This window comes from Streptomyces sp. NBC_00887 (assembly GCF_045207585.1).
Map to the genome: position 1 here is coordinate 9838456 of NZ_CP108788.1, position 57003 is coordinate 9895458.

Here is a 57003-nt window from a genome sequence, read left to right on the forward strand (position 1 = left end):
GTCATCCCGCACCGCCGCGAGCGCGGCCAGACCGAACTCCCGGACTGGAAAGAAGAACACAACAAGTCCCACAAGCAAGTCCGAGCCCGCGTGTCGAGCACGTCTTCGCCCGCATGAAGACCTGGAAGATCCTCCGCGACTGCCGCCTCAAAGGCGATGGCGTCCACCACGCCATGCTCGGCATCGCCCGCATGCATAACCTCGCCCTCGCTGGATAGGCCGACGGGCGGTACAGCAGTCCACCATGCCCCGAGGCGACTCAAAGATCATTTACGGGACAACCCTTAGTCCTGGACTCGACTGATGGGCACATCACGTCAAGCCTCCAAGCCGGGCTGGCGGGTGGGCGTGGGACAGATTCTGTGGCCTTGGTGATCGAAGACGTACAGACGCGCCATGTCCACGAGAAGTGGCACCTGCGCCCCTGTCCGCAGTCGCAGGTCGGCCCCTGCGCGTACGACGAAGTCGCCGGCAGAGACGGCTGTCCGCGCGCGTGGTAGCTCCGGCGAGGCACCTCCTGCGACTGGCGCGGTAATCCGTGAGATCACTTGCTGCTTGAGCCGGGCCAGCATCTTGGGGCCATCGCTTCCTTGGCCGAGGCCGGAGTGCGGCGGCCGCGGCGACTCCAGGTCGTGGATCACGGCCGGAGTCGAGCCGGTGCTGAGATGCACCAGCGTCTCGTGCCCCTGGAATTCCAGGTGCTGCACGATCCCGGTCAGCGCGATCTCGTCGGCTCGGGCCTGGCTGGGCGGCGCGATGCGCGCGGCCTCGGAGCGTAGCCCTACGATGATCTGCCGACCCTGCTGGATTCGGAGCAACTGGTGGTCCGCGTGGCGCGCTTCGGACAACGGCAGCGTCTGCGAGCCGAGGTTGATCGACATCCAGCTGCCCAGCGGCGCTTGCACGACGGCCTGCAGCAGATTGATGCGCGGGGTGCCGATGAAGGCCGCGACGAAGACGTTATCGGGCAGGGCATAGATCTCGCGCGGGGTGCCGACCTGCTGGAGCACACCGCCGCGCATTACGGCGACCCGATGGCCCAGCGACATGGCCTCGGCCTGATCATGGGTGACATAGATGGTGGTCACCCCCAGCTCGGCGGTCAGCTGGGCGATTTCGGCGCGCAGATGGCTGCGCAGCTTGGCGTCGAGATTGGACAGCGGCTCGTCCATCAGGAAGGTGGAGGGCCGTCGGGAGATCGCGCGGCCCATCGCGACGCGCTGGCGCTCACCGCCGGAGAGCTGGGGGGGAAAGCGGTCCAGGAGGTCCTCGATCCCGAGCATCCGCGCGGTCGCTTCGACACGCGGGTCATGGTTGCCCTGTGGGTCCTTCACGCACAGCGGGAAGCCGATGTTCTCGCGATTTGTCATGTTGGGGTAGAGCGCGAAGCTCTGGAATACCATAGCCACATCCCGCTCTCGGGGTGGGATGTCATTGGCGTATTCGCCGTCCAGCAGCAGTTCGCCCTCGGTGATGTCCTCCAGTCCGGCGATCATCCGCAGCACGGTGGACTTGCCGCAGCCCGAAGGACCGAGCATTACGAGAAACTCCCCCGGTCTGACGCTGAGGGAGAGATTGTCGACGGCACGCTCAGCAGCGCGAGCATGTCTCTTGCTGACGTGGTGAAGGGAAATGGCGCGTGTCATGGGTCCTGCCCAAGAGGAGACGGTTGCGTTGTGGTCGGTTCCTGCAGAGTGAGTTGCCGGGGGCTCGCTCGCCTACTCTGTCGGCGCGTAAGGCGTTCATGGCCAGCACCGTGATCCGTTCGGCGCCGTAGGAAATCGCGCCACCGGAGGAAGGCTCCAACTGCTCCTACGCTGTGTTTGAGCAGGTGCACGACAGGCGTCAAGAGCCCTCTGCCCCTAAAAAAAGGGGCAGAGGGCCGACCGGCTTTCAGGTGAGCTGCCGCTGTTGGTTGGAGCCGTCGCGGCAGACCTCGATGATCAGCTTGCCGATCGAGGTTGCCCTGCTTCGCGATGGTGGCGTAGCTGAGGTGCCGTCCTGGCCGGGACGCGTGGGCTGGCCTTCACCCCGTCTGGGAGAAGCCGTCGGTTGCGGCATCGGCACTGTCCAGGGCGATTGCGAGGAGGTGTACCCCGGGAGGGCCGGCATGGGGTACAGAGATCGTCGGGAGGACAAGCTCGGTCAGTGTCCGGGAGGTGTCGGCTGGGACGGCGATCGCGCCAATCCATGCGGGGGTGTCGCTCCGGCCCGTCTGGGTGTTGTGGTAGGGCAGCTCGATCACCGGCGCGCCGTCCTGTCGAGCCGTTCCCCAGGGCGAGACCGATGGCAAGCGGAACTCTTCCACGTTGCCGTCGTCGTACGTCAGCATGCCGTATCCGTCGGTGAAAGGTTCGGACGCCACGAGGAGCAGGCCAACTCGGGCGGCGCGCCCGCTGAGAGAGATCCGCTGGCCGTTGGGGCGGACGGCGTCGGGTGCTCCCGGGGACACTGCCGGCCACCGGAAGGTGAACCCGAGAGCGTTGACGGCCGCACCTGGTGTGATCCCGGCGTCGGTGAGGGTTTGCGCGGAGAGACTGAGCCTCTGGGGGCCGAGTTCGCCACGGCGGGGGTCGTTGTCGTTGGTCACCGTGACGGCGTCGAAGGCTGCTTCCAGCGTGGGGAACACAGTGGGCCCCGCCGCGTCCTGGTCGCGGTGCAGGGACACGGCAAGCTGGTACGGGCCCCGGGCAGATGTCACGCGGACCTCGACGCGCCGGGCTTCAACGGTGCTGGGCAATCGCAGGATTCGGCAGTGGCCGATGGTGGTACCCGAGGCGATCGTAGTCAGGGTGCTGTTGATGTCCGCATAGACGTCGAACTGCTCGACCTGCTGGCCGTTGGCTATGTCTTCCCGCAGCACCACGAGGTTGAAGCTCTGGTCGGCCGAGAACGTAAGTGTGGTCGAACCGTCCCGCTGGGGCCCGGAGCGAGCGCCGGACGCGAGGTCATCGCCGTACACCCGGGCGAGTCGTTCGCCGAAACCCCTGATGCTGTCGACATCGGGCGCGGCCAACAGCCCGTCGCGGTTGGGTGGGACGTTCAGCAGGAACACGGTGTTGCGGCCGACCGAGTGTTCATAGAGCTCGAGCAGCTGCTGCGAGCTCTTGACCGAGTTGTCCTGGGAAGCGTGGTAGAACCAGCCCGGGCGGATCGACACGTCCGACTCGGCCGGATACCAGTGGCACCTGACACCGTGACGAAGGCTCTCGACGCTGCCCAGGTCCACCGCTTGGTGGTCCAGAGCCAGCTCTCCGGTGCCCTCCGGATCGCCGGTGAACGGGACCACGCTCCATTCCGTGGTGCGCGCGATACCGACCTCGTTGCCGACCCACCGCGCGTCGGGTCCGCCGAAGATGACGGCGTCGGGCGCGAGGACGCGAATGAGCTGATACCACGCCTGGCGGTCGTAGGTCTGGGGGTGAGAGCTGTCCGGGTTGGCGCCGTCGAGCCATATCTCGTCGATCGGACCGTAGTCGGTGAGCACCTCGTAGAGCTGGTTGAGGTAGAACCGGTTGTAGTCGTCGGCGGTCACGCCGAAGGACGGTAGCTCGCCGCCTGCGACCCGGCCGGCGCGGTCGTCGTCCTCGACGAGCGTGGGGATGGTGCACCGGCCCCGGGCGCTGCCGTTGCCGTACCGGCGGTCGATGTGTATCTGATGGAGGTCGGCGGGGGAGAGGTAGAGCCCGACTGCTAGACGGTGTTTGCGGGCGGCTGCCACGAGTTCCCCTACGACGTCGCCCGACCCGGAGCGCCATGGGCTCGATGCGACCGAGTGCCGGGTGTAGCGGGTTGGCCACAGGCAGAATCCGTCGTGGTGCTTGGCGGTGAGGATGACCGCTTTGAAGCCAGCCGCGGCGAGGTGTTCGACCCATTGGTTCGCGTCCAGCGTGGCGGGGTTGAACAATGTCGGGTCTTCGGTGCCGGTTCCCCACTCCAGGTCCGTGAACGTATTGATTCCGAAGTGGATAAAGGCGCTCAGGTCCCGCTTCTGCCATGCGAGTTGGCGTGCGGAGGGCCGCACCATGGAGGCCGTGGCGCGCAGGTCCCGATCGCTGACTGGCTGGACAGGCGTGGTCGAGTTCATTCCTTCTGTCCTTCCACTGCCTTGACGGTGGCGTCCAAGGCGTAGGTGGTGCGTTCGTATGTGCGCTGCGCGATCAAGACGTAGATGAAGTCGAGAACGAGCAGCTGGGAGTGCCGGGCTGCCAGGGCCTCCGGACGGAAAGTGGTCTCGCGTACCGACGAGGTCAGGACCAGATCCGCTGATTGGGCCAACGGCGAACTGGCGAAGCTGGTCAGGGCCACGGTCGTCGCGCCCGAGGCGCGGGCGCGTGCCATGACGTCTAGGGTTTGCCTCGTGCGGCCCGAGTGGGAGATCCCGAAAGCGACGTCTCCAGCTCCGAGCAGCACAGCGCTCGTCAGGGCGCTGTGAACATCGTTACGGGACCACGCCGCGATGCCGATGCGTTCGAGGCGGTACTGCATTTCGAGCGCTGACAGCCAGCTCCCGCCGACTCCGAACAGGTCGACCCGGCGGGCGCGGGAGATCAGCTGCGCCACGCGCAGCGCGGTCCTCTGGTCGATCTGAGCCGCGGTCCCCTGTATCGCCAGCGCGTCGGCGCCGGCGACGACCTCCAGTACCCGGTCGGGGGGATCGTCGGGAAGGATTTCCTGGCCCAGATCACTCTCCCACTTGGCCTGCTCGGCTCGCGCGATCTCGGTGGCCAGGGCCGCTCGGAACATTCGGTAGTTGTCGTATCCGAGCCACCGGCAGAAGCGTGTCGCGGACGCCGGAGCCGTCCGGGCGCGCTCGGCCAGCTCGACCAAAGTCAGGGTCGCGGCGTCCCTGGGATTGCGTAGCACTTCCGAGGCGACGCGTGCCAGGGCCTGGGGGAGCGCGTCCAGCTCTGCCTCGATGTGGGCCAGCATCGGCGCGAGGCCGGACCGGTTTCTTGGGCTGTCATCGGACACGATTTCCACTTCCGTTAAGTGTACTTCCTGGGTCATTTCACTGCGCCCGCCGTGATGCCGGACTGGATACGGCGGTGGAAGATGACATACACCATGATCACAGGCAGCATGGCGATGCTCAGCCCGGCGAACAAGGCGCCCCAGTCGCTGCTGTAGCCCTGGTTGATTGCTAGCATGGCCAACCCCTGTGCCAGGACGTAGTTGTCCGGATCCTGGTTGAGGGCCAGTGGCAGCAGGTACTGGTTCCACAGGCCGAGGAAGTTGAAGATGCCGACGCCGATCAGGCCGGGCGTTGCCAAGGGGAGCATGATCTGGAAGAACACCCTGAAGTGACCGCAGCCGTCGATCACGGCCGCCTCGGCGAGTTCGCTCGGCAGGGTGCGGAAGAACGCGGTCATGAAGAAGACGGTGAACGGCAATGAGTAGGCGGCGTAGACGAGGATGAGTCCGAGGTCCGTGTTCAGCAGCCCCATGCCCTTGACCACGAAGAACAACGGGATCAGGGCCAGGAACACGGGGAAGGCCATCCCCGCCACGAACAGGTAGTAGATGACCTGACTGCCGCGAAACGGGTATCGGGCCAGCACGTACGCGGTCATGGACCCCAGGAGCATCACCAGGACGACTGCACTGGTGACGACGATGAGGCTGTTGAGGAAGTACTGCCCGATGGACGCCTCGTTCCAGGCTCTTGCGTAGTTGTCGAACTGGGGCTTGTCCGGCACCGACCACGGGCTGGTGAAGATCTCGTCCGCTGTCTTGAGCGAGCTGATGACGGCCCAAAGCAGGGGGAGGGTCACCACTAGAGACCACCCGATCAGGACGACGTGGGTGGAGCCTGCGAGGGGGCGGACACGGGGGCGGGTTGGCCGCCGCGCGTGGCGGGCTGGGGGGTCGGTGCGCGGTTCGCTGGGCGTGAGTGAGGTCGACATCGGCGGAACCTCTACCGTTCTATAGAGTCGCGGCGGGACAGTTTGAAGGTGAAGACGGCCATGACCATGGTGAGCAGGAAGAGGACCACTCCGAACGCGGTCGCGTAGCCGAACTGTCCGTACTTGAACGAATTGTTCCAAAGGGAGAGGCCGAGAACCTCGGTCGAGTTCCCCGGGCCACCTGGGCCGATGGTCATGATCTGGACGAAGGCGAAGCCGTCCAGGGCCATGATCCCGAGGGCGACGAAGGAGACCTGAACGCTCTCCCACACCATGGGAAGGACGATGCGAAAGAACGTGGTCGGCCTACTCGCCCCATCGAGGGCCGCGGCTTCCAGGACCTCGGACGGGATCGCCTGCACTGCCGCGCCGAACAGCACGATGTAGAAACCGAGCGTGCTCCAGATCATCACCACCATCACAGCGGGCAGCGCGAATCCCGGTTCGGCGAGCCACTCGTGCTTCAAGCTGCCCAAGCCGAGAGCGTCCAGCACGGCATTGAGTAGACCGCTGCGGGGGGTGTAGATGAACTGCCAGAGCACCCCGACAACGGAGACCGCCAGAACCTGCGGGAGGAAGAACAGGATCTTGTACACGCCGGCACCCCGCACTGGGGTGTGACCTGCTCCCTTCCGGCGTCCACCGAAGTACAGCAGACCTGTGATCAGGAGGGCTGCGGCTACGGTCACCGCCGGAATCACCGCGAGCATGACAGCGTTATTCCGCAGAGCGGCCCAGAAGTGCTGGTCGGAGAAGAGCTTGCGGAAGTTGTCCAGGCCGACGAATTCAGCCTTGTCGGAGTAGCCGCCCCAATCTGTCAGCGACAGATAGAACGCTTGAGCGTAGGGGTTGAGGACGAACACTCCGTACAGGAGAAGCGGAGGGCCGAGAAATGCGGCGATGAACTTGCGGCGACCGTGGCGCATCATGTTGAACCTCGGCTCCTCAGCGGGTGAACTTGGCGATCGAAGAGTCCGCCGCGATCTTGTCGGCCGCCTTCTGGCAGCGCGCGGCCCACTCCTTCGGTGTGATAGCGAGTGTCATCAGCTCGCCGTTGGCGCTGGCGACCTCCTCCTGGAGCTGCGGGTACCAATCAGAGAACGTGTGCAGCACCACATTGTCGCCCGCGGCCTCCAGGCTGTCCCGTGCGGACTCGACGCCAGGACTCAGCGTGACGCCAGCCGAGCCGCCCTTCAGCACAGTCATCGAGCCGGCGGTCCTGGCGAAGTTCTGCGACGCCTCCTTGGACAGCATCAGGCGCAGGAACTCCATGCCCCCTCGCGGGTTGCTTCCCTGCGCGGGAACGATGAACGACTCGGAGGCCTTGGCGTACACGGTCTTCTGCGGCATCACGTCCCGGCTGGTCAGCGATGGGGTGGGTGCGATGACGGTGTCAAAGCCGTCCGGGATGATGCCCTTCATCTCGTTCTCGATCCACGTACCACACGGGATGAACGCCGCCTGCCCCTTGGCCCAGGCGGTCTGCGCCTCGGTGTGCGTCAGCGCGGCAGTCCCAGGCAACAGGTAACCCTTCTTCGCGATCTCGTAGATGGCTTCAGCTGCCTCCAGCACCGCGGGGTTCTTCCACGCCTTGGGCTCGAGGTTGTCGATCGCCTTGACGACGTCCCGGCCGCCGGCCTTGGTCGCCATGGCCATGAGTGCTTCGGTCCAGTACCCGGGGTGCTTGCCCTGGTATGTCCAAGGGGCTACCCCTGCGTCCTTGATCTCGGCGCACAGTGCCAGCATCTCGTCCCACGTCTTGGGGTACACCCAGCCATGCTTGGCGAACAACGACTTCGAGTAGCAGAACCCGAAGACGGTGGTGATGTAGTTGAGCTGGTAGACCTTGCCGTCGAACAGTGCTCCTTCCACGACACCGGGAAGGAGTGTGTCGCGCACCTTGATCGACGGGTTGTCCACGCTCGGCGCGTCGAGAAGGGGTGCCAGGTCGAGCAGCTGCTTCTGCGTGACCAGCGAGGCGATGCCCAGACCGGGCGCGTCGGCCAGGTCCGGCGGGTTGCCGCCGACGAACCGGGGCTGCAGTGTCTCCGCGACCTGCTGGATCGCCTCGAGATCGACCTTGGCGTCCGGGTAGCGCTTGCTGTACAGGTCCTCGACAAACTTGGCCCACTGGTCGCCGTAGCCACCCTTGAAGATGACCACGTTCAGGCCCGCGTCATCTGGCACGCCGAGGGGGTTGTTCTTAGTAGCGCTCTTGGTGGGGGCGGGGGACTTCTCGCCGCCGGTGGCACAGCCCGTCAGGGCGGCGACTCCGCCGGCCGCTACCAGGGCGGCCGCACCGCGCAGCATCGCACGGCGATCGATGAAGGTGTTTCTGGACATGGTTTCCTCCTTGGACGAATCGGATGTGCTAGCAAAGCGTGAGGGGGATGAGGTTGCGGCGTCAGGCGCCGCGCCGGAGCCGTCCGGCATACCGAGCTTCGAGCTCGTTGTTGTGGGCGTCGCCCTCTGGGATGTTCGCCGAGAGGTAGACCGGCGGCGCCTCGTCCGCGGACAGCATCTGGGCCACGACCTCGGCGACCATCATCTGGGCCAGCAAGGCGGAGGTGATCGTGGAAACGGCGCCGAACGAACCGCCACCGGGTAGCTCCAGCACCGAGTCGCCCAGGGGTGCGCCGTTGTCCAGTACGACGTCCGCGAACTCATACAGCTTGCGCCCACTGGGATGCCGAGAGGGGACTGCTGTGCTGTGCGCCAGGGACGTCAGGGCGATGAGGGGGTGGCCGCGCCTCTTCACGATATCGGCGAGCTCCACGACAACTCCGTTCACACCCGAGCTGGAGATGATGACGAACGCGTCCTCCGGCTGCACCGGGGCCGCGTTGAGGATTCGCTCCGCGACACCCAGGTCTCGCTCCAGCAACGGGTCTGACAGGACGCTGAGCGGTTCGCCGCCGTGCAGCACGATGTCTCGCATCGCCAGCCTGTTGGTCGGCACCAACCCGCCGGCTCGCCCGGCAATCTCCATAGCCACGGCCTCGGAGTGTCCCGAGCCGAAAGCGTTGACGATGCCGCCACGCCGAAGGCTCGTCACGACCAGGTCAGCAGCCTGAGCGATTGCCTTCGTCTGCTCGGACGGAACCCTGGAGACGTAGGCGGCGACGGCCTCCGCGTAGCGCTTGCCACAGATTGACATTTTGGTCCTCACTTGGCTGAAAATAATTATGATCGCCTGTGGGTCCAGTTTGTATCACGGCCACATGGGCCATCGCTAGACTTCATTTCCCTGAGAGGTAGGATCTATGGAACTGACGTTGGGTGTCGACGCTGGGGGCACCGCGTCGCGGGCCGTGGTTGCAACACCTGCCGGGCGGGTCCTTGGCAGCGGCCGCGCCGGGGGAGGGAATCCCGTATCGCGCGGTCCGGCCAAGGCGGCCTCGGCAATCGCCGAGGCGGTCCGGCAGGCGCTGGGCGACCTGGACGCCAGCCGTTTGACGGCTGTCTGTGTCGGAATCGCGGGCGTGGGTGCGCTTCAGCAGCGCCACGTGGCGGCTGAGTTCGCGGCGATGTGGTCCGACCTCGGAGTTGTCTGCCCGGTTCGCTACCTGGACGATCCACTCCTGGGATTCGTTGCCGGGGCTGCCGAGACCTCGGGGCACGTGTTGCTGGCGGGCACCGGAGCTGTGGCCTTGCGCATCGAAAACCTGCAGGTCACTGCCTGTGCGGACGGCTTGGGCGGCGTCCTCGGCGACGAGGGATCGGGGTACTGGCTCGGGCGTGAGATCACGCGTGCCGCGGTGCGGCAGCTGGCCGAGGGGCGCCCGGGACTGCTGGCGCAATTGGTGGTCGATGCCCTGCTCGGACCGGGGGGCGATCGGTCACCGCGCGTCGCACACGCCATCGCCGAACTGGTGCAGAGTGATCCGGTGGGCACCCTGCCGCCGTTGTCTCCCTTGATCACGGCCGCTGCGCGTGCTGGTGACCCGGTGGCGGCCGAGATCGCTGATTCGGCGGCGCAGCGCCTGGTCGCAAGCCTGGCCAGCGTACGAGAGGCCGCATCCGAGGAGCCGATCATCCTCGCGGGTGGTGTCCTGACCTCGGCCGGACCGGTGCGCAGTCGGGTAGTCGCCCTGTGTTCCCGGCGCTGGCCGCACGCGCTCATCGCTAGCGCCGGCGACACCGCACTGGCCGCCGCTTGGCTGGCCTGGGACCCGCGCCCCGATTGGCATAGCTGGTTTGCCCGCTATGCCCCGGAATCGTAGGACCCCCCGCCTCGGAGCAGATCGATCAATAGATCCGATGTCTACTCTTGTATTGACCCTCCCCATCCGGGGCCCATACATTGCCGAGCACCCTAGAGGTGGTTGGAATTTTCACCATCTGACTATGCGCGGACAGAGGAGTCCTCAGGATGTTCAGATCCCTAGCCCGACTGCTACTCGGCACCATGCTGGTGGGGACCGCGGTCCTCGTCCCTGAAGTGGTGGTGCCGACGCCCGCGGCTGCGTCCGCAGGCGCGCACTACGTCGACTGCACCGCCGCCGGCGGCGGCAACGGATCCCAGCAATCGCCCTGGAACAGCATGGCCGCCGTCTCAGCGCACGCCTTCGGCCCGGGTGACCAGGTCCTGTTCAAGCGCGGTACCACCTGCAACGGCAACGTCGAGTTCAACGGGTCCGGGAGCGCATCCGCCCCCGTCCTGGTCTCCGCCTATGGCACCGGAGCCCTACCCCGGCTGGTCGGTGACGGACTGAACACCGACACGTACGCGACCGTGGTCCTGCGTAACGAGCAGTACTACGACTTCACCCATCTCGACATCAGCAGCGCAGGCTCCTCGTCCGAGCTCCTGCGCGGCATCTACATCGAACTCAAGGACTACGGGACGGGTAACCACTACCACTTCACCAATCTGAACATCCACGATGTGCTCGGCCCGCGTGCGTGGGACGACAAGTCCAACGGCGGCATCGTCATGCAGGTCACCGGAACGACGGTGCCCACGCACTACAACGACATCCTGGTCGCCAACAACACCTTCACCAAGACGGACTCCTTCGCCTTCGTCCACTGGACGACCTGGCGCGAGCGGCCTGAGATGCCGTGCGTGTCGGACCCGTGCGCAGCGGGTAAGCCCTGGCAGCCCGCCACCAACATCGTCGTCCGCAACAACAGCCTCACAGACATGGGCGCCGACGGGCTCCACGCGCACAACTCGGTCGGCGCGGTCATCGAGTACAACACCGTCAACGGCCACATGACCCGTGACCCGTCGCACTATCACGTGGCCATATGGAACTGGAACGCGGACGACTCGGTCATTCAGTTCAACGAGGTGTCCGGCGGGCAGAGCCGCCTCGACGGAACCGCCTTCGACTTCGACGGCGGCGCCAATCGCCAGATCGTGCAGTACAACTACTCGCACGACAACCAGGGTGGACTCCTCACCATCTGTTCGCACGGGATCTCCAAGGACAACGTCGCCCGCTACAACATCTCCCAGAACGACGGCCGCGGCTTGTGGATCGTCTGTGGCAAGGCGCTGAACACCAGGGTGTACAACAACACGTTCTACGCGAAGACCCCTGCACACCTGCCCATGGAACCGATCGACAACCGGAACGGGTCCACCGCCGAGAACGTCAGGCTCTACAACAACATCTTCAGCTTCGACCCGTCGCTGGCCGGCCAGGTCAACTACAACAACGCGGACGCCCTCGCGTGGAACTCAAATACCTTCCACGGTGTGCACCCCGCCACCGAGCCCGCCGACCCGCGCAAGCTGACCGCCGATCCCGGACTGTCCGCGCCCGGCACCAATCCGACCGGCTACAACCTCGTCGCCGGTTCCACCTCGCGGACGAGCGGTGTCGCTATCCCCAATAACGGCGGCCGGGACTACTTCGGCAATTCCGTCCCCGCGCTCTGTGACCCCGACCGGGGGGCCGTCCAGTCCTCCGCCCTCACCAGCCAGACCTGCTCCTCGAGCCTCGTTGTCGGCGGCAACGCCACCCAATCCAGCACCCTCAACGGTGCCAGCGCCGACCGGGCGCTGGACGGGGACACCGACGGCAACTTCGGCAACGGGTCGGTCACCCACACCAACAACGCGCCCATCGACGCGAACCCGTGGTGGCAGGTCGACCTCGGCAGCAGCAGACCGGTCGGCACCATCCGCATCGCGAACCGGACCGACTGCTGCTCCAGCCGCCTGTCCGACTTCAACGTCTTCGCGTCCGCCACTCCGTTCACGTCGAATGATCCAGCCGTGACGGCAGAACAGCCGGGTGTGTGGCAGCGGCACGTGGCCGAACAGGCGCCCGACCTCTTCACGATCCCCGTGGGCAAGGAAGTCCGGTACATCCGGGTCCAGCTCATCGGCAACGCCAACCCGCTCTCCCTGGCCGAAGTGGAGGTGTTCTCGAACCACGCGCTGCCCGGGACCGCCACCGCCAACGCTGCATGCAACGGCAACGAGGCGGCCGCGAAGGCCATCGACGGTGCTCCCGGAACCAAGTGGTGCTCCCCAGGCAACGGAGGCAACCACACCCTCACCGTGAACCTCACCGGCCCGCGAACCGTCGACGGGTTCAATATCCGGCACGCCGGCTCGGGTGGTGATCCGTCGAACCTGAACACGCGGGATTTCACCATCGCCACCACCACCGACCCGACCTGTGCCGGCGGTTGGACCACCCGGGTCACGGCGACCGGCAACACCGCCAACGTCACCAAACACTCGATCACACCGGTTTCAGCGACCTGCGTGCGCCTTAACACCACGGTTCCGTCGACCAATGACGGAGCCCAGGCCGCCCGGATCCATGAGTTCGAGGTCTACGGATCGTGACGAGGACTCTCCTGGTCAGGCTGGGTGCGGCCGCCGCCACCGCGGCGGCCGCCCTGGCCGTTTCCTGCACCGCGCAGCCCGACCGCGCCGAACCGACACCTCTGACCACGACGGGACATCCGACCTTGGTCGCGTTCCTGGCCACCGAAACGACCGGCGCGGATCCGTCGGCGCTGCAGATCACCACGCTGAAGAGCATGGCCCAGCAGTACGGGCCCGCAGGCCTGCGCACCGTCATCGTCGACACCGCCAAGTCCACGCCCGACCAGCTCGTGAACTTCGGCCACGACTGGCAACTCGGAGACATCAGTGTCCGGCCGGACCCCGATGGTTCCCTCGCCGAGGCCGAGGACGTGAACTCGGCCCCGGCGGTCCTGCTCTTCGACAAGTCGGCGCGGCTCAGCAAGCGCTGGGACGGCCGCGTCAACAACCCCGACCTCGCATTCGCGTTGCAGGCCCTGGGCCTCGACCGCGCTGGAACGTGATGGTCCCTGCGAAAGGCTCACCTGAGAGTGTCCATGAACCGGAACCCCGCTGACTGCGACAACATCCTGTGGTACGACAAGCCTGCAACCGATTGGGAGACGGAGGCATTGCCGATCGGCAACGGTGCGCTCGGCGCCATGGTTTTCGGAGGCATTGCCTCAGAGCGGCTTCAGTTCAACGAAAAGACGCTCTGGACCGGCGGCCCCGGCTCGGGCGATTACGACTCGGGCAACTGGAGGTCATCGCGCCGCGCCGCGCTTGACGAGGTGCTGAGCACGATCAGCAGCGAGGACGCGGCCGAGCCGGAGTGGGTGGCTGGCATGCTCGGCCAGCTCAGAAGAGGGTTCGGCAGCTACCAGACCTTCGGCGACCTCCGGTTGGATCTGCATGGTCCATCGCAGTCCGTCTCCGGGTATCGGCGCGAGCTGCGCATCGACGATGCCACTGCGCACGTCGCTTTCACCGCGGACGGGGTGCGCCACAGCCGCGAGTACTTCATCAGCTGCCCGGAACAGGTGTTCGTCGGACGATTGGCCACCGATCAACCGGGTCAGGTGTCCTTCACACTTCGCTACTCATCCCCTCGGGCCGATTTTGCTGCGACCTGCGCGGACGGCAGGTTGAGCATCCGTGGCGCCCTGGCTGACAACGGGATGGTGTTCGACTGCCAGGTTCAAGTGGTGACCGACGGAGGCAGCGTCTCCTGTGACGATGGCGCCATCTCCGTGTCGGGTGCCACCAGCGCGACCTTCATCCTCGCGGCCGCGACGGATTACGCCGATGCCTACCCCACCTACCGAGGACCCGACCCGGGCGATGCCGTGACCGACCGGGTGGACGCGGCGACAGCCAGGTCCTACGCCGACCTGCGCGCCGCGCACGTACATGACCACCAGGCACTCTTCAACCGGGTGCAGCTCGACATCGGGCAAGAGATGCCGAACCAGCCGACGGACACTCTGCGCGCCGCCTACACCGGTGGCGTGTCGGCCGCGGACCGGGCGCTGGAGGCGCTGTTCTTCCACTACGGCCGGTATCTGCTGATCGCATCCTCCCGAGCTGGGTCGCTGCCCGCCAACCTGCAGGGCGTCTGGAACAAGGACACCTCACCGCCATGGGGTGCCGACTACCACGTCAACATCAACCTGCAGATGAACTACTGGCCGGCGGGCCCGGCCAACCTCCTCGAGGCAGCCGAACCGTTCGTCCGTTTCGTGGAGGCATTGGTCGCCCCCGGCAGCGTCACCGCGCAGGCGATGTTCGCTACCGAGGGCTGGGTCGTCAACAACGAAACGAACCCGTTCGGGTTCACCGGGGTGCACGACTGGGCGGGTTCGTTCTGGTTCCCCGAAGCCAACGGCTGGCTCGCCTCGCAGCTGTTCGATCTGTACGAGTTCACCAAGGACCGCGGACTGCTGGAGCGGATCTACCCGATACTCAAAGGAGCGAGCGAGTTCTGGCTCGCCAACCTACGCGCCGACCCCCGTGACGGAACTCTCGTCGTCACCCCGAGTTTCTCCCCCGAACACGGCCAGTTCAGCGCCGGGGCGGCAATGGCCCAGCAGATCGTGCACCAGCTGTTCGCTGACACCATTGCCGCGGCCGGGCAACTCCGTACCGACCCCGGACTGAGTGACCGGATTCGGGCTGTGGTCACCCGGCTCGACCCAGGCTTGCGGATTGGGGCGTGGGGCCAACTACAGGAGTGGAAGGCCGACCTCGACCAAGGCACTGACACGCACCGACACGCCTCCCACCTGTACGCCCTGCACCCCGGTCACGGGATTGACGCCGGGTCGCACTTCGCGGATGCGGCTCGCGTCTCACTCAACGCGCGCGGGGATGGCGGGACCGGTTGGAGCAAGGCATGGAAGATCAACTTCTGGGCGCGGCTTCTGGACGGCGACCGCGCGCACAAGCTCCTCGTCGAACAGCTCAGAAGCTCCACGCTGCCCAACCTGTTGGACACCCACCCGCCGTTCCAGATCGACGGGAATTTCGGGGCGACCGCCGGGATCACCGAGATGCTGCTGCAGAGTCAGAATGGTGAGATCCATGCCCTTCCGGCCAAACCGAGTTCGTGGTCGTCAGGGTCGGTGACCGGGCTCAAGGCCCGGGGGAACGTTACCGTCGACATCTCCTGGACTGTTCACGGGGACGTGCGCATCACGATGAAACCCGCGAACTCGGGTGATTTCACACTGCGCAACCAGGTGATCGGCGGTTCCCATGCCATGACTGACCTCACCTCGGGCGGCCTGGTTGTCGGCATCATCAACGGCGACCGCTTGACGTTCACCGCGACCGCGGGCCATACGTATCAGCTCGCCGGGTGCTCGCGTAACCGCTCGGTTCCGGTCCGATGATCAAGACATGGTGTACGACGAGGTGGGTCGGCTGGATGATCCGGTCCTGGGGAGCGGCCCATGGTCGGGGGATGGCGCGCTGCTTTGCGTGACATACAGCGAGTGAGAGAGCAGGGGCAGCCACCAGGTTCACGTCGTTATCGACCATGACCGTGCAGCCAAGTTTCTGGCTGAGGGCCTCCCGGACGAGAAAGCAGTCCCAGCCGGGCATGATCGGTGGAGCGACCGGGATGCCCACGGGGAATTGCACCGGCCCGGGAACCCCCACTCCGGCTCCGTCGAAGTCCTCGGCGAGTCCGGCTGCCTGCAACTTCGCAGCCATGTCGAGCACTTGCTCGACCACGGCGACAGGACCGTCCCTCACATCGATCGGCAGACTCACTGGCCGAGGACTTCCAACTGAGCGTTGGTGAGTGCGACATCGGCTGACGTGTCTCCGGTGTCGACGCCCAGAAAGCGAAGCTCGGGTGTGAGCCGGATGTTGTGGGACCTGCGGCCGCCCCCGCGAGGCAGCGAGTCCGTCGTTCACCACGAGCCCCGTCTCGATGAGTCTGTCCACCTCGACAGCGAGTTCGGATCACGACAAGTTCACAGGCTCACCCAACTGGGCGCGCGAGTTGGCGCCTGCGTCGCGCAGCAGCGTGAGTATGCGCGCCTGATGGGCGTTAGCCCGTCGTGCCGTCATGCGCCTCACGTCGCCCCTTCCCCGTGATGCCTGGAGGGTCGTCCCGGCGCGCAGAGGGCCGGCTCGGGCCGGGTGGCCGTCCCGTGCGCTGTCGTCTCGAAGGAGGTGGGCGTTGGCCATCCGTCTCGTCGCGCTATCGACTTGTGACTCGATCGACCCTGTCGCGCTCGCCCTTGGTCGCTCCGCCTCACGTTCGTGCAGCTGGCCTCGGTATAACGGGTCGATAACGCGGCGGGACAGTTCGGCAGTTGAGCACTCCTTCAATGTGACCACTACTCGTCGCAGGTCGAGGGCAACCGGTGGTACCGCCGCCCGCCGATGTCGCCGGATTGGCGCAGCCTCCACCAGAAGCCCGTGATCCCTCGGCACGGGCACCCATTCACGACCGCACGAGAACGGCAGGGAGACGCTCGCGATGACGACATCTGCACAGGCAGAGCCACGTACGGGAATCTGGCTGATCGGCGCCCGCGGGTCCGTCGCCACCACAGGGGTCGCCCGGGTGCTGTGGTGCAACCCCGTTGCCTTCTATGGGCTCAGCGGTCGGCTGAACCTGGACGTCGCGGCCACCGACGCCACCCACGAGGGCAACTCCATCCTCCGCGGCGAGGCGTGAACTATGCGCTTCCGCCATCCCGACGGCTCCACCGTCCACCTGGCCTACTGCACCAACGTCCACCCCGCCGAGACCCTCGACGGCGTCCTCGCCCAGCTCCGGGACCACTGCGAACCAGTGCGTATCAGGCTGGGCTGGGAACGGCTCGGCATCGGTCTGTGGCTCGCCCGGGACGCAGTGTTCAGCCTTGTCCGTGACCCGGGTGCCCTTCGTCTGCTCCGCGCAGAGCTGAGACGGCGACGTCTTGAGGTTGTCACCCTCAACGGCGTCCCCTACGAGGGCTTCGGCGCCGAGAAGGTCAAGTTCCGCGTCTACAAGCCCGATTGGGCGGATCCTCAACGCCTCAAGTACACCGCCGACTTGGCTCGCTTGCTTACTGCGCTATTGCCGGACGACGTGAGTGAAGGCAGCATTTCCACCCTTCCTCTCGCCTGGCGGACGTCGTACAGCCATCGTTCGGGCGAGGCCGCCCGAAGGGCCCTCTCCTCCCTGGTCGACTACCTCGATGCCATGGAGAGGAGCACTGGACGGTCTATTCGCGTAGGGCTGGAGCCGGAGCCCGGCTGCATCCTGGAGACCACTGCCGACGCGACCGCACTACTCTCCGACTTCGACCCCTTCCGGATCGGGGTTTGCGTCGACACCGGTCACCTGGCTACGTCCTTCGAAGACCCGGCGACCGCGCTCGGCGAGCTTGATGCCGCCAACATTCCCGTCGTTAAAGCTCAGCTCTCCACCGCCCTGCACGTGCAGGAGCCGCATATGCCGGAGGCGCGCCAGGCGCTGGCAGCCTTCGACGAGCCGCGGTTCCTGCACCAGACGCGGGTGAGGACGGAGGCCGGGTTGCGCGGCACTGACGATGTGGGAGAGGCCCTTGGTCTCGGTGGCCTGCCGGTCACCGCACCCTGGCGTGCGCACTTCCGTCTCCCTCTGCACGCCGTGTCCGCGGGGCCGTTGACCTCCACGCTGCCCGTGCTCAAGGAGTGCCTGGCCCACCTGGTCGGTGGCCCTGCCGCGCGTACGCACCAACTGGAAGTGGAGACCTATATGTGGCAGGCCCTGCCACCGTCTCTGCGACCTCTCGACCGCGCCGGTCTGATCGAGGGCATCGCCGCGGAACTCGCCTTCGCCCACGACCTGTTGACGGACCTCGGCCTGAAGGAGCTGCCATGAGCACCCCCACCCCGCTTCTCGTCCTCGACGTCGTCGGCCTCACCCCGACTTCGCCCAGCTCGTCGAGATCCACCGCAAACCCGGCTACGACCCGGTCCAACTGTTCATGGACCCGCTCGACCCCTACGTCAAGGTCAAGGCCGCCACCGCGCTGGCGCGCAAGAAGCTCGGCATGTGCTACCGGATGGCGGGTCTGCCCCTGGATCCCTCGCCTGTTCGCGGCAGCCACGGCTGCCTTCCCGCGAGCGACGACGGTCCGGTGATTCTCTGTTGAGCCCTCATGCCGTCACTTCTCCGGCTAAGGCGACAGACGCAAAAACCTTGCCTGACACTGGCCGGCCTCAGCTGATTGGCGGAGCGACCGATGCTGCGCCCTGACACCGCACCGGGCGCCCACCACAGGGTGGCATCCGTACGGACCTCGGCTCGGCGTGCCGGGAGTGTCGTACGGCTCGGGTGAAGCAGCCCGGAGCGGCTGTCCGGTTGCGGCTGATGCCGACTTCAACTCGGGCGAAAGTCGCCTTCGTTGACCTATGGTCGTCATGATATATGACGAGTGTCAAGCAAAAGATTGATGAATCAAATCCTATGTAGGAGCCTTGACGAGCGAAAGGGGGACTGCCAATGTGGCGGCGTCCCAGAGCCTGGCGGGTGGCACGTCGGCAGGGGCGGTTGTTTCAGCCTCTAGACGCGGTCGGCGTACGAGTCGAATGTCGAAAGGTAAGCTTCGTGCTTCGAAGTACACGCCCCTGGACCGCGGCAACAGCGTTGATGCTGATAGCCGCCTCACTCACAGCGTTCGCCGGGTTCTCCACCCCGGCGGCCGCGCACGACATCCCCCTATCGGACTTCTCGGAGGTCACCCTTGCGAGGGGGGCGGGGAACTGGGCGAGCCCATCGCGATGGAGGTACTGCCGGACCGGTCGGTGCTGCACACCGCGCGCGACGGGAAATTGCGGCGCACCGACAAGGACGGCACAACGACCTTGATCGGAACACTCCCCGTCTACACGCACGACGAGGAGGGGCTTCAAGGAGTCGGCGTAGACCCCGATTTCGCCTCGAACCGGCGGATCTACCTTTTTTACGCGCCGGCCTCCGAGAGTGTGAACCGGTTGTCGAGGTTCACGCTGAAGTCCGACTACACACTCGAGCTGGCCAGCGAGAAGAAGATCCTCGACGTCGCGGCGACCCGAGGGATCTGCTGCCACGTGGGCGGTGACATCGACTTCGACGCGGCGGGCAACCTGTATCTGTCCACGGGCGACGACACGAACCCGTTCACCACTGGGTACGCGCCGATCGACGAACGACCGGGCCAGGAGGCGTACGACGCCCAGCGCACCTCAGCGAACACCAACGACCTGCGGGGCAAGGTTCTCCGGGTCAAGGTCAAGGATGACGGCAGTTACTCGATCCCGCCGGGCAACCTGTTCGCCCCGGGCACAGACAAGACCAGGCCGGAGATCTACGCGATGGGACTCCGGAACCCCTTCCGGATGAACGTCGACAGGGAGACCGGGGCGGTCTACGTGGGCGACTACGGTCCGGACGCACTCAGCTCCGAAGCCGACCGTGGACCGGCTGGGCAGGTCGAATTCAACCGGATCACTGAGCCCGGAAACTATGGCTGGCCGTACTGCACGGGGACCAACTCCGCGGCCGAAATCTACAACGACTGGAACTTCGCGACCAACTCGACTGGTCCGAAGTTCGACTGCGCGGGCGGTCCCACCAACAGCTCGCCCAACAACACCGGCCTGACCGTGCTGCCCCCGGCCAAGCCGTCGTGGATCCGCTACGGCGGCGATGCCGGCAGCCCACCGGAGTTCGGCTTCGGGGGTGAGGCTCCGATGGCCGGCCCGGTCTACCGCTACGACGCGTCGAACCCTTCCGCCACAAAGTTCCCGGAGTCGCTCAGCGGGCATTTCTTCGCCGGTGAGTTCGGCCGTGGCTGGATCAAGGCGATCCATGTGACGGCCACGGGTGGTGTCGGTGAGATCAGCACGTTCAAGGACAGCCCCACGGACAACGTCAATCAGGTGATGGACGTGGAGTTCGGTCCGGACGGTGCCCTGTACGTCCTGGACTACGGCAACGGCAAGTACTTCGAGCTCAACGACAACTCCAGGATACTGCGTTACGACTACGTCGGGGCGGGCGGCAATCACGCACCGGAGGCAGTCGCCGCGGGTGACCCGCTCCACGGACACGCGCCGCTGACGGTGAAGTTCTCCTCGGCGGGCTCGAAGGACCCGGACGGCGACCCGATCACCTATTCCTGGACCTTCGGCGACGGAGCGTCCTCGACCGAGGCCAACCCCTCACACACGTACAGCAGTAACGGCACCTACAAGGCCACACTCACCGTCCGAGACCCGGACGGTGCGACCGCAACCGACGACCTGAACATCGGCGTCGGCAACACCCCGCCGACGGTGACGGTCCCTCGGCCCTCGGAAGGACAGCTGGTCTCCTGGAACGACATCATCCCGTTCGACTTCACCGCCTCCGACGCCGAGGACGGAGCCGAGCCCGACTGCTCCCGGGCGGAGATGAACATGGGCGTCAGGCACGACACTCCGCCGAACAGTCATGTGCACCAGTTGGGCACGGAGGCCGGGTGCTCAGGCTGGATGGAGGTGAAGGACTCCAACGAGGGAGAAGCGGCCCGACTTTTCCCCGTCTTCGACGCCCGCTACACCGACAGCCAGGGCCTGGCGGGTGGCAAGCGTGTCACCACACAGCTGCGTGAGCGGCAGGCGGAACACTTCGACGACCAGTCGGGCATCAGCACCATCATCAAGCCGACCGCCAAGGGCGGTGCCACCGTCGGCGAGATCGACAACGGTGACTGGATCTCCTTCGAGCCGTACCGCCTGGAGAAGGTGAAGTCGTTCACCGCCCGGGTCTCCTCCGGTGGCGCCGGCGGCACGCTGCAGATCCGCGCGGGGGCGCCGACCGGGCCCGTTCTCGGGTCCGCTGCCGTCCCGGCCACCGGAGGCTGGGAGACCTTTACCACGGTGACGGGCACTGTCTCCAACGCCAAGGCCGAGACCACCACGCTCTATCTGACCTTCAGCGGAGGCTCGGGGAAGCTTTTCGATGTGGACTCGTTCAACTTCACTACCGCGGGCCCGGTTCAGGGCCTTGGCGGCAAGTGCTTGGACGTCGCGGGTGCATCGACTGCGGACGACACACAGATCCAGATGTACGACTGCAACAACTCTGCTGCGCAGACCTGGCAGCGCGACGGCCGGACGCTGAAGGCGTTGGGCAAGTGCCTCGACGTCGCAGGCGCGGGTACCGCGGACGGCACGAAGATCCAGCTCTACCGGTGCAACGGAACCGTCGCGCAGGAGTGGGTCCCGCAAACGGACGGCACACTCCGTAACCCAAATTCCGGAAAGTGCCTCGATGTCCAGGGCGCCAACACGGCTTCCGGAACGAAGGTGCAGTTGTGGACCTGTAACGGAACCGGCGCCCAGAAGTGGGCGGTGCTCGTATGACCAGGAAAGCACTGCTCGGCATCTCGGTCGTGGCGCTGACCGTGGGCGGTCTGGTGCAGGCTCCGGCCGCCTCGGCGGCCGACCGGGACTATCAGGTGCTGGTCTTCTCCAAGACCGTGGGATACCGGCACGACCCGGCCATCACCGCGGGCACCCAAACGATCAAGGACCTGGGTGCGGCAAACGATTTCTCCGTCACCGCCACCGAGGACGCGGAAGCGTTCACCCCCGGCAATCTGGCCCAGTACGAGGCAGTGGTCTTCCTCAATACCACGACCATCACGAACGACCCCGCCAGTCGTCTCTTCACCGACGACCAGCGGTCGGCCTTCGAGGGGTATATCAAGGAGGGCGGCGGGTACGTCGGTGTGCATGCCGCCGCCGACACGGAGTACGGCTGGAACTTCTACGGCGGCGTCGTCGGCGCCTACTTCAACTCCCACCCGGTCCAGCAGCAGGCGACGGTGAAGGTGGAGGACCGTGCGCATGCCGGCACGTCCCACCTGCCGCAGAGCTGGAGCCGGTGGGACGAGTGGTACAACTACCAGTCCAACCCGCGCTCCACCGCCCATGTGCTGGCCTCGCTGGAGGAGTCGAGCTATAGCGCGGGGAGCGGTGCGATGGGCGATCACCCGATCACCTGGTGCAAGCCGTACCAGGGCGGACGCTCCTGGTACACCGGCCTCGGCCACACCGAGGCGTCCTACGGCGACGAGGGCTTCCGAAAGATGCTGCTGGGCGGCATCCGCTACGCGGCCGGCGTCTCCAAGGCGGACTGTCGCCCCGAGATGGGCTACGCCCCGCTCTACAACGGGTCCACCGCCGGCTGGAAGCAGGCCGGCCCGGGAGGCTTCATCAACTACGACGCCACCCTGGCCTCGCACGGCGGCATGGGCCTGCTCTGGTACGACACCAAGGCGTACACCTCGTACTCGCTCAAACTGGACTGGAAGCTGACCGGGGACGCCAACTCCGGCGTCTTCCTCGGCTTTCCGCCCTCCGATGACCCGTGGTCGGCCGTCAACAAGGGATACGAGGTCCAGATCGACGCCACGGACGCCGCGGACAGGACCACTGGTTCGGTCTACGGCTTCAAGGGCGCGGACGTGGCCCCCCGGGACGCCGCGCTCAACCCACCGGGGGAGTGGAACACCTACGAACTGCTCGTCCAGGGCGACCGGCTGGAGGTCTTCCTCAACGGCGTCAAGATCAACGAGTTCACCGACACCGACCCGGCCCGTTCCCTGGCCGGCCACATCGGCATCCAAAACCACGGGACCGGAGATGAGGCGTCCTTCCGCAACATCCGGATCAAGGACCTGAGCGCGACGACTGCTGTCCAGGCCGAGTCCTACTCAGAGGCCAGTGGCGTGAGTTCATTCTCCAAGGCGGGGGCGAACAGTGGTCAGACCCTGGGCTACATCGACCCGGGCGACTGGGCCCGCTACGACGGGATCGCGCTGACTGGCGCCACTGGCTTCAAGGCCAGGGTCGTCTCCGGCGGTCCGGGCGGCACCCTCCAGGTGCGGACGGGATCACCGACCGGTCCGATCCTGGGTTCGGTCGCTGTGCCGAACACTGGTGGCTGGTCGACCTACCAGGACGTCTCGACCACACTGTCCAACGTCCCGGCGGGCACCGGGAACGTCTACTTGACCTTCTCGGGAAGTGGGAGCGGTCTGTTCGACGTTGACGACTTCACCTTCACCCGAGGCAGCGGATCCGGCCCGATCAAGAGCCTGGGCGGGCTGTGCCTGGATGTCAAGGGAGCCTCAACGGCGGATGGCACCCAGGCCCAGGTGTATACGTGCAACGGCACCGCGGCACAGTCCTGGACCAGATCGGGGCAGACGCTGCGGGCCCTCGGCAAGTGTCTTGACGTCAATGGTGCGGCGACGTTGGACGGGACGAAAGTACAGCTGTGGACGTGCAACGGGACCGCCGCCCAGAACTGGGAGCCGCGAGCAGACGGTTCGCTGGTGAACCCGAAGTCCGGCAAGTGCCTTGATGTCGAGGGCGGTCATGCCGTTTCGGACACGAAGGTGCAGCTGCGGACGTGCAACGGTACCGCCGCGCAGACGTGGGACCAGAGCACCTGACGGGCCGATGACGCCGGACGGTTCCGGTCCCGCCACCCGGTGGGACCGGAACCGTCCGGCCTTTCGCGAGGCGGGTGAGCGGACCGATCGGGGCTTTCGGTGTCATCCGCTCGCGACCGAGCGGTCCACCGCGCTGGGGTTGAGTACATGCTCGATGGCCATGACTGACGCGCCTATGACACCGGCTCGGTCACCGAGCCGACGGACTCGGATGCTCAAGTGCTGGGTGGCCAGCGGGAGGGAGCGACTGTAGATGAGTTCGCGGACGCCGGCCAGCAGGTGCTCACCAGCGTCGGACAGATCACCGCCGATGACAATCGAGCTGGGGTTGAAGAAGTTGACCAGCGACGCCAGGACGTCGCCGATGTCCCGGCCAGCCTGACGGATCATCCGGATCGCTGCAGGGCTTCCGGTACGGACAAGAGCGACCACGCCCCGGCTGTCGACTGCATCCTCGCCGAGATCGCGCAACTGCTCGGCGATTGCAGCGCCGCCGGCGACGGCTTCCAGGCAGCCGGTGTTGCCGCAGCGACAGACACGGGCGGCGGCAGCGGCGACCTGAATATGGCCGATGTCCCCGGCTGCACCCTGGGCGCCGCGGTGGAGACGGTGCTCGGTGATGATGCCGCAGCCGATGCCGGTGCCGATCTTCACGAAGAGCAGGTGTTCGACCTCGGGGCTGACCGCCCAGTGCTCACCGAGCGACATGATGTTGACGTCGTTGTCGACGAGGACGGGGGCGCCGAGTTTGGGTTCGAGCCAGCCCGGCACATCGAAGCCGTCCCAGCCGGGCATGATCGGCGGGTTCACCGGCAGCCCCGTGGTGTGCTCGACAGGGCCGGGAAGGCCGACACCGACTCCACACACGTCGGCAAGCGTGTGTCCGGCCTCGGCCAGCAGACTCCCGAACTCCTCGACCAGCCAATCCAGGACGTGTTCCGGCCCCTGCGTAATCGCGATGTCCTGGCTGCGCTCGGCCAGCACCTGCGTGGTCAGGTCGGTCACGGCGATGCGTGAGTGCGTGGCACCGAGGTCGGCGGCGAGGACGACCCTCGCCCCAGCGTTGAAGGTGAACGCAACAGCAGGCCTTCCCCCGGAGGAGATCGCGTCGCCCGCCGGGATGATCCACCGTTGGTCCAGGAGGGCATCGAGCCGCTGGGACACCGTGGACCTGGCGAGACCGGTGAGCTGCATCAACTCGGTGCGGGTTCGGGGCTCGCCGCTGCGCAGGATCGCCAGAAGGTCGCCCGCGCCTGCCACTTCGATGGTCAACTCCCCGTCCCCTTGTCCTCGTACACGCTGGCCGATGGAGCGAAGCATAGCCAGCGCGGACTTTACTTGACCTGCGACGTAAGTCCCCCGTGGCATTCCTATCATGCTGAACATGCGACGAGAATCATCGGAACTGCCTTCATCGCCCAAAGCCATGCACGGGCATCCTGACATGCCGGGGCACGGCTCGCGGCCGTAGCGGATGCGCATGAGGAGAGAGCGATCCATGCAGGCCGGCTCTTCGGCGCAGAGAGGGCGCTGGGATCGGCCCGAGGAGCATCGAAGCCGGTCGCTTCGATGGGGGTGCGCATCTGCAGGCCCAGCCACCTGCGCGCTCCTTTCGCACTCACGGCACTGGATCTAGACTGGCCGTGATCTGCGAGAAGCTACTGGCGACAGACGCGCCGACGGCCGCCGCGATGGCAGAATGCGCTCGTGGCGCCCAACTGATCGCTGCCGTGCCGTTGGTGTACCGCTTCTACGCGATGTTCGCGAGGCCAGGGCCCGGCTGGCCGACCTGGGCCGGATCAGCCTGATCCAGGACAGCTGCCTGCTGGACTGGCTACTCAAGTCGACCGACGACAACTGGCGGGTGGATTCCGCGAAGGGCGGGCCCTGCCGGACGATCGGCGACATCGGACCACATGGTTCGATCTGGTCGAGTTCGTGACGGGCGAGCGGATCGCGAAGGTCTGCGCGCAGACCTCCGTAGTCGTGGCCGGCCGGGTGAGCAGCGGACCAGTACTCGCGGAGGATCTCGGCACGATCGAGTTCGCCATCGCCTCCGGCGCCCTCGGCTCGGTCGCCGTCAGCCAGATCGCCGCTGTCCGCAAGAACCGGCTCTTCCTCGAGGTCTCCGCCGCCGCTGGCAGCTTCGCCTTCGATCAAGAGAGCCCGGAACGACTCTGAATCGGAGAGCGCGAGCGCTCCCAGGCCCTGGTCCGTGACCCAATACGCTGTCCGAGGCGGCAAAGCGGTACTCGCCTCTTCCGGCTGGACACGCCCAGGGCTTCCAGGACTGCTTCAACGCCCTTATCGCCGACACGCACGCCGCGATCAGAGGCGAGCACCGGGAAAGGCTGCCCGTGTCCGAGGACGGAGCACGCGCCGCCCATCTGACCGACGCCGTTCTCCGGTCGGCGCGGGAGGGTGGCTGGGTTGCCTGCTGAGGTTTGCGACATGCACCCAGAGGCACCGCCGGGGCGGGCAGCGTCCGGGGTGCTCGTGGCTCGACGGTCAGGTCACGCGGCTATGTGTAGTCGCGATCCCGGGCCGCACGAAAGCCCTTATTGGTCCAGACCTGTTGATACTGCCAGGTAACTGGTCTAAACCACTTGACCGCGCTTCACGGGCCGAGGATGGTGAGACCGACTCGCTTGGAGTTCTGACGTCATGCTTCTTCGCCACCCCACATTCCGGCGACGCGGGGCACACCGAAACGGGTGTAACCGAGCCCCGCCTGCCTCCCTGGAGTCGAGATGAAACCAACGCGTACCGCCATGCGTTCTGCCACAGGACTGGTGGTCCTGGCCCTCCTCGTCACCCCTCTCCTTGTGCTGCGGAGCGCGCCCAGCGCCTCAGCCGCGACGAACAGCGCACCACCCGGCGTCGTACCGGCCATCCAGGAGTGGAACGGCGGAACCGGCCGTCTCGTCCTCACCTCGTCAAGCCGCATCGTCGTCCCTGCTGATGCCCCGGCAGGCGTCAGTAGACTCGCGACTCAAGTAGCCGCGGAATTATCGGAGTTGACCTCGCTAAGACTGAGTACCTCCACGGGCCGCCCAGCAGTCGGCGACATCGCACTGCGCGTCAACCCGAGTGCTGACTTCGGCGGTGCGAAACCCGCGCTCCGCCCCGAGTCGTACCGCCTGAGCGTTACTGAGGGCTTGGTCCACATCGACGGCGGCGGCGAGAAGGGGCTCTACTACGGCACCCGCACCCTGCTGCAGGCTGTCCTCGGCTCACCCGACCGCGCCAGCCTGCCCATCGGCACCGCGGTGGACTACCCGAACTACGCCGTGCGGGGCTTCATGCTGGACGTGGGACGACGCTACTTCACTCCCGAGTTCATCAAGTCCTATCTGCACTGGATGGGTTGGCTGAAGCTCAACACCCTGCAGCTGCACCTCAACGACAACGAACTCAGCGCGCCGAACGGCGACTGGTCCCAAGCCATCTCCGCATTCCGACTCAAGAGCACCGATCCGAAGTTCGCCGGCCTGGGAGCAGAGGACGGCTACACCCGTGAGGACTGGAACTCCTTCGAAGACACCGCAGCGGCCCACGGCGTCACCATCATCCCGGAGATCGACTCACCGGCACACTCGCGGGCCTTCATCAAGCTCAAGCCCGAGCTGGGGCTCAACAACGGCAACTCCGATCATCTGGATCTGAGCAAGCCGGAGACAACCTCCTTCATGAAGAGTGTGTTCGCCGAGTTCGTTCCATGGTTCCGCGGGCCCGCCGTCCATATCGGCATCGACGAGTACCCGACGGAGCTGGCCGACCAGTTCAAGGCCTACGTCAACACCATGGCGCCGTACGTGCGGTCGCTCGGCAAACAAGTCCACGCCTGGGGAAGCTTCTCCGCCATGTCGGGGAGCGGAGCGGGATACGACAAGGGCATGGTCATCAACAGTTGGAACAACCACTGGTACTCGCCGAGAGCGGCGACAGCCGACGGCTACAAGGTCATCAACTCCAACGACAACCTGCTGTATGTCGTCCCCTTTGCAAGCTATTACCACGGCCAGGGGCTGAATGGTGAGGACATCTTCAAGAGCTGGGAGCCGCACATCTTCGGCGGCGGTCAGGAACTCGCTGTACAGGATCCCCAGCTCCTCGGAGCGATGCCCGCGGTGTGGAACGACTTGGTCCGCGCCAACTACACCGAACTCCAGGTCCACGGACTGGTCAACAAGAGCTTCGACGCCCTCGCCCAGAAAATGTGGTCCGGCGGCGCGGCAGGTACCGACTACGCCGCCTTCCAGAACCGGGTCGCCTCAGTCGGCAAAGGCCCCGGCACCAGCTACCTCGGTCCTCGCCAGACCCCCGGCGACCTGGCCTACCGCCGCCCTGTGGTCGCGTCATCGACCGAGACCCAGGCGTTCCCCGCATCCCACGCCGTCGACGGTGACGCCTCCACGCGGTGGTCCAGTCGGTACACCGACAACCAGTGGCTCAGCGTGGATCTCGGTAGCGCACAGCGCGTCAGTTCCGCCCGTCTGACCTGGGAGGTCGCCTACGGGAAGGACTACGACATCCAGGTCTCCGAAGACGGCGCCAACTGGCAGGCCGTGGCTGAGCGACGAGGCCGCACCACTGCCGGGACCGACACGGTGACCTTCTCCGCGACCACCGCTCGCTACGTCCGGATGCAAGGCATCACTCGCGGAACGATTTACGGCTACTCGCTCTACTCCTTCGAGGTTTTCGCCTGACAGGCGGAGTCTAGGCGTCATCACCAAACCATCAGGGCGGCTGTGGTGCGGCCGCCCTGATGTCGAGGGTCTGTGTAGCGGTAGTTCGTTAAATCCGGCAGTAGAGGTCAATGCCGTGTCCGGTGGTGACCGCGTCGATTAGGGCCTGGAGCTCGGCGGGTGGGTCCTTGTCCGTCCAGGCTCGCCACCAGTGGTTGAGGGTGATGGCGGGGGTGAGCCAGGAGCGGATGGCTCGTAAGGCCCTGGGCCAGCAAGGCTGTTGGGGCTGGTGGGACGGAGCCGGTCCCCCTCTCTGGCCCCTCGTCATGGCAGGGGTCCGGCGCGGTGGCATCCAGGGGTCCGGGTGGGGTGAACCACTGGTCCCAGCAGAAGGAGAAGGCGCAGTTGACCAGGGTCTGGTGGCGGCGGATGGCGCGGTCGGAGCGGACTTGGAAGTCGGACCAGCCGAGTTCATCCTTGATCTGCTTGTAGCTCTGCTCGATCCACGGCCGGAGGCCGTAGAGGTGCACGATCTCGGCGAGGTCGGCGGGCGGGTGCGGGCTGGTGGCGGCGTGGGATGCGTCCGGGTGGGGCAGGTTGGTGGCCAGGTACCAGGTGGCCACGACCAGCCGGCAGGGTGAGTCGGGGCCGTAGCCGCCCAGGCGGGCATCGGCGGCCCACCAGGTCTGACCGTGCCCGTCCGGAAGTGCCGCTCCACGGGCGTCCATTCGCTGGGACGCTGGGCATCGTGCCAGGTCAGGGCGCGGGTCGCTTCGATGAGGGTGTGCGGCTGGTCGGCCCGAGCCCAGGTGCCGCGGTGCGGCTTGAGCGCGACCACGTAGGCCAGGCCGGCCTCGCCGCAGTGCGAGGTTTCAGTCGTCGCTGACGGAGTAAGCGCAGTCGGCGACCACCGCCCGGCAGCCGAAGCCCGCCTCCTTGCCTCGGGCCGCGAGGGCAGCGGCCAGCTGCGGTTTCGTGCGGAAGGCCGGGTCGGAGCGGCCGCGGGCGAAGTGGTGGACGGTGGTGTAAGGAGTGGCGTGCAGCGGGTAGTACACGCGGCCGTCGGTCCACACCGTGGTCACGGTGACGATGCCGTTGTCCGTCTTGCCCAACCGGCCCAGCCACTGCCGGCCCACATGCGCGGTCGCGGTGCCGTCCTTGCGGTCTCCGGAATCGTCGATCACGATGACCCCGCCGTCGTGCGGAGCCGTCGCCAGCTCCTCGCGCAGCAGCTCAAGCCGCCGGTCGTTGACCAGTTCTTCCTCCCAGGGAGACTCAGACAGGAAGAACTGCAGCCGCTGCACGCCCGGCATCCCCGCACCGGCCACCGGCTCCGCCCCCGCCATGCAGGTGATCGTCTTGTTCCGCTCCCGCGGCGCCAGCAGCCCGGTCAGGTACTCGCGAAACCCTCGCCGCTGGGCCAGACTGAAGAAGAGGTCGTCGAACCGGGCCGCGTAGTCCTCCACCGGCCCCGGCGCAGGCGGACACGGACGGCGAGCAGTCATCTTCAGCCCCCAGCCAGGCAGTTGACTCCTACCACCGGCCTACGGCCAACCCGACCTGCCGTCAACCCATACCACCACCGGATTTAACGAACTACCGGTAATTGGGATACGCGACTCGATCGCTGTGTACGACAACGTCGGCGAGGTCGTCTGCGGGATCGATGTGTGACGACGAGCTGGCGGAGGTGACCGCGCCCCAGATCTGGGCCGGAGTGGACATCGGCAAGGAATTCCACCACTGCGTGGTGGTCGACGAGCGCGGCGAACGCCTCCTTTCACGCCGAGTCTTCAACGACGAACCGGCCTTGCTGGAGCTGATCGCAGACGTACTCGCGCTCTCCAGCCACGACCAGCCGATGGTCTACATCACCGGCTTGGCCGTGCACCAGGCGTCGGCCGCCTACCGCGGCCAGGGCTAAGCGGTTTTGGTGAAGTTCGCTGCTGATCCTTGGATGTGGGTCGGTTGGCGGGTCAACGCCTAGTAGGACTCCGTTAGGTTGCTCTGGCTCTTGGGTTTGGGCTGGTGGTGGATGTTCTGGGCAGGGGGCGGTGGCAGGTGGTGCAGGTGCCGGTCCAGCAGTTCAGCAGGTCCTGGATGGTGTCGAGGATCTGGTAGAGGGTGAGTCCGGTGTATCGGCTTTTGGGGCCAGGCGCTGTTTGGTGAGGAAGGCGTGGGCGGCGGTGACCAGGGTGACGTGGTGATGCCAGCCGGTCCAGGAACGTCCTTCGAAGTGGTCCAGGCCGAGGCCGTGCTTGAGTTCGCGGTAGTCGTGCTCGATGCGCCAGCGGATCTTCGCCAGTCGGACCAGTTCGGCGAGGGAGAGCGTGTCGGGCAGGTTGGACAGCCAGTAGCCGGTGGGCGCCTCGGCGCCGGCGGGCCATTCGACCAGCAGCGTCACGTCGGGCAGGACGCCGTCCCAGCAGTTTTCGTCTGTGGCGGCCTGGGCGAGGCGGCGGGACTTGACCCCGGCCGGCCGCACCCGCAGGGACAGGAAATGCGAACGCATCGGCCCGCGGGAGCCTTCCCGCCAGCTCACCTCGGTGAAGGCCTGCCGCCCCTGGTCCGCCGCGAGCGCGGCCACCGGGGACGGCTTGTCGCGATAGCGGGGCTGAGGCTTGCGGCCGTTGCCGGACCAGGGCGGGGCAGTGGGCACCGCATCGTGCGAGTGGGCGGTCACGTCCGAGCGGATCGCCACCACGTAGCCGATGCTCCGGCGTTGCAGCCCGTCGCGGAAGTCGGCGTTCTGCCCGTAGCCGGCGTCGGCCACCACCACCGGCGGGATGAGACCCCAACCGGCCAGCTCGTCCAGGACGTCCAGGGCCAGGCGCCACTTCTCCCGGTGCCCGACCTCATCAGGCACCTGGCAGCGACGTCGGCGTTCGGCGTCGCTGTCCCACTCCCTGGGCAGGAACAGCCGCCACTGAAGCGGGACGGAGGCGGCATCAGTAACCGCGTGCACGCTGACCGCCACCTGACAGTTCGCCTGCTTGCCCATGGCACCGCAGTACTGGGGAGCAACCGCCACCGACATCTTCCCGTCCTTGGGGAACGACACATCGTCGACCGCCCAGGCATCCGAGCCGATCTGCGGCACCATCCGCTTGGCGATCCGCCGCCGCACCGGCACCGGATCCCACGTCGACTGGTTCACGAACTGCTGCAGGTTCTGCTCGTTGCCGTCCGGCAGCCGCTCCGCCATGGCCTGGACGGACTTGCGGCGGCCGTCCAGCATCAGCCCCCGCAGATAGCAGTCGCCCTTGGCCCGCTGGTCCTTGCGCGGCACCGATGCGAACACATCAGCGACGAATAACCCCAACTTCGCCCGAGCACGGTTCACTTCATGTGCGTCCACACCCCCAACATGCCCCCAAACAGCACCGCGAGACAGACGTAACGGAGTCCTACTAGTCCATGGCGCTCCCGATCGCTTCGAGACTGGGTTGCGGGTGGCGGGTAGAACAGCTCCACCACGATCCCTCGTGCCTTCGCTCAAGCCCCGCCGGTGTTTGAGGAGCGGGGGCTTGGGCGGACTGGGTTACGGGGAGGGGAGACGTCAGCGTGCCGTTCGGCGCGCCGTGTTCTCTCGCCACTCCCGGCCGATCGATCGCATCAGGGCCGGGTACACCCCCAGGTACCGGAAAGGTTTGATGCCGAGCATGTACAGGGAGCCGAGGCGGCCGTTGGGCTTGACCAGCACGGCCATCTGGCCGCGGTAGCCGCCGTTCCCGTCGGAGACCCAGCCGATGTGCATCAGCCCGTGCATGGTCTTGTTGGCGTACTCGGCGGCCCACTCGTCGTGTGTCTGGAAGACTGATGTGAAGGGTGCCGCGCTGAGGTCGGGCCCCCGCGGCCCCTCGCGCAGGTCGTCCGGCAGCCGGTCGCGCAGCGTCGCCACCCGGCCGCCGACGCCCGAGTCCGGCTTGTCCCAGCCGAGCAGCGCGCCGAGCTTCCAGCGCACCGCAAAAAGGAAGCGGCCCACGGGGTTGCCGCCGTCCGGACCGTCCTTGCCGTCCGCCATCTGCTGGATCAGGTGGTGCAGGTCGTCCGGGCCGCCCGGCGTCGGCAGCGCCCACAGATCCTCGAGCCGGAAGTCGCCGGCGATCTCGTGGATCCGCCAGGGGCGGGACATGTGGTCGGTTGAGGGAAGGCGCAGATCGCTCATGGCAAACCCCTGTCTATACGGTGACGTATAGATCGAGCATAGACCCATCCATACGGCTCCGTATACTTGGCCGGGGTATGTGAGGGGAGACACGGCATGGGCGCGATCCGTACGCCGCGGGAGAAGTGGATCGAGGAGGGGCTGCGGGCGCTCGCCGCCGGCGGCCCCGAGGCTGTCCGGGTTGAGGTCCTCGCCCAGGCGCTCGGCGTCAGCAAGGGCGGTTTCTACGGCTACTTCCGCAACCGCGCCGCCCTGCTGGAAGAGATGCTCGGCACCTGGGAGCGCGGGGTCACCGAGGATGTCATCGAGCGGATCGAGAACGACGGGGGCGACGCCCGCGACCGGCTCGGGCGTCTCTTCGACTTCGTGGGGTCGGGCGAGACGCCCGTGACCAGCGCCGGGGTCGAGCTCGCGATCCGCGACTGGGCCCGGCGCGACGAAGGCGTCGCGCGTTGCCTCCGCCGGGCCGACAACCGGCGCATGGACTATCTGCGCGAGCTCTACGGGGCCTTCTGTCCCGACGAGGGCGATGTCGAGGCCCGCTGCCTGATCACCTTCTCACTGCGCATCGGCGACCACCTCATTGCAGCCGACAACGGCCCGCGCAGCCGCACGGAAGTCCTCGCCGCGGTCAGGAACCGGTTGTTGGGCTAAGCGGCTCGGTGAAGTCCGCTGCTGTCCTCGGATACGGGTTCGTTGGCGGGTCAGTGCCCGGTCTACTGCGGTACCGATCGCTTCGATGCTGGTGTGGGCGCGGTCGGGATAGTCCTCGTACTTGGCCGAGCGCCAGACGTACTCGATGTCGTTGAGCTCGGGGCTGCGGGGAGGCAGGTAGAACAGCTCCACCCCGATCTTCGCCAGTTGCTCGCGGCGGCCCTTGAACACTTTGTCGATGTGCGCGGAGGCGTTGTCCAGTACCACTGTGCACGGCCGGGGCCGCCGCCAAACGGGCAGTCGGGCGCCGACACCGTCCGCGGCCAGGGACAAGGCGCCGGCTCCGCCGGGCAGGCCGGCCAGGCGTGAGCAGACGAACTCCAGCAGCACGGCCGCGTTGATCTTGCCGGGGGGTGTGCTCCCACAGCAGTTCAGGATCGGCGCCCACGACCAGCGCACCGAGCGCACGTTGACCCGCCGGTCGCGGGTGTCCTCGCGCGCCACCACTGCGCGCTGCCCTATACGTGACCAGGTGTAGCCGGTGGGCATGGTGGGCGCGAAGCCGGACTCGTCGAGGAAGATCACATCGCGCGTGCCCACGTCGGCCTCCATTCGTAAATCCGCAAGTCCTCCAGCTGGTCCCGGGCGGCCTGCTGAAGGACGGGGTCGGCCTTGTGCCGGAGGCTGTCGCGGGTGCGTTTCCGCCGAAATCCCTCGCGGTGCAGCAGCTCGGTCAGCCACGCCGCCGATACACGCACGCACGTCTCGCTCCGTGGCCAGCCAGTCGCACAGCTCGGGGGCTGTCCAGGTCACCCCTGCCTCGGCCGAGGCATCCAGTAACACGCCCAGCGCCTGCAGATCGTCGTCGGTGATCTGGGCGGGCCGTCCTGGACGCGGGGCATCGGCCAGGGCGTCGAACCCGCCGCAAGTGAAACGGTGCACCGCATCGCGGACCGTGACCGGGTTGCATTCCAGCAGGTCGGCGACCTGTGACACGGTCAAGCCCCGGCCCAGCAGCCGGATGCACTCCAACCGTCGCCGCTCGTTACGTGACAGGTCACGCCCGGCCAGCCGTCGGCGCACCTCGGCCTGCTGCTCGGACGTCAACTCCACTGTCAGGATCTTCGGCATCATCACCACTTCCCGCCAAGGCTCCTACCCCAACAGGGAGTTGACTTCACCGAGACCGCTTAGGACTTGTCCGGCCGATCATGTGACTACTCCGTTGTCGTGTCGTTGATGTGGGCATGGGGCGGGGTGATCTGACGGATTCTGAGTGGGAACGGCTGCGGCCGTTCCTGCCGGTGAGTAACAGGCGTTGTGGCAGGTGGCGGGATCACCGGCAGGTGATCGACGGGATTTTGCACCGGGTGCGGACCGGCGTTCAATGGCGTGACCTGCCCGAACGATTCGGCCCGTGGAAGACGGTCTATGAACGCCACCGCCTGTGGTCGGCCGACGGAACCTGGGAACGACTGCTCCAGCAGGTCCAGGCCGCAGCCGACGCGGCAGGCGACATCGACTGGGACGTCTCGGTCGACTCCACCATCGTGCGGGCCCATCAGCACGCGGCCGGCGCCCGAACCCAACCACCGCCGACGCCCGCCTCAAAGGGGGACGCAGCGGCAGAACACCAGGACGAGACGCCGTGGCAGAGCCTCGTCGCCCGCCTGGTGGAGGTGGTGCAGGAGGTGAGGGCCTGGGCCGCTCGCGCGGCGGGTTCACCACCAAGCTCCACCTGAGCGCGGACGGCCGCTGCCGCCCGCTGTCCCTGATCGTCACCCCCGGACAGCGGGCGGACTGCACCCAGTTCAAGCCCGTGCTGGAGAAAATCCGCGTCCCGCGGACCGGGCCGGGCAGGCCGCGCAAGAAGCCTGACAGCCTCGCGGCCGACAAGGCCTACAGCAACGGCCCCTGCCGGGACTACCTGCGACAACGGGGCATCCGGCACACCATCCCCGAGAAAACCGACAGCCAGGCCACCCGTCTACGCAAAGGCTCACGCGGCGGGCGGCCACCAAGCTTCGACGAAGAGCGGTACAAGAAGCGCAACACCGTCGAACGGGCCATCAACAGGCTCAAGCACGCCAGAGCCGTGGCCACCCGCTATGACAAGCGCGGCTACGTCTTCCTCGGAACCGCGACCGCCGCAGCCCTCGTCATCTGGCTCCGCGCATGATCGGCCGGACAAGTCCTAGACGGCTGCCCCGGGCCCATCCATCCCGTACGAGACGAGACGGAGAACCCAAGTATGTCCTCCCTCCTGCGCGTTCAAGGCCGGATCGGCCAGCGCACCCTCTTACTGACGACCGCCGCGGTGCCGCTGACCGGCTGGGCGGTCCACGCGGTCGCGCTGCACAAGCAGCTCGCCGCGACCCGCCGCGACCCGCTGACCGGCCTGTTGCGCCGCGACGCCTACACCGCCCGCGCCCGCCGGCTCCTGGCCCGCCACGGCGACGACACGGCTCTGGTCATGATCGACGCCGACCACTTCAAGGCCGTGAACGACACGATGGGACACCCGGCCGGCGACGCTGTCCTCGCGGCGTTCGGGGCCCGGCTCACCGCCTGGGCGGGCCCGCGCGCATCCGTCGGCCGCCTCGGGGGCGATGAGTTCGCGGTCGTCCTGGAACTGCCCGCACCTCGCCTGGAGCAGCGCCTCGCACAGCTGGTCCGCATGCTGCGCACGCCGGTCGTCCTGGACGACGGCCGCACCGTCGACGTCGCCGCCTCGGTCGGTGCCGCGACGCCGGACATCGTCGGCTCCAGCGACCTGGCCGTGTTGCAGCGGGCCGCCGACGCGGCCCTGTACGACGGCAAGCACACCGGCCACGCCGTCATCGCCGCCACGGCGCACACCACGGTTGCGTCGGTCAACGGCCGCCGGGCCGGGCGTCCGGGCACCAGCCTGCGAGGGCGAGCCGCATGAGCACCGCTGCTCTGCCCGAGGGCGACTGGATCCGCGGCATCAGCGTCAGGCAGCCGTACGCGGCCTGCATCCTCGCCGGTGCCAAGACGGTGGAGAACCGGACCGCCCGGTGGCGGACCGGCTGGGTGCTGCTGCACACGAGCAAGACCATCGACCAGCCCGCCCTGCGCATCCCGCTGATCGGCCGCACGATCCGCGGCCGCCAGCTGGTCACGGGCGCGGTGGTCGGCATCGCCCGGATCACCGGCTGCCACCAGGACCACGACGGAGCACCGCTCTGCTCGCAGTGGGCGCACCCGGGAGCCTGGCAGCTGGCGCTTGCCGACGTTCAGGAGCTGCCCCTGCCCGGCCCGGCGCGCGGGCAGGTCGTGCCGTGGAAGCCGTCGCCGGACCTGCTGGACCGCGTGTTCCAGCAGCTGCCCGCCTTCCGGCCGTGACACGCCGCTCCAGCAAGACGCCGCTGTTCGAGCCGGGTCTGATCCCGGCTCCCCCCGTCATCTCCAGTATCCGCAATACCGGCTGCGGCACACACGCCAGCGCCAGCGCAACATCGCTCAGCCCGGCCCGCCGGGAAGCCCTGACCAGCACGTTCAGCCCGGCCGAATCGCCGAGCTGGGCAAGCGGGGTGCTTCTTCGGCATGGGCTGGCTGGAGTTGCGGGAACAAGTGTCCGGCATGGGCCAAGGTGTGAATTCTTCCGAACCAGACATCGAGTCGGCGGCCACGGGGCGTCTGCTCGATCTCGTGCGCTCCCTCGTCACCACACACGTGTCGTGGAAGCCGCTCTTCATCGGCGCGGTCATCACGGGCGACGACCGCATGCGCCTCTACTTCCGTTCACCGGAACGGGACCGCACCTACGGCGTGGATGTGCTGATCAGTCATACGGGTCCTGGCCTGATCGGCTCCCTGGTTTCCCCAGCGTTCTTGGCGAACGAGTATCTGCACCAGCCTTCCGACGACCCACACTGCGACGTGATCGTGGATCTCACCGATTACTGATCTGGTTTGTCGAGCCGCTGCCATGGCACGTGGTGCCGGTTCCTTTCTTGACGGTCCGCCGACTCCGTCGGCGGACCGTCAAGAAAGATCGAGGCTAGGCCCGCGTTCCGCATCTCGAAGGCCAGACAACAACCGGATCAGCACCGGGCGGCGGCCCGGCGCTGAGCGGCGCGTCTTCAACTCGAACACGTGCGTCACCCGCAACAGGATCGCGAGCGGGTCGACTCGATTTCGGTAGCCGCGGGTGCGGCGACGGTCGTCAGAGTTTCGTGCGGTGCGCGGTTGTCCAGTGCTGGCGGCTACGCATCGCTGCCTGGAGACGCCGGTTCAGCGCCGGATCACCGTCGAACGGGTCCACCCCCGCACCCACCACCACGGTCCTGGCAGCCATGTGCTGTGCCACTGACGGCGTGGTCAGTCGCTGCTCCAGCTCGGTCAGTTCATCGCGGCTGAGGTAGACCCCCGGCGAGATTTCCAACCTCATCCGGTCGTCGGGGGACTGGTGCGCCGCCATCCACCAGCGCAGGCCGTCCTCCCGGCCCAACCGGGCGTAGTTCGCTGGGCCCGCCACCATCTCCCAGTAAGTGGGCTGGAACTCGGGTGGCACCAGCGACGACATCGCGTCGTTCAGCTCCGGCTTGTGTTTCCAGACGAACAGCAACTCCGTGTACGGCCGGTAGCCCACGCCTATTCCAGCCAACGCCGGATCCTCTCATCGCTGTCCACTGATAGAGACGCCAACGTATCGCGACGCGTCAAAAGGTCAATCCCAGCGCCCTGGGGCGTGTCCCAGCTAACTTCGCTGCCCTATCGAACGCGTCGGCGGTGTCGCAGATCGGGAACTGCAGGCGTGACTTCTGCACCTGCTCGTCGGTCATCCCGTGGGCGCTGCGAGCCACCTGAGCTTTCATAGGCGTGCTCGTCCACGTCTTGATCAAATAAGCGGAGATTGCTCCTGAACTGCAACGATGGGACTGTCTAGGGTCCTGTTGGCTGCACGGAAAGAAGCACTCTCCAGGTGAGCAAGCGTATCGGGTTGTACCCGCGCGTCCGCGTCGAGGGCACCGGGCTCCGAACCACCCCAACGCACCTGACGAGAAAAGCCGATGACCACACCCACCACCGACCAGCCCGTCATCCCGGACTGGCTCGCCGCCGCCGAAGCCGCCCACCAGGAGCAGAAGATCGGCATCGTCGCCCAGGTCCTGCAGCGTGTCCAGCGCCACGCCGAACTGATCAACGCCCGCCTCGCCGACTTCGGCATCGAGCCGATCGAGGCCGCCGGCCTCGACGACCGCGGCAACCTGCGGCTCGCCCGGCTGACCCAGCCAGAGTTCGAGCCGTACACCTACTACGAGGTGCGCGCGGCCTGGAGCCAGGACGAACCTCTCGCCAGACCACTGCGGCCTGCTCAGCTTCGCCGGAGCCGTCGTTCCGCCCAGGGCCACCAAGCCTGGCGGGAAAGACCGAATGCCGGCGGTGAACGGCGTCGGTGAGCCGTGTGCGGGAAAACCGCATGCACGGTTCGAAGTGGCGGGAGCAGGAGAAGGAATGACCTGGCCAAGGTCACCAGCGGTGGCACAGCCGACCGGGAAACCGGAGGAAGAAAAGGCCCTGGGCCCTAACGTCAGACACCATCACCTCGCCTGCTCCCGCCCCGACTCGTAGAAGGCTCACACCTGATTCATGACACTCCCCCGCCGCGGTCGAGTCGCTCGTGTATCGCGCGGCGGGCGCGGTCGTAGGCGTCCGGCTGGCCGAGGAGTCTGCGGGCGTAGTTGGCCTGCAGTGCCGCGCCGTGGAATTCGAAGATGAGTTGCTCGACGTCGGTGTCGGAGGCGAGTTCACCGAGGCGGCAGGCGAGGCGGATCTGCTTGCGCAGGGTCTCGTATCCGCTGGCCGCCGCATTGGTGATCGCGTCACGGACGGGCCCCACGCGGCCGTCGAACTCGTTCGCGGTGGCGAAGAAGAAGCAGCCGCCTTCGAAGGTCTCGAGGTAATCGATCCAGGCTTCGAGCAGGGCGCGCAGGCGGGGCAGCCCGTCGTCCGCGTGCTCGGTCTTGCGCAGCACGCGTTGGGCGAAGTCCTGCGTCGCGGCGGCGACGACCTCCAGCTGCAGTTCCTGCTTGGTACCGAACAGGCCCTGCACTCCGCTTTTACTCATGCCCAGCGCGCTCGCCAGCCCGCCCAGCGAGATTCCTTCCAGACCCTCGACCGACGCCAGGTGCATCGCGCGCTCCAGGACGGCGCGGCGGCGCTCGTCTCCAGGGCGGTAGGTAGACATGCTTCCATCCTAAAGCAGAATACGAACGTCCGCATTGTCATATACGGTCGTACGTATTAGGGTCACTGCAACCAGTCCTCGCCCGCCAGGAGATTCGTGTGAAGATCGCTGTCTACGGAGCAAACGGATACACCGGAAAGCTCATGATCGAAGAGCTGCGCCGCAGAGGCTTCGACATGGTGCTCTCCGGCCGCAACGCCACGCGGCTGCGTGCCGCCGCCGACGGGGCGGGCGCCGGCGACGCCGAGCTGCGTATCGCCGACGCCGACGACGAGCCGGCGCTGGCCGAGGCGTTTCACGGCTGCGACGCGGTCATCAACTGCGCCGGACCCTTCATCTCGGCGGGCGAGCCGGTGGTACGCGCGGCCATCGCCGCCGGCTGCCACTACGTCGACACATCAGCCGAACAGCTCTTCCTGCAGCGCGTCTTCGACACCTACGCCGAGGACGCCGAGCGCGCCGGAGTGAGCGTCATCCCGGCAATGGGCTACGACATCCTCCTCGGCGACATGATCGCGCACCTCACCGGTCAGCGCACCGGACCGGTAGAGGAGCTCACCGTCGCCTACCGCGTGGGCGAGTTCGACATGACACGCGGCACCATCCGCTCGGCGGTCGAGATGATCAGAAGCGGCGACGTCGTCTACGAGGACGGCCAGTGGAGGGCGGGCGGCATCCCGGCCAAGCGCACATCGTTCGCCTACCCCGGCGACCTGGAGGAGTCGCCGACACTCAGGTGGCCCGGCGCCGAGGTCATCACCGTTCCCCGCCACGTGCCCGCACGCCGTGTCGAGGTCATCATGGACGCGGCGGCGTTCACCCCGGAAATGTCCGCCCTCCTGCAGTCCCCGGCAGACGAACTGGACACGTTCGTCAGCGGTCTGCCGGAGGGCCCATCGGGCGACCGGCGTCCAGCCGCCACCTTCACCATCGTCGCGGAGGCCCTCGGCGAGGACGGACGAAAGGCCAGGGGAGAGCTGCGGGGCACCGACATCTACGGGATCACCGCCGTGATCGCCGTCGAGGGGGTGCGCCGGCTCGTCGCCGACGGAGCCCCCGGCGGAGTGCTCACGCCCGCGCAGGGTTACGACTGCGTCGGCTTCCTCGACTTCCTCGCCCCCCACGGGATCACGTGGAACGTGGCGATCACGAGCTGAGCACGCAGCGTCCCTTGCCCATCGCACACCGGACCGGAGCGGTGTCGCCGATGGCGAGAACTCCGTCAGCAGCGTCTGCTGGAGCCCGAGGAGGATGGAGGGGCTGCCGTTGTCGCACATGGTGACCCGGTAGCTATGTACGCCAGTTGCGGCTCTGGCACAGGTCTTGGGGAGGAGTCGCGGAGGGTAGCCGCACTGTTCGATTGCGGGACCGCGGGATGTCGGTGTGGGACGGCTGGGGAAGTCGGCTTCGGCTCATGGGTGGTGCGTTCAGGGTTGTCCGGTCGCCTGTCGACAGGCTCGTGCGTAGTCCAGTACCAGGGGACGGTGGTCGTCGGCACGCCAGGCGAGCGCGAGCCGGCTGGGGGAGATACCACGCACCGGGCGGGTGACGACGCCGCCCAGGGCAATCAGTGGTGCGTTCCCGCTGGCCAGCAGGCAGACGCCGCGTCCGTCCACGAGCGCTTCGTACGTCTCGTCGGTACTGGCGATTTCAGCCCCGATGCGCAGCGGCCTGCCACCGCGGGCGTCCAGCGCGAGCCAGTAATCCCGCAGCGCCCCGGCGCTCTCCGGTAGCGCGAGGAAGGGCTCGTCCAGCAGGTCGGCGAAGTCGATGGCTGCGCGAGCGGCCAGCAGATGCTCCTGGGGCAGGGCGACCAGGCGCGGTTCCTCGGCCACCACCACCCAGGTGTAGCGGTCGGGGTCAGGCAGGGGCAGCCAGATGAAAGCGAGGTCGCTGGAGGCGTCCGAGAGTCCCGCGGTCGAGTCCTCCCAGCTGACCTGGCGCAGTTTCACGGTGACGTCGGGGTGTGCGCCGGTGAAGCGGGATCTGATCGCCGGCAGCAGACCGCTGCGGCCCGGGCTGGTGCTCATCCCTACGAGGAGGGTCGTCCGCTGCCCGGCCTTGGCGACCTCGACCGCCTCCCGCGCGGCGTCCCAGGCGGCGAGCACCTGAGAGGCGTGGGGCAGCAGCGCGGCACCCACCGGCGTGAGTCGGACACCCTGCCGGTCGCGCTCGAACAGCGGCGCGCCGAGCTGCCGTTCCAGCATCCGGATCTGCTTGCTCAGCGCGGGCTGGGAGACGAACAGCCGCTCGGCCGCACGGGTGAAGTGCAGTTCCTCCGCTACGGCGGCGAAATACCGAAGATCCCTCCCATGCACATCCATAACCATTGGTTATCACAGCGGGTCTTGGACGGGCGACCGATGCCCCGGCAGGGTTGAACCCGAAAGATCCGCAGCACTTTCCGGGAAGGGATGTCCGATGAGCAAGGTATGGCTGGTGACCGGGGCGAGCAGCGGCTTCGGCCGCGCGATCACCGAAGCGGCGGTCGCCGCCGGGGACGTGGTGGTGGCCACCGCGCGCCGCGTCGACGCGCTGGCCGGCCTGGTCGCCGCGCACCCCGACCAGGTGGAGGCGGTGCCGCTCGACGTCACCGACACCGCAGGAATCGAGGCCACCGTGCTGAATGTGGTGGACCGTCACGGCAGGATCGATGTGCTGGTCAACAACGCCGGACGCAGTCACATCGGCGCCGCCGAGGAGACCACCGACGCCGAACTGCGGTCTCTGTTCGACCTGCACCTCTTCGGCCCCGCCGCACTGGTCCGGGCCGTGCTCCCGCACATGCGCGCCCGACGCAGCGGCGCGATCGTCCAGATGAGCAGCATGGGCGGTCAGATGTCCTTCGCCGGGTTCTCCGCCTACAGCGCCACCAAGTTCGCTCTGGAAGGATTCTCGGAGGCGCTGGTCGACGAGGTACGCCTGCTCGGTATCAAGGTGCTGATCGTCGAGCCCGGCGCCTTCCGCACCAGCCTGATGGGCAACATCAGCGCCAGTGAGGAGATCGCCGACTACGCCGAGGCAGTCGGTCCCACCCGGCGGATGGCCCAGACCGCCGGCGGCGCGGAACCAGGCGACCCAGCCAAGGCCGCGGCGGCGATCCTGGCCGCCTTGGACGCCGAGCAGACCCCGCTGCACCTGCCCCTGGGCAGCGACGCGGTCGACGCGGTCCTCGCCCATCTCGACGCCGTCCGCTCCGACCTCACCACTTGGGAGAAGACCGCTCGCGATACCGCCCATCCGCGATAAGGCAGCGGGACTGGTCAGTCGTGGCAGTACATCAGGCGACGGGTGTCACTGAGGAGCCTTGAAATCGGCCAAAGCTACCGATTGCCTCCGTACATGATCGGCCGGACAAGTCCTAGACGGATGAGAAGGACGCGTTCGTCATCGCCGACCAGGCACGCATGCGCCAGGACCTCGGTCTCCTGCGGCCCGGCGACGAGATAGCCGTCGACCTGCGCACCCTCACCGCCCGCCGCCTCGACCTGGTCAACGACCGCACCCGTCAGCCCAACCGGCTGCGGACCCAACTGCTGGAGTTCTTCCCTGCGTTGGAGCGGGCACTGAGGAGCAAGAAGGGTCCGGTCATGGGTGGGTGGCGGGCCTGAGCGTGAGTAGTCACCCGGCCGCCACTGGCCAGCGGCGACCAGCCGCTCGACGACCTCGCGGACCTGCACCGTGGTCACCGCGGCGACATCGGTTCCTGGCTCCAGGCGGACCGCGTCCAGCACCGCCGTCCAAGACGTGCGGCCGGTCTCCAACGCAGCCACCACCGAGTACGGCCAGCCCGGCACCATCTGATGCTTGCCCTCACCCCGGCCGAACGTGTGACAAAAGGCCCGGTCAGCACACGCGTTGGCGTCCGGACGCAGCCACGGCGAGACATCCACCGCCAGCACGAGCCGACCGTCCGCTGCCCTCGGCAACGGCACCTCGACGAGGGTCCGACGCAGCCGGCCACGTCGATCCGACCGTGGTTGAGTCCGCCGTACAAAGCCCCGTGCCCACGACGGTGTTCAGGCGCGAGCGCGAGATCAACCAGCGTCCGCACCGGCCCGTCCGTGCACAGCAGCGCGCGTACAGCTCCGACCGGAAGTGTGGCACTTCCGCGAACGCATCCCGCAGGACGCCCTGACGCACCAAACTCACGACCACGGCCTTCGCGTTGATCCACTCTGTGACGGAGCACGGGATCAGACGGAGGCCGCCTTCTCGTCCGCTGAAGTGCGAAACTCTGACAAAGTTCGAGCCGCGTTCGACACCGGACCATAAATGACAAGGCCGGAGTCTGTTCCTGACCCCAGGACGTCCGGTTGTGGCCTTTGGCGCTTCAGTTGGCGGATGAGCGAGTGAGTTGGCGAGACTGAGTTCCTTGGACGGCGCATTGCGAGGGCATGGGCCAGGAGCTGGTCGCGGTCGTAGACCAGATCGTGGCCGCGGTGATCGGGGGTTCAGTACGGGGAAGGCGTAGGAGACGATTCCCCAGCTAGTGATCTGGGTGGCGCAAGGGCGGGCAGCGCGGCGCGAGGTGGGCGCGCTGGCGAGGTGTGGTCTGCGCAGCAGGGAGTGGGGTTGGGCACCTCGAACGGTGCGAGAGTGCCGCCGACGGCCGGTACCAGGGAGAGGGTCAGGCGTCCGCCTCGCCATTCGGGCCGTACGTGGTCGCGGGTGAGCACCAGTATGGCGGGATCAAGTTCGTGATCGCCGGTCGGTGGCGTGCCCACCACGGAGACCTGGTCGATGGCGGTCAGGGTGAGCAGGTCAGCCACGGTGACCGTGCCGGTGAGGCGCTCGGCTGCGGGGTAGACCACGGCTCGGCCGCCACGCTGTTGGGCGTGTTCCTCGGCGGCCAGCGTCGCCCCGCGGGTGGCCTGCACCGGGCCCTGCTCGCGTCCGCCCAGGACCGCGCCCTGCTCGCGTCCGCCCAGGACCGCGCCGGCATCCGGCCCCAGCACGTCCGCCAGGCGCTCCCACACAGCCTCGGCCACCTCGGCGTCGGGCAGCGCGAAGGTGATGGCCACGCACCGGCGCTCATCGGTGCGGATCAGATGGGTGCAGGCGATCGTGACCGGTGGAAGGCCGAGTCGGTCCATCAAGTGGTGGATGAGGTGGTCGGCCTGGCGCAGGCTCGCCGTCCCGGCGTCCACCCCGATGACGGGCTGGACGCCGGGCGCGTGATGCGGTGCGGTCATGCGGGCAGGACCCACATCGGGTTGGAGTAGAACCACAGGTCCTTCCACGGGTCGGCGTCGCCGACCACGTCCATGGCCGGGCCCACCGGGTCGATCGCGGCGCCGTTGATGCCGACGGCGGTGCGGTTGCCGTCGGTGCCGCGCAGCCGGACGTAGACCGGTTTGTCCACCCGGCCCAACGAGTAGGTCAGGCGCACCGTGCCGGTGGACTTGTTCACCTCGAACGACTTGACGACCTTGGTGTTCGGCGTGGTGAAGGTGTCCTTGTCGGAGACGGTGCCGGTGACGTCGCCTTGGATGACATCCACACGGGCGAGCGCGGGCACGAACTGGGCCCAGTTGGGGCAACCCGCCAGCGCGATGTCGATGACCAGGTCGACCTGGCTGCCGCTGCGGACGTGGAGTACGCCGCCGAGCGTGACTGCGTTGAGGCCGGACCTCACCCGGGCGTTGAGGCCGCTGATGAGGCCGCCGTGGTCGACCCAGACCCGGCCGGCCCGGATACCGTCCATGACCGACTTGTACGAGAAGGAGGCCGCGCCGACGTGCGTGCGGCTGTACTGGCCGGGCCAGAAGTCGCCGTCGGTGAGGTTGAGGCCGCCGCCGTAGACCGGGTCGTTGAAGTAACCGTTGGTGGTGAAGTCGCTGTTCGGGCCGGGCACAGCGGTGTCGGCGTAGACGCTGTGCGAGTCGGAGTTGGCGGTGATCCACCACGGCTTGCCCTCGGCGAGCAGGCTGTCCCACAGGCCGCCGACGGTGGCGGTCATCCAGTCGAAGCCGCCCCAGGTGCGGTAACTCTCCAGCGGGTACCCGGCGTACGAGGCGGAGCCGGGGCTGTTGTCGTAGTAGCCCCGCCCTGAACCGGCACCGGCCGGGGCGGCGATACCGGCGGCCTGATGGCCGGGGGCGCCCTCCATGCCGACCGCGATGGTGGGCTGGGCGTCGCGCCAGGCACGGATCTCGTGCGGAGAGTCGATGCCCTTGCGCGCCGGGTGGTTGGCGAGCATCAGCGCATCCTTGACCTTGCGCCGCTGGACCTGCTCAGCGAGGAAGTTCAGGCCGGAGATGGCGAGGGCCTCGTTCGCCGGAGTGCTGCCGGTGGCCTTCTTGACGGCGCCGTCGAAGGAGTTCTCGAACTCCTTCAACACGGCCACCTCGTTCTTGCCGGGGTGCACGAAGACGGTGCCGTGCTCGGCGGCCGGGATGTTCCACTCGAGACCCTGGAAAACCAGCGTGTCGTCGATCTGCGCGCGGGCGGCGACGATGTCCGGGTTGACCTTCTCCACACCGATCTTCGCATGCTGCTCGCTGCCGTGGTCGGTGATCACCATCCAGTCAAGGCCGTGCGCGTTCGCCTGCCGCACGTGGTCGATCACCCGGTACTTGCCGTCCGAGCTGTACTGCGTGTGGATGTGATGATCACCGGCCAGCCATAGGTACCCGCCGGAACTCCCACCTGTGGAAGTCGCCGACGCGGGCACCGCCGCGGCGGCCTGGCCCGCCCCGGCGAGGACGCTGCCCGCTGCGAGACCCGCCCCGAGCAGGCCGGTGCGTCGCAGCATGGAGCGCCGCGAGAGCTGGTTGGGGGTCAGTTCCTCGTCCGGCACCGTCATGTCGAGGGCGGGCGGCAGGGACAAGGCGTCGCCGCTCTCGTGGTGGTGATGGTGGTGACCGTGGTCGTGTCTGTGGCCGTGGTTCATGCTCAACTCCGCTGACAGCAGGGACTACACGCGTGGGACATGCAGAGTCTGCGAAGACCGCATGAACAGCGGGCATCCGGGTGATGGTGGGGCGAGGAACTGCGCATGTGGACCGAAAGCGCGTATCTTCCCCGGTGGCACGCCCTTGATGGTCGGCGTTTTCGGAATGGGGTTCCGTGATGTGGGCCGGGCTGCTAGTGGGCGGCCTGAGTGCCGTCCGCGACCGCAGCTTCTACTCCACCGTGTGCAGCTGGTGACCTTCGAAGGCTGCTTGGCCGGGGACGGCGGGGAGGAAGGGCCGCCACCAGGTACCGGTCGCGCTGATCACCGCTTGGGCGTGCCAGGTGCCGGAGTCGGTCTCCACGCGGAGGAGCCCACCGTCCCGGTGGACGCCCAGGATGCGTACCGGACGCTCGACGGGCAGTTCATAGCGTTTTTCGTAGTCGGTGAGAGGGCGTTTCATCCCGTTGTTTCATCCCGGATTGGCATGTTGCGGGTGGTTCATGCGCCGCGCCATGTGGGGGTGGATTCGGCGGTGAGTCTGCGGGTCATGAGGTTGATCATTGCGAGCTGGATCATGGCTTCGGAGCGATAGGGCTTGGCCTCGTAGTCGCGGGCGAGACGGCGGTGGTTCATGAGCCAGCCGAGGGTTCGCTCGACGGTCCAGCGGCGGGGCAGGACAGAGAATCCCCTGGTCGTGGGGTCGCGGCGAACGATGTGCATGTCGATGCCGAGGGTGGCGGCGTGCTCGACGAGGTGCTGGCGGTAGCCGCCGTCGACCCAGGTCTTGCGAACGGTGGGATGTTCGACCGCGACCCTTTCGATGAGGGTCCGGCCGGCGATCGAGTCCTGCACGCTCGCGGCGGTGACCAGCACCGTCAGAAGCAGGCCGACGGTGTCGATGACGATGCTCCGCTTGCGGCCGACGATCTTCTTCCCGGCGTCGATACCCTGCCCGGCCGCGGGGACGTTGGTGGAGGTCTTGATGCTCTGGGAGTCGATGACACATGCGGTCGGTTCCTCCTCGCGGCCTTCCTGTCTGCGGACTTGACGCCTCAGCAAGCTGTTGAGCTGGTCGAAGACGCCTTCCGCCTGCCAGCGGGCGAAGTAGGCGTAGACCGTGTTCCAGTGCGGATAGTCGTGCGGCAGATAGCGCCAGGGGATCCCGGTTCGGTTCACGTAGAGGACCGCGTCCAGCAGACTGCGCAGGTCGTGATCCGGTGGCCGGCCGATGTCCAGGCCGCGGCCGCGGCGCTCGGACCGCCAGGCGGTCAGGACCGGCTCGACCAACTCCCACCGGGCATCGGACAGATCACTGGGATAACGACGACGTTCAGACACGATTTCGGGCTACCCACTCATGACCCGCAAGGCCCGGGCGCAGACGCCGGCGCCCGAAGCACACGGCGCACAACCCGGCGTCCTGGGATGAAACAGGAGCAGCCAGGCCAAGGCGGCGCGAGAACCACGACTCGTGCACCACCATTCACGCCAGCCTCAACAGCCCCAGGCAAGTCCAGGCCCATACCCGGGTACAGCGGCCCAAATATGAGCTAAACGCCCTCTGAGTAGGTGTTTTTGATCCCTGGCCGTGAGGTGTGAACGGCTGGATGATCTGTGGTGTGGGGGTTGGTGGGACGGCGCGGCGGTACTGCCGGGAGCGTGGTGATCCGCTGCCGCGGACGATGGCGGCGGAGGCGGTGTTCTGCTCGGGTCGGTGCAGGTCACGGCGATGGCGGACCCGGCAGCGGGTGGCTGCGATGCAGCGGGGAGAGCAGGCGGAGTGCCCGGTCTGCGCGCGGTCGTGGACGGTGGGGGTGGAGCGGTCGAAGGCGGCGGTGTGCTGCTCGGACCGTTGCCGGGTGCGGGCCTGCCGTCAGCGGCGGGCGTCACGGAACGGCGTTACGGAAACGCCATAGCCGAACGCCTCACGCACACCTCGAACACCCCAGGCTTTGCAAGGTAGTTGGGAGCGATTGTCGAGCGCTTCGAGCGCCCCTGACTCACGCCCTGTCCCGGCGTGTTGCGCGCGCGTCACGGTGGACAGTGACCGGGGCCGGCGCCCCCTTGACCGGTCACGTCGTGGTGGCCGGACCGGACCCGGGCGAGGCGGTGGTCTTCATGACCGACGTGGCCGACCGGATCGGGAACGTCACTACGTACGCGTCGCCGTATTCATCATCGCGACGTTCACCGTGATCTACGCCGGATCTATGCCGCAGCGGTGGTGACTATCCCGGGCCTGAACATCACCGCCATGGCAGTGTCCACAACTCCAGGCGCGCTTCCGGCGCGTACAGCCGAGCCCGTTCCCTCGACAGGCCGCCGACGGCCGCGGCGATGCGGTCCAGCTCCCGGCGCTCGCCGGTGTCGGCGCAGCGCCGCAGCGCGTCCCGGGCGCCGTTGTACGCCTCGATCGTCGGGCACTGGGCGGCGTACTCCTCTAAGAACTTGCGGTAGCGCTGCTCCAGTTGCGTCCAGGCATCGGCGAGCACCGCGGAGTCGGCGGACAGATTTGGGTCGGTGCGCGCGATGGTGAGCCAGCGCTGGTACTGCTCGTCGTCACCCGGTGCCCGCCGGGCGGCGTGCCGTGCGTAGCACCCGCACCCCGCACCATGGCCACCCTGCGCAACCTCACCATCGGACTCATGCGCCAAGCAGGCTGGACCAACATCGCCGCCGCAGCCGATCACTACCGGTCACGCCTCCAGCACGCGATCGCCATGCTCCGACTCACAGCCACCAACCACCTCTAACGAACCGGGCGGTTCAAGGTGCGGCCGAGGCGGTAGATCCCCAGTCGGCCCTCGCACCAGTCCTCGGCCCTGTACCCGCCTCCGGCCGGCGTGCCCCCGTCTCGCGCGAGTTCGGGTGCTTGGCGCGGTCATGCGCGCTCTCCGGGGGCGGGCGGTTGGCAGAGCTCGGGGCGGCCCGGGGCCGTGACCTCGTCCGGCGCGTTCAGCTTGTCCGGTCCTACGTGGGTGAGCTTGGCGGGGTTGGTAACGATGTAGACGCCGGAGACCTGGTCGCCATCCGGGGTGAGATCCATGACCATGACGGCATACGGGGAGTCATCTGTGAACAGCACCGCGGCGTCGTCGCCGTTGACGCGACGGTAGCGGATGTCCAGATCCTCGGTGCGCCGCGTGGCGTATCCGGCCAGCATGCGGGCGGCCTTCTCCCGGCCGTGGACCGGGCGCAGCCCGGCAGCCTGCCGCGCGCCTCCGCCGTCGATCCAGACCGTCACGTCAGGGGCAAGGATCTCCATGAGCGCGTGGATGTCGCCGCCGAGGGCGGCCGCGACGAACCGCTCGGTGGCCTCCCGCCGGACGCGGGGGTGGGCGTGGTAGCGGGGGCGGCGGGCGTGGACATGGGAGCGGGCCCGGCGTGCGAGTTGACGTACGGCGGCAGGCTGCCGGTCGAGCATGCCGGCGATCTCGGTGTGGGGGTAGCCAAACACCTCGTGGAGGACGAACACCGCCCGTTCCAGCGGTGTGAGGGTCTCCAGGACCACGAGCATCGCTATGGAGACCGAGTCGGTACGGACCGCATGGTCGGCGGTGTCCGGGGCGAGGCCGGCGGTGGCGTCGGTGACCAGGGGTTCGGGCAGCCAGGGACCGACGTACGTCTCCCGGCGGAAGGCGATGGCGGTCTGCCGGCCGAGCGCGTGGTTCACCGCAATGCGTACGAGGTAGGCGCGCGGGTTGTCGATCTCCGCCAGCGACGTCCGGCGAATCTTGCCGGACCAGGACAGCCAGGTCTCCTGGAGTACGTCCTCGGTGTCGGCGACGCTGCCGAGCATGTTGTAGACGACAGAGAAGAGCAGCTCGCGGTGGTCGACGAAGAGCTGCGTTGCGCCGTGCGCAGGCTCGTCCTGCCGCTGTCCCGTGCCTTGTCCGCGCGGGGCGTCCCGTGCGGGTCCTGCCTCGTGCGTGACCGGGCTGTCATCGGGTTTGGCCGCCATGGATCGCCTTCCTGTGTGGCATTCACTACTGAGAGGGACAGAGCGGCCGGAGTGTGACATCCATCCCGCCGCTTGGCGGTCCGCAGCGCTGCGTGGAATCGCTCACCCCTGTTCTTCGTAGCCGATGTGGTGTCCGGCCGCGATGGGATTGATCTTGGCGGGGTCCAGTCGTCCGTCGGTGAGGACGGCGGGCCCGGCCTCGACCATGCCCTCGACGTATCGCTCCCAGCCGCCGGGCGAGGAGATCTGAAGGACTCGGGGCGGTGGGTCGGAGGCGCTGCGCAGGGCGTGCGGGACGCCGCGCGGGAGCGGTGCGAACATACCGTGGGCGCACGGTGCCGGCGGTCGTCGAACTCGATCTCCAGGACGCCGGCCAGCACATAGACGCACTCGTCCGCGCGATGGTGGACATGCTGCGGAAGGTCCTGAGCCACGGTCATCTCCAGCATGAGAAGCGCCCGTCGGTGTCGTCGGTCGTCGCCTTGACGGCGAAGGCGGGCGGCAGCGGGATCCGTCCCGGCCTTACGCCGCCCGGCTCCAGCAGGATGAAATGGTCTTCCGTCATGAACATCGCCTCCCTGATGCATGCCGCCCTCCTCGAACGGCACGCCCGGATCCGGACTCACTTCCCGCTGCCAAACGCCTCCTTCCGTATGACATCGAGGAAGCTCGGAATCCCTTCTGTGGTGCGGACATCGACGAAGGCGCGCACATGACGGTTGCCGGTCGCGGTGCGCACCAGTGCGTTTCCCAGGTCCGCGCGCGAGGTGAACCGGCCGGGCAGGCGCGAGGTGGCGACCTGATAGTCGCTGACGGCGGCGGTGTCGAAGAGGCCAGCGGGGCGGATGACGGTCCACGCACGGTCAGTTTCGCGCGCGATCTCCTCCATGCGCCGCATGTCGTCGTACACCGTGCGCCCCATGGTGCGGGCGATGAAGGGTTCGAGGACTTTCCGGAAGAAGAAGGTCTCGCCGGGCGCCGCCACTCCGAAGAGCACGGTCGAGGACACACACACCAGACGCCGGACGCCGTGCTTGGTCATGGCCTGCGTGATGTGGGTGATCCCTTCGGAGTACACGGTGACCGGATTCCTGCTGTAGGGCACCCCGAGCGCCGAAATCACCGCTTCCTGCCCGGCCACAGCCCGTTCCACGGCACCGGCGTCGAACACATCCGCGCCGAGCACCTGCAGTCGCGGGTGGCTCAACGGGAACTGCTCCGGGTGGCGTGTGACGGCGGTGACCGCGTGCCCTTCGGCGACAGCCTGCTCGGTGGCCTGTCGCCCGGTCGGTCCGTTCGCTCCGAATATGGTGAGTTTCACTAGTTTTTCCTGTCTCCTTCTGACGGCCCCGGTGGGCTTGGCAGCGCACACGGTGCCGTCGTCCAGGTGGGTCTTGTTATGAGGGGGAGCGGCCCGGAGCGGACGACCTGGACATCCTGGTCGTCTTCGCCGCCGGATACGACGCTCGGCGCTCGGTCTACCTACTCGACGGCCCCCGGTCGCGGCGCTTGGACGGACGGGCCCGGACCCGGGTCATGAACAAGCCAGTCCCTGTCCCGTGGACCTCACACTGCAAGCCAGCCGTCCACCCACGTCAAGAAATTCCGCTTCTCCAAGCCCGACACCTGCGGCGACGCCTGACACCGCAGCAACGCAGGTCATCGGGGCGAACTCCCGGTCCCCGAAGGCACGCTGATCCGCCTTCGGCACGGCCACATGCGTCCCCGAAGGTCTCCCGGGGACGCATGGCCGCAGATGCTTCCAGAGCCTCCTGGACCGGGCTCAGACCGTCAGCGGAATGTCTCCCATGTCCCGACGCTGGTCGAACGCGCGCGCAGCATTGCGTGGTCGTGTCCGTCGTAGTTCAGCTCGACGCTCACGTACCGATTGTTCGCCTGGGACTTGATGGTGCAGTAGGACGGGCAGCTGATGCTGTACCTCTCCCATTCGCCGATGCTGGTGCCGCGGGCACGCAAGAGTCCCTCGTTTGCCCCCGAGTAGTTGAGTTCAGTGGTGACGTAGCGACTGTTTCCCTGGGACCGGAGGGTGTAGTAACCGCCGTGGTCGCAGAGAGTGAACCGCTCCATGCTGCCGACGCTGGTCGAGCGGGCTCGCAGCAGTCCCTCGTCGTAGCCGGTGTAGTTTGTTTCGGCTGCGACGATCCTGTCGTTGGCGCGAGATGTCAGGTAGACATTGGGCTCGCATACGGCCAGCGCCGACATCGGTGCAGAAGCGGCTTCGCGCTGATCGATGAATTCGCTGAGCGACACGGCATCTGCGGTGTCGGTGCCGGGCGCCGCAGCGGTCGGCCCGGACACGGACAGCACCGTGGCGGCGACAGCAGCGAACAGCCCTAAGGATCTGGTGAGTTGCGTTTTCATGTGTCTCCCGTTCTGGATGCTCTTGGACTCCTGTTGTCACGGCCCGCTGCGCGTTTTGGGCGGTTGAGCCATAAGGAGTGTGTGCGGGGGCGGGCGGTCGAAAGTCAGGTACCACCGTGTTCCGGACCGCCGTTGAAAACCCCTTCCGCTGTTCATAGAGGGCACTAGGGCACCGGAGTGTGACATCGGCACGCAGGCCGGCTCGGTTTCGCGTGGTACGGCCGGGCAATGGTGGGCCGGGGGCGGCGGTTCCGCGAGCGGATCCGGTACGAGCACGAGGTGATGGAGTGCTGGCTGATCACCCGCTACGAGGACTGCCTGCGGGTGCTGCGCGACCACGAGACGTTCGCGCGGGATCCGCGCCGCCTTGGAACCAGGTCCCGGACGCGCACCTGAGCGTGCAGGTCCTCGACCCGCCCCAGCAGGCCGCGGTGCGTAGCCTGTTCATGACCGCGCTGCACGCCCAGAACCTGGACGCCCTGCAGAACTCGGTCGGTCAGGCGATCCGCGAGCGGCTGCAGCAGTCGGCCGGGCAGCCGATGGTGGAGGCCATGCGCGAGCTCGCGCAGCCCGTCGCCCTGACGGCGATCGCCGACCTGCTCGGTGTCACACCCCCGCCGCTGGCCGAGTGGGCGCAGGTCTCCGACACGATCATGCGGAGCATGGACGCGGGCCTGGACCCGGAGCTGATCGAGCCCGGCCGCCGCGCCCGCGCACAGCTGAGTGACCTGGTGGTCTCGTGGTTCACCACCACCGGCCGGCCCAGCGGGCTGCTGGGCCATGTCCGCGCCCACACTCCGGACGCTGGTCCGGAGCAGGCAGCCTACGTACGGCACACGGCCCGGGTGATGTCCCAGGGCGGCTACTCCACCCTTACCGGGAGGGTGAGCGTGAGGGTGTGAGCGCGGGTCCACTGGCGGTTGTGCTGGCTTGGGAGGGTATAGGGGCCGGCTCTGCGGGCTGCGGGACTCGGTGACACGCGATCAGCGCGGCGCGTCCGCCTGTCCTGGGGCACCCGACCGGTAGGCACGTGGGCCGCTGCCCAACCCGCTTCGGCACGCCTTGTTGAAGGCCTGGAGATCGCTGATCCCGACCGCGGCGGCGACGGCGGGGATGGGCAGCGTTGATGCGCGCAGCAAGTGGCGGGCCCGCTCCAGCCGGCGGCGGCGAATGTAGGCCACCACGGTGTCGCCGGTCTCGGTGCGGAACAGCCGGGTGAGGTGGTTGGGTGAGACTCCGCCCGCGCGGGCGATGTCCGGCACGGCCAGCGGATCGGCCAGGTGCGTCTCGATGTGGGCCATGGCGGCGGCGACCGCGGCGTGAGGGCGTCCGGTGTGGTCGAGACCGGCCAGGTTCACCACGCGCCACAGCACTGTCCACACCGCGGCGGTGGCCTCGCTGGGCGCACCTCGTGAGGCCACCAGTGCCCGACGCAGCAGGTCGGAGAGCATCGGTGTCTCGGCGGCTGCGTCCTGCATCACCGCTACGGTGCGCGGCGCGCCCGTAGGCGCAAGTCGCAGGTGCGCGTAGAGGTGTTCGGACCTGCCGCGGTAGTGGTAATGCGCCTGGGTGTCCGGCGGGATCAGGCTCACGTGGCCGGGCCGGATCGGGTGCACCGTGTCGCCGAGTGTGAGTTTGGCCGTGTAGCCGTACAGGTGCAGCTGCCACAGGTCGGGCAGTCGGAAGGTGTCGTGGAGATGGGCAACCCCGTGTACGCCCACGCCGATGTTGACGATCCGCGGCAGGTCGTCCAGGTGGATCGCGGTTTGCTTCATAGTGAAAAACTACCAGTACATGGTGACCGCATGCCACGACATCAGAGTTTGGTGCACCTACGGTTGCCGTATGACAACCAGCAAACACCTGCTGTCCTCAGTCCAGGTGGCGCGCTTTGCAGCGCACGGCTACCTGCGTATGGATGCGGTCGTGCCTGCGGAGATGAATGCCCGGGCGATCGAGGTCCTGGACGCCGGGATCCCCGGCGTGCCCTACGGCACCCCGCTCTTGGCAGCGTTCCCCGAAGGGTCTTTTGCCCGCAGCCTGGTCGAACTGCCCCCGGTCGCCGGAGCCTTGCGCAGCCTGGTCGGCCCTGAGCCGACCGTCGACCACCACGCCGTCCACATCCGCGAGCCGCACGGGGGCGAAGCCCAACCGTTGCACGGCGACGCGATCATCGACGTGCGGCCCGACGCCTTCGATGTCCAACTCATGTACTACCCCCATGAGGTGACCGCCGACATGGGCGGCACCCTGAGTGTGCCGGGCAGTCATCTGCGCCGCACCAACGAGAGCGACACCGGGCGCTACCAGAACCTGCGCGGGCAGACCCGGCTGACCTGTCCCGCCGGCACAGTGGTCCTGCTGCACCACGGCCTGTGGCACGGAGGACGCCGCAACGACAGCGACACCCGCCGGTACATGTTCAAGATCCGGTTCAATCCGACCGTGGCGCAGGTCCGGCTGTGGAACACAGCCGACCTCGCCGACCCGGCCGTCGCGGCTGAACTCAGCGCCTGGTTCCCCTGGTACGAGACGGCCGCCGGACGCCTGGAAATCTATAACAGGGTCCGCCTGTGGCGCGCCCTGACCGGCGACGCAACCTTCGACATCGACCACTGGGTCACCCGTGTGAGCAACCGTCCGTCTATGGGGAGCAACGCATGAGGCAGCAGGTCCTGGCCCTCTACCTGGGCACCTCCGCGCTGGACGCCCGGGTCGTGGGCTGGTCGGTCTACGACGGCACCGGGCGGACCCGGCCCGCGACCGGGGACGACGGCGAACCGCCGTACGAGACCGGACTCGACGCTCTGCTCGACGGCTGGCGGCTCATCCAGGCAGCTCAGCTCATCCCTCCATACCCCGGGCACGAGTACGACACCTCGTTCCTCAAGCACGAGTTCCTCTTCGAGAAGCTCGACGACGGCTCACAGGCACGTACGACCCGCTGAGCCATGCCCCCGATCGCAACTAAATACCCTGTCTGCCCCGATCGTGGCCGGTGGACGCCCTGAAGCAAAGCGAGCACGGCGCCCGCGGATCACGGATTCTTTGAGCCTCACGATCCGCAAGGCTGCCGTGCTCGTTGATCCATCCCCGCCGATGCCCCAGTCGCCCAGCGCCCCCCCTCCCGTCACGGGTCACGCAACCGAACTGCCCGGCACCCCCCGAGGCGGCAGGGCTGCTCGACCGGCTGGCCAAGTACCCGACCCCCGAGATCCACGCGGAGTGCGCTACCAGCTGTCCACACTTCTAGCGATCGGGGTCTGTGCGATGAGCGCGGCAGGCAACAACTCCCTTACCGCGAGAGCGGAATGGGTACGCCGCTGCGGGCAGGAGACGCTGGCCCGGCTCGGGGCCCCCTTCGACCCGTTCGCCCGATGCTACCGCTGCCCGGACGAGCGCACCCTGCGCGACGCCTACGGCAAAGTCGACCCAGCCGAGCTCACGCGGGCCGGGTACGCCCGCCTGGCTGGCCTGGTCCGCCCCGCACCGACCCCGCTCACCCCGGACGGCGTCCCCGAGCGGGAACAGCGCCGCACCTGCCGCGCCAACCCCCGTCCGCAGGCGCACGACCGCAGGTGGACTCCGTCGTCACCGCGGACGCACTTCACGCGCAGCGCGACCATGCCGCCTACCTCCTGTCGCGCCGATCCCACTACCTGTTCACGATCAAGAGCAACCAACCCACACTGGCCCGCCGACTCCATTGCCTGCCCTGGAAGGAGGTCCCGGTCCTGCGCCGATCCACCGAGCGCGGCCACGGCCGCGAGGAGATCCGCGAAGTGCAGGTCGCCTCCGTGGATGGGCTGCTGTTCCCGCAGGCCAAGCAGGTCCTGCGGATCCGCCGCAGACGCCGCCTGGACACGAAGAAGTGGTCCGCCGAGACCGTCTACGCCGTCACCGACCTCGCGGCGTACCAGGGCAGCGCCGACGAACTGGCCGCGTGGGCCAGGGGACACTGGATCATCGAAAACAGCGTCCACTGGATCAGGGACTGCACCTTCGGCGAGGACGCCAGCCAGGTTCGCACCCGCAATAGCCCCGCGGTCATGGCCGCGCTCCGCGACATCGTCCGCGCCACCCTGCGATTCACCGGCTGGACCAACACCTCCAGCGGACGCCGCGCCCAAACCAACCCCCGCAGCCATCCTCACACTCCACGGCGTCCCATGATCAAACCAGACATTCGCGGAACACTCCGGGGCCCTGGGGCTGCAAGTACTGCATACGACTGCGCATCCGGCTTGGCCGCAGCGCCCGCCAGCTGCACTGGGCCAACATCTGGCACGACCCGGCAGCAGCCGCAGCGGTGAGAGCAGCCAGCGACGGCAACGAGACCGTGCCCACCGTCGTCGTGGCGGGCAGCCACACACCAACCCCGATC

Annotated in this window: 48 protein-coding genes and 12 pseudogenes (2 of these 60 cut by a window edge); 29 read left to right on the top strand and 31 right to left on the bottom strand. The window is 67.4% G+C overall.

Translation table 11 applies throughout. From position 1 onward, the window contains the following. A pseudogene (locus OG844_RS44805) lies at positions 1-218 on the top strand (transposase); it begins 554 nt to the left of the window's first position. 99 nt (positions 219-317) lie between these two features. Here the strand turns inward: OG844_RS44805 and OG844_RS44810 are convergent. The 7 genes from OG844_RS44810 to OG844_RS44840 form a co-directional block, all read right to left on the bottom strand. Continuing rightward, on the bottom strand, positions 318-1646 hold the full coding sequence (locus OG844_RS44810) for an ABC transporter ATP-binding protein (protein ID WP_406387398.1): 1329 nt from the start codon (positions 1644-1646) through the stop codon (positions 318-320). A 380-nt stretch (positions 1647-2026) separates the two neighbouring features. After that, the gene (locus tag OG844_RS44815; protein WP_406387397.1) at positions 2027-4087 is read right to left on the bottom strand and encodes an alpha-L-fucosidase; all 2061 of its coding nucleotides are present in this window, start codon (positions 4085-4087) and stop codon (positions 2027-2029) included. After that, complete coding sequence (locus OG844_RS44820; protein WP_406387396.1) at positions 4084-5010, bottom strand: MurR/RpiR family transcriptional regulator; 927 nt, start codon at positions 5008-5010, stop codon at positions 4084-4086. Before OG844_RS44820 ends, OG844_RS44815 begins: the two co-directional genes overlap by 4 nt. After that, positions 5007-5906, bottom strand: a complete 900-nt coding sequence (locus OG844_RS44825; protein WP_406387394.1) for a carbohydrate ABC transporter permease — start codon at positions 5904-5906, stop codon at positions 5007-5009. Before OG844_RS44825 ends, OG844_RS44820 begins: the two co-directional genes overlap by 4 nt. Before the next feature lie 11 nt (positions 5907-5917). Continuing rightward, the gene (locus tag OG844_RS44830) at positions 5918-6835 is read right to left on the bottom strand and encodes a carbohydrate ABC transporter permease (protein WP_406387393.1); all 918 of its coding nucleotides are present in this window, start codon (positions 6833-6835) and stop codon (positions 5918-5920) included. A gap of 16 nt (positions 6836-6851) precedes the next feature. Beyond that, positions 6852-8249 (bottom strand): N-acetylglucosamine/diacetylchitobiose ABC transporter substrate-binding protein, encoded by a 1398-nt coding sequence (gene ngcE, locus OG844_RS44835; RefSeq protein WP_406387391.1) that lies wholly within the window; start codon positions 8247-8249, stop codon positions 6852-6854. A gap of 61 nt (positions 8250-8310) precedes the next feature. Continuing rightward, entirely contained in the window at positions 8311-9063 is a 753-nt protein-coding gene (locus OG844_RS44840; protein WP_406387389.1) for a sugar isomerase domain-containing protein, read from the bottom strand. Between the two features lie 106 nt (positions 9064-9169). Here OG844_RS44840 and OG844_RS44845 point away from each other — a divergent pair, with 106 nt between their 5' ends. The 4 genes from OG844_RS44845 (at position 9170) to OG844_RS44860 (ending at position 15569) form a co-directional block, all read left to right on the top strand. Further along, the gene (locus OG844_RS44845; RefSeq protein ID WP_406387388.1) at positions 9170-10129 is read left to right on the top strand and encodes an N-acetylglucosamine kinase; all 960 of its coding nucleotides are present in this window, start codon (positions 9170-9172) and stop codon (positions 10127-10129) included. 149 nt (positions 10130-10278) lie between these two features. Next, positions 10279-12717, top strand: coding sequence for a discoidin domain-containing protein (locus tag OG844_RS44850; protein WP_406387386.1), 2439 nt, complete (start codon positions 10279-10281; stop codon positions 12715-12717). After that, a complete protein-coding gene (locus OG844_RS44855; RefSeq protein WP_406387384.1) occupies positions 12714-13202 on the top strand; it encodes a peroxiredoxin family protein in 489 nt (162 codons plus the stop codon). Before OG844_RS44850 ends, OG844_RS44855 begins: the two co-directional genes overlap by 4 nt. 33 nt (positions 13203-13235) lie before the next feature. Continuing rightward, complete coding sequence (locus OG844_RS44860) at positions 13236-15569, top strand: glycosyl hydrolase family 95 catalytic domain-containing protein (RefSeq protein ID WP_406387383.1); 2334 nt, start codon at positions 13236-13238, stop codon at positions 15567-15569. A gap of 118 nt (positions 15570-15687) precedes the next feature. On the opposite strand, the pseudogene OG844_RS44865 reads toward OG844_RS44860, so the two are convergent. After that, positions 15688-16254, bottom strand: a pseudogene (locus tag OG844_RS44865) (ROK family protein); the annotation flags it as partial. A 493-nt stretch (positions 16255-16747) separates the two neighbouring features. Here OG844_RS44865 and OG844_RS44870 point away from each other — a divergent pair. From OG844_RS44870 to OG844_RS44890, 5 genes and pseudogenes are all read left to right on the top strand, one after another. Further along, positions 16748-16870: pseudogene (locus OG844_RS44870) on the top strand (hydrolase TatD); the annotation flags it as partial. A gap of 3 nt (positions 16871-16873) precedes the next feature. Then, positions 16874-18043, top strand: coding sequence for a metabolite traffic protein EboE (eboE, locus tag OG844_RS44875; RefSeq protein WP_406387381.1), 1170 nt, complete (start codon positions 16874-16876; stop codon positions 18041-18043). 43 nt (positions 18044-18086) lie between these two features. Further along, positions 18087-18392: pseudogene (locus tag OG844_RS44880) on the top strand (alkaline phosphatase family protein); the annotation flags it as partial. Positions 18393-18814: 422 nt separating this feature from the next. Then, a pseudogene (locus OG844_RS44885) lies at positions 18815-21552 on the top strand (PQQ-dependent sugar dehydrogenase). Beyond that, positions 21549-23651 carry a ThuA domain-containing protein gene (locus OG844_RS44890; RefSeq protein WP_406387380.1) on the top strand — a complete coding sequence of 701 codons (2103 nt, stop codon included), beginning with the start codon at positions 21549-21551 and terminating at the stop codon, positions 23649-23651. The pseudogene OG844_RS44885 and the gene OG844_RS44890 overlap by 4 nt, the downstream one beginning before the upstream one ends. A gap of 102 nt (positions 23652-23753) precedes the next feature. Here the strand turns inward: OG844_RS44890 and OG844_RS44895 are convergent, their stop codons facing one another. Next, entirely contained in the window at positions 23754-25133 is a 1380-nt protein-coding gene (locus OG844_RS44895) for an ROK family protein (protein WP_406387379.1), read from the bottom strand. 456 nt (positions 25134-25589) lie between these two features. Between OG844_RS44895 and OG844_RS44900 the strand changes: the two genes are divergently transcribed. Continuing rightward, entirely contained in the window at positions 25590-25832 is a 243-nt protein-coding gene (locus tag OG844_RS44900; protein ID WP_406387377.1) for a hypothetical protein, read from the top strand. 590 nt (positions 25833-26422) lie between these two features. Further along, positions 26423-28363 (top strand): family 20 glycosylhydrolase, encoded by a 1941-nt coding sequence (locus tag OG844_RS44905; protein ID WP_406387375.1) that lies wholly within the window; start codon positions 26423-26425, stop codon positions 28361-28363. 107 nt (positions 28364-28470) lie between these two features. On the opposite strand, the gene OG844_RS44910 is transcribed toward OG844_RS44905, so the two are convergent. Both OG844_RS44910 and OG844_RS44915 read right to left on the bottom strand, forming a co-directional pair. Next, on the bottom strand, positions 28471-29070 hold the full coding sequence (locus OG844_RS44910) for a hypothetical protein (RefSeq protein WP_406387374.1): 600 nt from the start codon (positions 29068-29070) through the stop codon (positions 28471-28473). A 144-nt stretch (positions 29071-29214) separates the two neighbouring features. Continuing rightward, complete coding sequence (locus tag OG844_RS44915; protein WP_406387372.1) at positions 29215-29847, bottom strand: transposase; 633 nt, start codon at positions 29845-29847, stop codon at positions 29215-29217. A gap of 161 nt (positions 29848-30008) precedes the next feature. Between OG844_RS44915 and OG844_RS44920 the strand changes: the two are divergent. Further along, positions 30009-30263: pseudogene (locus OG844_RS44920) on the top strand (transposase); the annotation flags it as partial. A gap of 165 nt (positions 30264-30428) precedes the next feature. Here the strand turns inward: OG844_RS44920 and OG844_RS44925 are convergent. Beyond that, positions 30429-31700, bottom strand: coding sequence for an IS701 family transposase (locus OG844_RS44925; protein WP_406387371.1), 1272 nt, complete (start codon positions 31698-31700; stop codon positions 30429-30431). A 201-nt stretch (positions 31701-31901) separates the two neighbouring features. Further along, positions 31902-32510, bottom strand: coding sequence for a DUF2867 domain-containing protein (locus OG844_RS44930; protein ID WP_406387369.1), 609 nt, complete (start codon positions 32508-32510; stop codon positions 31902-31904). 96 nt (positions 32511-32606) lie between these two features. Here OG844_RS44930 and OG844_RS44935 point away from each other — a divergent pair, with 96 nt between their 5' ends. Next, positions 32607-33164, top strand: a complete 558-nt coding sequence (locus OG844_RS44935; protein WP_406387368.1) for a TetR/AcrR family transcriptional regulator — start codon at positions 32607-32609, stop codon at positions 33162-33164. On the opposite strand, the gene OG844_RS44940 is transcribed toward OG844_RS44935, so the two are convergent. From OG844_RS44940 to OG844_RS44950, 3 genes and pseudogenes are all read right to left on the bottom strand, one after another. Next, positions 33069-33776 carry a transposase gene (locus OG844_RS44940; protein ID WP_406396382.1) on the bottom strand — a complete coding sequence of 236 codons (708 nt, stop codon included), beginning with the start codon at positions 33774-33776 and terminating at the stop codon, positions 33069-33071. The genes OG844_RS44935 and OG844_RS44940 overlap by 96 nt on opposite strands. After that, positions 33746-33922 (bottom strand): hypothetical protein, encoded by a 177-nt coding sequence (locus OG844_RS44945; RefSeq protein WP_406395943.1) that lies wholly within the window; start codon positions 33920-33922, stop codon positions 33746-33748. Before OG844_RS44945 ends, OG844_RS44940 begins: the two co-directional genes overlap by 31 nt. 10 nt (positions 33923-33932) lie before the next feature. Next, positions 33933-34298: pseudogene (locus tag OG844_RS44950) on the bottom strand (transposase); the annotation flags it as partial. A 113-nt stretch (positions 34299-34411) separates the two neighbouring features. Between OG844_RS44950 and OG844_RS44955 the strand changes: the two are divergent. From OG844_RS44955 to OG844_RS44970, 4 genes are all read left to right on the top strand, one after another. Continuing rightward, positions 34412-35343, top strand: a protein-coding gene (locus OG844_RS44955; RefSeq protein WP_406387366.1) for an IS5 family transposase whose coding sequence is annotated in 2 segments (ribosomal slippage) — positions 34412-34789 and positions 34792-35343 — 930 coding nt in all. Because the reading frame shifts where the segments join, the coding sequence is not laid out codon by codon here. A gap of 72 nt (positions 35344-35415) precedes the next feature. Beyond that, a complete protein-coding gene (locus OG844_RS44960; protein ID WP_406387365.1) occupies positions 35416-36093 on the top strand; it encodes a GGDEF domain-containing protein in 678 nt (225 codons plus the stop codon). Further along, entirely contained in the window at positions 36090-36530 is a 441-nt protein-coding gene (locus OG844_RS44965; RefSeq protein WP_406387364.1) for a hypothetical protein, read from the top strand. The genes OG844_RS44960 and OG844_RS44965 overlap by 4 nt, the downstream gene beginning before the upstream one ends. Positions 36531-36731: 201 nt before the next feature. After that, a complete protein-coding gene (locus OG844_RS44970) occupies positions 36732-37094 on the top strand; it encodes a hypothetical protein (RefSeq protein ID WP_406387363.1) in 363 nt (120 codons plus the stop codon). Positions 37095-37353: 259 nt separating this feature from the next. On the opposite strand, the gene OG844_RS44975 is transcribed toward OG844_RS44970, so the two are convergent. Continuing rightward, a complete protein-coding gene (locus OG844_RS44975; RefSeq protein ID WP_406387362.1) occupies positions 37354-37794 on the bottom strand; it encodes a hypothetical protein in 441 nt (146 codons plus the stop codon). 406 nt (positions 37795-38200) lie between these two features. On the opposite strand from OG844_RS44975, the gene OG844_RS44980 reads away from it, so the two are divergent. After that, complete coding sequence (locus OG844_RS44980) at positions 38201-38590, top strand: hypothetical protein (protein ID WP_406387360.1); 390 nt, start codon at positions 38201-38203, stop codon at positions 38588-38590. A 188-nt stretch (positions 38591-38778) separates the two neighbouring features. Here the strand turns inward: OG844_RS44980 and OG844_RS44985 are convergent, their stop codons facing one another. Then, positions 38779-39378, bottom strand: a complete 600-nt coding sequence (locus tag OG844_RS44985; RefSeq protein WP_365281050.1) for a TetR/AcrR family transcriptional regulator — start codon at positions 39376-39378, stop codon at positions 38779-38781. Between the two features lie 98 nt (positions 39379-39476). Here OG844_RS44985 and OG844_RS44990 point away from each other — a divergent pair, with 98 nt between their 5' ends. Continuing rightward, positions 39477-40535 carry a saccharopine dehydrogenase NADP-binding domain-containing protein gene (locus OG844_RS44990; RefSeq protein ID WP_365281053.1) on the top strand — a complete coding sequence of 353 codons (1059 nt, stop codon included), beginning with the start codon at positions 39477-39479 and terminating at the stop codon, positions 40533-40535. A 270-nt stretch (positions 40536-40805) separates the two neighbouring features. On the opposite strand, the gene OG844_RS44995 is transcribed toward OG844_RS44990, so the two are convergent. Beyond that, positions 40806-41708 carry a LysR family transcriptional regulator gene (locus OG844_RS44995; RefSeq protein ID WP_406387358.1) on the bottom strand — a complete coding sequence of 301 codons (903 nt, stop codon included), beginning with the start codon at positions 41706-41708 and terminating at the stop codon, positions 40806-40808. 91 nt (positions 41709-41799) lie between these two features. On the opposite strand from OG844_RS44995, the gene OG844_RS45000 reads away from it, so the two are divergent. Continuing rightward, positions 41800-42627 (top strand): oxidoreductase, encoded by an 828-nt coding sequence (locus OG844_RS45000; RefSeq protein ID WP_365281059.1) that lies wholly within the window; start codon positions 41800-41802, stop codon positions 42625-42627. Between the two features lie 116 nt (positions 42628-42743). Beyond that, positions 42744-42968, top strand: a pseudogene (locus OG844_RS45005) (transposase); the annotation flags it as partial. Between the two features lie 30 nt (positions 42969-42998). Here OG844_RS45005 and OG844_RS45010 read toward each other — a convergent pair. The 11 genes and pseudogenes from OG844_RS45010 to OG844_RS45060 all read right to left on the bottom strand — a co-directional run. After that, positions 42999-43506 (bottom strand): annotated as a pseudogene (locus tag OG844_RS45010) (transposase); the annotation flags it as partial. 326 nt (positions 43507-43832) lie between these two features. Next, on the bottom strand, positions 43833-44573 hold the full coding sequence (locus OG844_RS45015) for a hypothetical protein (RefSeq protein ID WP_406387356.1): 741 nt from the start codon (positions 44571-44573) through the stop codon (positions 43833-43835). Next, a complete protein-coding gene (locus OG844_RS45020; protein WP_406387355.1) occupies positions 44570-46273 on the bottom strand; it encodes a PHP domain-containing protein in 1704 nt (567 codons plus the stop codon). Before OG844_RS45020 ends, OG844_RS45015 begins: the two co-directional genes overlap by 4 nt. Positions 46274-46511: 238 nt before the next feature. Beyond that, a pseudogene (locus OG844_RS45025) lies at positions 46512-46724 on the bottom strand (NAD(P)-binding domain-containing protein); the annotation flags it as partial. A 50-nt stretch (positions 46725-46774) separates the two neighbouring features. After that, positions 46775-47614: an IS5 family transposase gene (locus OG844_RS45030; RefSeq protein WP_406387354.1), complete on the bottom strand. Its 840-nt coding sequence runs from the start codon at positions 47612-47614 to the stop codon at positions 46775-46777. Between the two features lie 908 nt (positions 47615-48522). After that, positions 48523-48930, bottom strand: a complete 408-nt coding sequence (locus OG844_RS45035; protein WP_406387353.1) for a hypothetical protein — start codon at positions 48928-48930, stop codon at positions 48523-48525. Between the two features lie 227 nt (positions 48931-49157). Beyond that, positions 49158-50237, bottom strand: coding sequence for an RNA polymerase sigma factor SigJ (sigJ, locus tag OG844_RS45040; RefSeq protein WP_406387352.1), 1080 nt, complete (start codon positions 50235-50237; stop codon positions 49158-49160). Positions 50238-50339: 102 nt separating this feature from the next. Beyond that, positions 50340-50558: a hypothetical protein gene (locus OG844_RS45045; protein ID WP_406387351.1), complete on the bottom strand. Its 219-nt coding sequence runs from the start codon at positions 50556-50558 to the stop codon at positions 50340-50342. 115 nt (positions 50559-50673) lie between these two features. Continuing rightward, a complete protein-coding gene (locus OG844_RS45050) occupies positions 50674-50802 on the bottom strand; it encodes a hypothetical protein (protein ID WP_406387349.1) in 129 nt (42 codons plus the stop codon). A 57-nt stretch (positions 50803-50859) separates the two neighbouring features. Next, positions 50860-51558, bottom strand: a complete 699-nt coding sequence (locus tag OG844_RS45055) for an NAD(P)-dependent oxidoreductase (protein WP_406387347.1) — start codon at positions 51556-51558, stop codon at positions 50860-50862. A 470-nt stretch (positions 51559-52028) separates the two neighbouring features. Next, positions 52029-52619 carry a fascin domain-containing protein gene (locus OG844_RS45060; RefSeq protein ID WP_406387346.1) on the bottom strand — a complete coding sequence of 197 codons (591 nt, stop codon included), beginning with the start codon at positions 52617-52619 and terminating at the stop codon, positions 52029-52031. Between the two features lie 228 nt (positions 52620-52847). Between OG844_RS45060 and OG844_RS45065 the strand changes: the two genes are divergently transcribed. Together OG844_RS45065 and OG844_RS45070 are read left to right on the top strand one after the other, a co-directional pair. Next, on the top strand, positions 52848-53015 hold the full coding sequence (locus tag OG844_RS45065; RefSeq protein ID WP_406387345.1) for a hypothetical protein: 168 nt from the start codon (positions 52848-52850) through the stop codon (positions 53013-53015). A 2-nt stretch (positions 53016-53017) separates the two neighbouring features. Next, entirely contained in the window at positions 53018-53521 is a 504-nt protein-coding gene (locus OG844_RS45070; RefSeq protein WP_406387344.1) for a hypothetical protein, read from the top strand. 81 nt (positions 53522-53602) lie between these two features. Here the strand turns inward: OG844_RS45070 and OG844_RS45075 are convergent, their stop codons facing one another. After that, positions 53603-54394, bottom strand: a complete 792-nt coding sequence (locus OG844_RS45075; RefSeq protein WP_406387342.1) for a helix-turn-helix domain-containing protein — start codon at positions 54392-54394, stop codon at positions 53603-53605. A 70-nt stretch (positions 54395-54464) separates the two neighbouring features. Between OG844_RS45075 and OG844_RS45080 the strand changes: the two genes are divergently transcribed. The 5 genes and pseudogenes from OG844_RS45080 to OG844_RS45100 form a co-directional block, all read left to right on the top strand. Then, positions 54465-55283, top strand: coding sequence for a phytanoyl-CoA dioxygenase family protein (locus OG844_RS45080; protein WP_406387340.1), 819 nt, complete (start codon positions 54465-54467; stop codon positions 55281-55283). Next, the gene (locus OG844_RS45085) at positions 55280-55567 is read left to right on the top strand and encodes a hypothetical protein (protein ID WP_406387339.1); all 288 of its coding nucleotides are present in this window, start codon (positions 55280-55282) and stop codon (positions 55565-55567) included. The genes OG844_RS45080 and OG844_RS45085 overlap by 4 nt, the downstream gene beginning before the upstream one ends. A 151-nt stretch (positions 55568-55718) precedes the next feature. Continuing rightward, positions 55719-56012, top strand: a pseudogene (locus OG844_RS45090) (transposase family protein); the annotation flags it as partial. Then, positions 55997-56932, top strand: a complete 936-nt coding sequence (locus tag OG844_RS45095; protein ID WP_406395925.1) for an ISAs1 family transposase — start codon at positions 55997-55999, stop codon at positions 56930-56932. The pseudogene OG844_RS45090 and the gene OG844_RS45095, both read left to right, overlap by 16 nt. Further along, positions 56830-57003: pseudogene (locus tag OG844_RS45100) on the top strand (glutaredoxin domain-containing protein); its annotated part runs 38 nt beyond the window's last position; the annotation flags it as partial. The gene OG844_RS45095 and the pseudogene OG844_RS45100, both read left to right, overlap by 103 nt.

Excerpts from the sequence above, each read along its gene's own strand:
- OG844_RS44850 (WP_406387386.1), top strand. The coding sequence starts at position 10,279 with ATGTTCAGATCCCTAGCCCGACTGCTACTCGGCACCATGCTGGTGGGG.
- OG844_RS45020 (WP_406387355.1), bottom strand. The coding sequence starts at position 46,273 with ATGAACCACGGCCACAGACACGACCACGGTCACCACCATCACCACCAC.
- OG844_RS44985 (WP_365281050.1), bottom strand. The coding sequence starts at position 39,378 with ATGTCTACCTACCGCCCTGGAGACGAGCGCCGCCGCGCCGTCCTGGAG.
- sigJ (WP_406387352.1), bottom strand. The coding sequence starts at position 50,237 with ATGGCGGCCAAACCCGATGACAGCCCGGTCACGCACGAGGCAGGACCC.
- OG844_RS44825 (WP_406387394.1), bottom strand. The coding sequence starts at position 5,906 with ATGTCGACCTCACTCACGCCCAGCGAACCGCGCACCGACCCCCCAGCC.
- OG844_RS44845 (WP_406387388.1), top strand. The coding sequence starts at position 9,170 with ATGGAACTGACGTTGGGTGTCGACGCTGGGGGCACCGCGTCGCGGGCC.
- OG844_RS44970 (WP_406387363.1), top strand. The coding sequence starts at position 36,732 with ATGGGCTGGCTGGAGTTGCGGGAACAAGTGTCCGGCATGGGCCAAGGT.
- OG844_RS44830 (WP_406387393.1), bottom strand. The coding sequence starts at position 6,835 with ATGATGCGCCACGGTCGCCGCAAGTTCATCGCCGCATTTCTCGGCCCT.
- OG844_RS45045 (WP_406387351.1), bottom strand. The coding sequence starts at position 50,558 with ATGTTCGCACCGCTCCCGCGCGGCGTCCCGCACGCCCTGCGCAGCGCC.
- OG844_RS45050 (WP_406387349.1), bottom strand. The coding sequence starts at position 50,802 with ATGACGGAAGACCATTTCATCCTGCTGGAGCCGGGCGGCGTAAGGCCG.
- OG844_RS44910 (WP_406387374.1), bottom strand. The coding sequence starts at position 29,070 with ATGGACGCCCGTGGAGCGGCACTTCCGGACGGGCACGGTCAGACCTGG.
- OG844_RS44915 (WP_406387372.1), bottom strand. The coding sequence starts at position 29,847 with ATGACTGCTCGCCGTCCGTGTCCGCCTGCGCCGGGGCCGGTGGAGGAC.
- OG844_RS44935 (WP_406387368.1), top strand. The coding sequence starts at position 32,607 with ATGGGCGCGATCCGTACGCCGCGGGAGAAGTGGATCGAGGAGGGGCTG.
- ngcE (WP_406387391.1), bottom strand. The coding sequence starts at position 8,249 with ATGTCCAGAAACACCTTCATCGATCGCCGTGCGATGCTGCGCGGTGCG.
- OG844_RS44810 (WP_406387398.1), bottom strand. The coding sequence starts at position 1,646 with ATGACACGCGCCATTTCCCTTCACCACGTCAGCAAGAGACATGCTCGC.
- OG844_RS44860 (WP_406387383.1), top strand. The coding sequence starts at position 13,236 with ATGAACCGGAACCCCGCTGACTGCGACAACATCCTGTGGTACGACAAG.
- OG844_RS44820 (WP_406387396.1), bottom strand. The coding sequence starts at position 5,010 with ATGACCCAGGAAGTACACTTAACGGAAGTGGAAATCGTGTCCGATGAC.
- OG844_RS44940 (WP_406396382.1), bottom strand. The coding sequence starts at position 33,776 with ATGGAGGCCGACGTGGGCACGCGCGATGTGATCTTCCTCGACGAGTCC.
- OG844_RS45015 (WP_406387356.1), bottom strand. The coding sequence starts at position 44,573 with ATGACCGCACCGCATCACGCGCCCGGCGTCCAGCCCGTCATCGGGGTG.
- OG844_RS45080 (WP_406387340.1), top strand. The coding sequence starts at position 54,465 with ATGACAACCAGCAAACACCTGCTGTCCTCAGTCCAGGTGGCGCGCTTT.
- OG844_RS44980 (WP_406387360.1), top strand. The coding sequence starts at position 38,201 with ATGACCACACCCACCACCGACCAGCCCGTCATCCCGGACTGGCTCGCC.
- OG844_RS45000 (WP_365281059.1), top strand. The coding sequence starts at position 41,800 with ATGAGCAAGGTATGGCTGGTGACCGGGGCGAGCAGCGGCTTCGGCCGC.
- OG844_RS44965 (WP_406387364.1), top strand. The coding sequence starts at position 36,090 with ATGAGCACCGCTGCTCTGCCCGAGGGCGACTGGATCCGCGGCATCAGC.
- OG844_RS45095 (WP_406395925.1), top strand. The coding sequence starts at position 55,997 with ATGCTACCGCTGCCCGGACGAGCGCACCCTGCGCGACGCCTACGGCAA.
- OG844_RS44895 (WP_406387379.1), bottom strand. The coding sequence starts at position 25,133 with ATGCGCATCCGCTACGGCCGCGAGCCGTGCCCCGGCATGTCAGGATGC.
- OG844_RS44995 (WP_406387358.1), bottom strand. The coding sequence starts at position 41,708 with ATGGTTATGGATGTGCATGGGAGGGATCTTCGGTATTTCGCCGCCGTA.
- OG844_RS44840 (WP_406387389.1), bottom strand. The coding sequence starts at position 9,063 with ATGTCAATCTGTGGCAAGCGCTACGCGGAGGCCGTCGCCGCCTACGTC.
- OG844_RS45075 (WP_406387342.1), bottom strand. The coding sequence starts at position 54,394 with ATGAAGCAAACCGCGATCCACCTGGACGACCTGCCGCGGATCGTCAAC.
- eboE (WP_406387381.1), top strand. The coding sequence starts at position 16,874 with ATGCGCTTCCGCCATCCCGACGGCTCCACCGTCCACCTGGCCTACTGC.
- OG844_RS44815 (WP_406387397.1), bottom strand. The coding sequence starts at position 4,087 with ATGAACTCGACCACGCCTGTCCAGCCAGTCAGCGATCGGGACCTGCGC.
- OG844_RS45085 (WP_406387339.1), top strand. The coding sequence starts at position 55,280 with ATGAGGCAGCAGGTCCTGGCCCTCTACCTGGGCACCTCCGCGCTGGAC.
- OG844_RS44905 (WP_406387375.1), top strand. The coding sequence starts at position 26,423 with ATGCGTTCTGCCACAGGACTGGTGGTCCTGGCCCTCCTCGTCACCCCT.
- OG844_RS44960 (WP_406387365.1), top strand. The coding sequence starts at position 35,416 with ATGTCCTCCCTCCTGCGCGTTCAAGGCCGGATCGGCCAGCGCACCCTC.
- OG844_RS44890 (WP_406387380.1), top strand. The coding sequence starts at position 21,549 with ATGACCAGGAAAGCACTGCTCGGCATCTCGGTCGTGGCGCTGACCGTG.
- OG844_RS44930 (WP_406387369.1), bottom strand. The coding sequence starts at position 32,510 with ATGAGCGATCTGCGCCTTCCCTCAACCGACCACATGTCCCGCCCCTGG.
- OG844_RS45060 (WP_406387346.1), bottom strand. The coding sequence starts at position 52,619 with ATGAAAACGCAACTCACCAGATCCTTAGGGCTGTTCGCTGCTGTCGCC.
- OG844_RS45065 (WP_406387345.1), top strand. The coding sequence starts at position 52,848 with ATGGTGGGCCGGGGGCGGCGGTTCCGCGAGCGGATCCGGTACGAGCAC.